Source organism: Paucisalibacillus globulus DSM 18846, from assembly GCF_000482485.1.
Taxonomy (GTDB): domain Bacteria; phylum Bacillota; class Bacilli; order Bacillales; family Amphibacillaceae; genus Ornithinibacillus; species Ornithinibacillus globulus.
This window is the reverse complement of sequence record NZ_AXVK01000001.1, coordinates 115,344-173,014: the sequence shown is the minus strand read 5'-3', so window position 1 is coordinate 173,014 and position 57,671 is coordinate 115,344. Positions and strand designations below refer to the sequence as shown.

Sequence of the window (57,671 nt, the reverse complement as noted above, 5' to 3'; positions counted from 1 at the left end):
CAAAAGTAAATTTTGGTGACAGCTTTATTACTGATTAAGAAATGATCGAAGTTTTCCTAATATATCTCGTGAATGCATCGATTCGGATGTATCTGTCACATCGTACACTTTTACAGCATCCATATTCTCCATTTGATGTTTCTCACGATAATTCTTCTCATCATGTTGATTCATATATTAATCCGAAATGCTACCAATAAGTACTTTATTATGGTTACTATCATTTATTTGATAAAGTTATTTCGTTTTATAACTAATACATCTTTTTCTTTCATTGCGTAATATCGACTGTTCGTTTCAACCGTCAACTCACCACTTAGTACCATCATAATTCGAAGCTTTTGATTCACCTTTGAGGCTACGCATTTTATTTCCTGTACACTAATCGAAAAATCATTAATTTGAGACATTCTAATTCCTCTTTCACTTTAACTAAAACTATATAGGTATTATATATTACTTCTTGCAGAAATATATACAGGCATAATACTATACCTCAATATAAGAACTACCAGACTTAGAGAACGATAATTACAAATTCCTTTTTTTAATTGCTGCACCCTTTTATTTTTGGTATTCATTTTTTAGTTCTAAATGAATGATGTTTGCATAACCATGTAAATGGAACAAATTATTAACTAAAAATGGTGGGTGAATACATGGATAATAAGTCATCAAGGAACCAAAAGCCCGTTGGAAATAATGCAAAACAAGAACAATTAGATCAATATCGTATACAGAACGCTGGAAAACCAATGACTACACAAGAAGGTAAAAAAAGATCACAGGATCAAGATCAATTAAAAGCAGGTATACGTGGACCTTCCTTACGTCAAGATTATGAGTTTTTTGAAAAAATGTCGCATTTTGCTCACGAAGAGATACCAGAAAGAGTAGTTCATGCAAGAGGTTACAGTGCTTATGGTGAATTCGAATGTTATCAATCAATGAAACATGTAACGAAAGCTGGATTTTTACAGGAAGCTGGAAAAAAGACACCAATAACCGTCCGTTTTTCTACTGTTCAAGGAGCTAAAGGTTCTTATGATACAGCAAGGGATTTACGTTGCAAGGGAGTCAAACTTTATACCGAGGAAGGAAACGTCGATCTAACCACCATTGCAATGCCTGTATTAATTAACCAAGATGCGATGAAATTCCCCGATGCGATGCATGCATATCAAGCTAAACAAGCAGATGATATACCAACGGCAAGTGGGGCCCACGATCGTTTTTGGGATTATGTTGCCAATAATGAGGAAGCACTTCATATGGTATTGTGGATTATGTCCGATCGCGGTATTTTAAGAAGTTATCGAATGATGGAATCATGGTCCATAAATTCATATCTATTTGTTAACGACCAAGATGTGGCAACCTTTGTAAGGTATGTTTGGAAACCTGTCCTAGGGGTCCATTCCTTACTACAAGACGAGGCACTTAAAATTGGCGGACTTGACCCCGATTTTCACAGAAGGGATCTTAGGGAAGCGATTGACAAGGGAGCATTTCCAGAATATGAGCTAGGCGTCCAGTTGATTCCTATGGAGGATGAATTTAAGTATGACTTCGATGTTCTAGATCCCGCAAAGTTTTGGCCGGAAGAGATCATTCCTGTTCAAATGATTGGTAAGTTAACATTAAACAGAAATATTGATAACTACTTTACTGAGTCTGAACAAGTAGCGTTTAATCCTGCAAATGTCGTTCCGGGAATTGACTTTTCTAATGATCCTGTCTTGCAAGGAAGGTTAATGGCATATAGGGAAACACAACAACATCGACTTGGTAGTGCTAATTACACTGAATTGCCAATTAATAAGCCACTATGTCCATTTCATAATAATCAGCGACGTGGGGTTATGAGACAACGAATTGATGTTGATCAAGTAAACTATCATAAAAACTCCCTATTAAATAACACACCATATACCGTACCTCCCGAAGAAGGTGGATACAAAGATTATCCTGGGAAAGTAGAAGGATACAAAATTAGAGCAAGAAGTGACTCATTTAAGGATTATTTTTCTCAGCCTAGGATATTCTGGAATAGTTTAACCCCTATCGAAAAACAGCATACTATCGAAGCCCTAAGCTATCAAGTTGGCAGCGTTATTGATGAGTCGGTTCGTCAACAAGTAGTTAATATCCTTGTAAATGTTGATAAAGAAATGGCAAGTATCGTCGCTGATAACATTGGAGTCCGTCGACCAAGTGGTTCCAATGTTCCTGTTTCTACAAGATATTCTTCCCTTAGTCAGGCCAGTACCCCTAAATATGCCTTTACGCAAAAAGTAGGCGTGCTCATTGGTGAGGGCTTCCATGGTAGTGAGGTAACACATGTACTTAATCACTTACAACAGTGCGGAGTTTTCGTTGAAATTATAAGTGAAAGGCTAGGTACGGTTAACGGTTCTGATGGTACTACACTTAAAGTAGATAAAACCTTTCTTACATCTAGTCCTTATCTTGTTGATTCCCTTTATGTTGTTGGTGGAAGTTCTAGGAATCAGGAAAAATTCAATTCTGACGTAACAGAATATGTACATGTAGCTTATAAGCACTATAAACCAATAGGTGTTGCCACAACTGGTCAGTCTTTCATTCAGCCATCAGGGCAAAATAATTTAGCTGGAGTTGTTTTTGCTGCAAACAATTCAAATTTCAGTGAGGATTTTGTCTCTGCTATTGCAGAACAACGTTTTTGGAATAGGAGATAATAGTTGGGACATCGAAGTTAAAAACAAAGGCTTTCATTTAAAAAAATGTAATTTAATAGGAATTTTAGCATACAATCACATTTTGTTTGTATGCTATTTTTATTTTCGTAAAAAACACGGTAAACGATAAGAGGAAACCAGAAAACATACTTCAGTGGATAAAGGATAAAGTAAAAAATAGCTAATTAAAGAATACACTAAGCAGATTAATATACTGGATACACGATAAATATTACAATAGCAAAGTTAACATTTCGAAATAGGAGATATGCTAATCATGTTAAAAGCTTATAGTTGGCTAACTTTTTGTGTGATAGTCTGGGGTAGTAACTTCGTATTTGGAAAAATCCTTGTTCAGGACTTCTCTCCAACTATGTTAACATCACTGAGACTATTCTTTATTGTGTTATTTCTAATTGGACTATCATCTCACAAAAAACATGTTAAACGTTTAGATAAAACAGTTTTATTTGCCATTGTTTCTTTAGGTGCTATTGGCGTATTTATAAATCAATGGACATTTTTTGTTGGATTACAGACAGCTGATCCAACAACATCAGCACTAGTTCTAGCAACCACTCCGATTGTAACTGGATTTTTGGCTGCTATCTTTTTAAAAGAAAGACTTACTATTCGTATGTTTCTAGGTTCTATAGTTGCGATATTAGGTATTTACTTTGTTGTTACGAAAGGGAGTTTTTCTTCTATAACTATTGATAGAGGACTTATATGGATAGGCATAACTATGTTTACTTTCGCTATTATGATCATTATAACAAGAGCACTTTCACAGAAAATTGATCCACTTACGATTACTTTATATTCCAATATTGTAGGATTTATAATATCTATCCCATTTGTTTTTATTTTCGATCATCCTTTGCAAATGAGTGCTAAGTTAAGTGATTGGGCATTTCTCATAGGAACAGCTGTAGTTGTTCACGGTTTAGCTACCCTTATCTGGAATAATAACATTCGACACGTTGATGCTTCCAAGGCGTCTATATTGTCAAACTTAGAACCATTTGTAGCCATGATAATGGGACTTTTTTTACTTTTTAAGCCAATAACAGGAATAGAGATAATCGGTTCCTTATTTATTGTTGGAGGAGTATTAATTTCTACTGTTCAGACTACCTTTTCCAAATAGAATAAGATTAAAAAATAATCGAAAACTAGTGGTTAACACATAATTAGGCAAATACTAAATTCCTTACAGCTAGAATTTTTCATTTTCTTACTATTGAAGATAGAAAGAAGCCCTATCCTAAAGGATTCGGGCTATTTTCGAACATTAATGTAAGTTTTCATCAACGTATTTGCCGTAATCTGGAATAGCAATTGTATCAAATTCCGTTACTAATTTTTCTAGGCTATTCGTTAACAATTCACCAGTCATGGGTGTACCATGACCAGTAATGGCAACTGCAGGTTTTAGTTCTGCTAATTTAATGACAGAGTTTTTTGCTGCAGCCCAATCCGTTGTCAGATATCTTGGTGGTCCACTTATTTCATGCTCCTGGGTTAACACCTTATATAGATACTCTTGTTTAACTGTAATAAATGCGTCTCCAGCTATTAATGCTCGATCGCTTTTCCTAAATAATGAAACATGACCCGGTGCATGACCTGGCGTATGAATCCAGCGAAAATCAGGCATATGAGGTACAGAGCCATCAGAAGGTAGAGTTTTTATATGATTCCCTAAGTTTATTGGCTCATTAGGGAACATAGGTGACATTTTTGACACCATCCCCCCTTCAACAGTAGGGTCTGGTTCCGGATAAGCCATCTGACCAGTTAGAAATGGCATTTCCAATTCATGTGCATAAACTGGTATTTCCCAATGATCCACTAATTCAATTATCGCCCCAACATGGTCAAAATGCCCGTGTGTCAAAATAATAGCTTTTGGACGACTAATTTCACCAAATCTTTCCTCAATTACAGATATAATTTCATCGGAAGAATTGGGCATCCCTGCATCAACTAATACAAAATCATTTTCTCCTGGCTTGCCAACTAAACAAATATTTACAATTTGTATTGTATGACTATATAGATCCGGTAATACCTCTATCCCCACTCCACTTCCAATCGAGGTTGTGGGTATATATTTATAATCACTACCATAATTCATTTCCTTATCCACTGGCATTGCCTCCCTATTTCCTGATTCAATAGGTATTATCCCTCATATATAATTTATTATCATAGATTCGTGAATCCATACTCAGTGGATGTAGCTTAATTCCAGTATCAAGGTGAATGGGATTTGGAGTAACTAGTAATGAAATGTTCTTAATGTAATAGAATCACTTGACTGGCAAAGTTAGGAATTAAATGAAACTTCCAAACTGGACCTCAAAAATTATCACTTGCATTTCACAATTGATATATATATAATAATTTAAAACTCAATATTACTAGCAATGAAAAAGGCGTAGTACAATAACCCTCTGATTTCTAGAGAGCTTGTGGTCGGTGTAAACAAGTATCAAGGTATATTGGAATTGGACTTTGGAGCTAATTATTAATGAAGTGATCTTAACGATTTAAGATAATTAGGGTGGCAACGCGGTTCATTCGTCCCTTGTATTAGGGAATGAATGAGCTTTTTTGTTGTCTAAAAAATATAGGAGTGAATATTATGCAAACAATTTTTTCAGGAATCCAACCAAGTGGCTCTTTAACTATCGGGAATTATGTCGGAGCTATCCGTCAGTTTGTTGAGTTACAAAACACACACAACTGTTTTTTCTGTATTGTTGATGAACATGCAATCACAGTTCCACAGGACCGCTTAGAGCTTCGTAAAAACATTCGATCTTTGGCAGCACTATACTTAGCTGCAGGTATTGATCCGAATAAAGCAACCCTTTTCATCCAATCAGAAGTCCCTGCACACACACAGTTAGGTTGGATGATGCAATCCATCAATTATATGGGTGAACTAGAACGCATGACTCAATTTAAAGATAAATCAGAAGGAAAGGAAGCTGTTTCTGCAGCACTGTTCACGTATCCTTCTTTAATGGCTGCTGATATACTATTATATCAAGCCAACCTAGTTCCAGTTGGTGATGACCAAAAGCAACACTTAGAACTAACACGCGATCTAGCTGGCCGTTTTAATAATCGTTTTCTTGAAGTTTTCACTATTCCAGAAATCAGTATTCCAAAAGTGGGCGCACGAATAATGTCCCTACAAAATCCGGAAAAGAAAATGAGCAAATCGGATGAGAATGTGAAAGCATCAATTTTTATGCTTGATGATCCAAAACAGATCATAAAGAAAATAAAGAGTGCCGTTACAGATTCTGAAGGTGTTGTAAAATATGATAAAAAAGAAAAACCTGGTGTATCTAACCTTTTAGATATCCATTCGGTTTTCTCTGGTGAAACTATTGAAGAATTAGAGAAAAACTACGAAGGTAAAGGCTATGGGGACTTCAAACAGGGGGTTGCAGATGCGGTGGTCTCTGTATTAAAACCAATTCAAGACCGCTATTATGAAATCTTAGAATCAAGTGAATTAGACAAGATACTCGATGAAGGTGCTGAAAAGGCATCACTTGTAGCAAACAAAACCATCCAAAAAGCAAAAAAAGCAATGGGACTTGGTAGAGTTAGAAAGTAATTGCTACTATTAAAAAATCAGTGAGTAGTTAACTCACTGATTTTTTGATTTCTGTTTAGATGCACCTTCTGCATAATTGTTTTCAAGCTCCCACATTTTTTCAAGAAATGGTTGTCCTTTAATTAGCTTTTCACAAAGTTCCTCATGTGCTAGGCTCCATCCATATTTAACTCCATCATATAAAGCCTGCCAAACCTCATCTTCATCCATATACCGAATATCCGGGTACTTTTTAGGATCCCATTCCGTTAACCAATAACGTAATTCGCCAATATTATTGGATGTACGAAGCTGATCTAATCCCATCATTAATAATTGCTTTACTTGTCTTTCTCTCCTTGTTAAACCAAATACAAGGTTAGGGGACATCGAAAGCATATGGTATTCTTTTACATAATTAGATTCATCGAAGCCAAAGTTTTGAGCTTTTGTTTTTTCAATCATTTCATAAACTAATTGTTCTTGTCTTGGGATCAACCGACTTTTTCGAATAGGAATACGATATCCAATTGTGTCAATTGCTAAAATGTCATTTCCATCTGTAACGATACATGCATATTCGACAACAGAACGTTCTTGACCTTTTCGAGTATATGCACGTTTATAAATAGCATCTAAGAGACCTTGAGGCAAATCATGCATATCATTTTCAATATAATGATAAAGTGATTCTGTTATGTAAATTAATGGTACTTGGTCAAGTAGTTCTATACCGTCGTCTTTACGCCATTCATGGAAATAACAAACATTATAACCGTTTTCCTCTCCTTCAAACCAGTTCACCCAAACATCATGTAAATATAACATACAACACCCCTCACTCCCAGAATGAAACAAATTCGAGGTTGTTCAAAAATTACCAATGCTACCATAATTTTTGAACAGACACTTTAAAATACATTATGACCATCATTTGAAATTTTATTCGAGAGAGCGAAAATTATCTAATCAACGTTTATTAGGGAATGCGTAGACAACAAATGTCATTATCAATAACCCAATTGGTAGAAAATAACACTCTAATCGTCCACTTATAAACAAAAAGTATTCTGCCCATGACACGCCTGCTGGTAAAAAATTCATATAGGAAATCAGTGTCACTCCACCGGTAACAGCTAGTCCAAATCCAATTAAAAATAAGAAAATATAGCCCATTTATCTACCACCTATGCTTGTCCAAAAACTTTTATATTTCATTTATATGCTAAATTGTTTAGATAAATGATAGAAATGATAGAGTGGAAAGAGTCTGATTATACTTAACGGGGCGTTTGTTGCTTAGACTAAAACTGTGCAATAACCTTAATCATGAATTTGGGGCTTGCTTCTAAATTATGTATAGAATACTCCTATATGTTATTTCAGCCTTGTGTCGCCTTTCAAATGATGTATAGAACACTTCTATACGTCATTTCATCCTTGTGTTCCCTTTCAAATGATGTATAGAGAATCCCTATACGTCATTTCAACCTTGTGTTCCCTTTCAAATGATGTATAGAGAACTCCTATACGTCATTTCAACCTTGTGTTCCCTTTCAAATGATGTATAGAGAGCCCCTATACGTCATTTCAACCAAGTATCTAATTTCAAATGACGTATAGAGCACTTCTATACGTCATTTCATCCTTCTATTCCCTTTCAAATGATGTATAGAACACACTTCTATTCGCTATTGCTACCTCTTATAGTTTTTAAGTGGTGTCCAGAACAATATTTTTTGAAGTTTACCACGTAGTTAATACAAATTCTGTAATTATCAACAATCTTATAGAAAACAGCAAACAACAAAAAAGAGACTGAACTAAGGTCAGCCTCTTTCAATAAATTATTGATATTTTTTAAATATAAGTGCTACATTATGACCACCAAATCCCAGCGAGTTACTTACTACTACATTTACTTCTTGCTTTCTAGGTTTATTTGGTACGTAATCTAAATCACAATCTGGATCTGGAGTTTCATAATTGATAGTTGGTGGTACCACACTATCTTCAATCGATTTAACCGCGATAACAGCTTCCACCCCACCAGCTGCTCCAAGTAAATGACCTGTCATAGATTTAGTTGATGAAACAGCTAGTTTTTTTGCATGTTCTCCAAAAATTGTTTTAATTGCTTCTGTTTCAAATTTATCATTTAAATCTGTACTAGTACCATGAGCATTAATATAATCTACATCTTCAGGGTTTAATCCAGCATCTCGTAATGCATGTTGCATTGCTCTCGCTGCACCTTCACCATGTTCTGCAGGTGCTGTGATATGATATGCATCACCTGTTGCACCATAACCAACGATTTCAGCATAGATATGTGCACCACGCTCTAAAGCCGTTTCCAACGTTTCTAAAATTAAAATTCCAGAACCTTCACCCATAACAAAACCATCACGGTTTTTATCAAAAGGACGACTCGCTGTTTTTGGATCTTCGCTAAAGGATAGAGCCTTCATTGCTGAGAATCCTGCGAAAGACATATTTGTAATTGGCGCCTCTGCCCCACCAGCAATAATATAATCAACATCCCCGCGCTGCACTGCTTTATATGCATCTCCTATAGAGTTTGCCCCTGATGCACAAGCAGTTACGGAGCACGAATTGATTCCCTTCGCTCCTGTTTGAATGGATACTTGGCCGGCTGCCATATCTGGAATCATCATTGGAACAAAGAAAGGACTTACTCGTTTAGGGCCCTTATCGATAAGCTTTCGGAACTGCTCTTCATAGGTTTGCATTCCTCCGATTCCAGAACCAATCCAGACACCAACACGATGTGCAATTTCATCTGTTACTTCTAATTTTGCATCTTGTAAAGCCATTTTTGAAGCTGCAACCGCAAATTGAGTAAATGGATCCATCTTACGTGCATCTTTCTTTTCCATATATAACGTTGGATCAAAATCTTTTACCTCTGCTGCAACTTTTGCTGGAAACTCATCCTTATTTACTTTCGTTACAAAATCAATTCCAGACTTTCCAGCCAGAAGACTATCCCACATGGTTTGTACATCATTACCAATTGGGGTTACTGCTCCAAGTCCTGTTACAACTACTCTTCTTTCCGACATGATTGGGTATTCCTCCTAATAAAATATTCTTCATATTTTGGGATTGAACATTACGATAAAAATGAGGTTTTGTTTAACGTCCCCAACGTAATGCCACTGCTCCCCATGTTAGACCAGCACCAAAGCCTACTAAAACCACTACATCATTTTCCTTAATTTTACCATCTTTTACACTTTCTGATAAAGCCATAGGTATGGAAGCTGAGGAATTATTGCCATATTTATTGATAACCTTAGCCATTCTATCCTCTGAAACACCTAGCTTTTCCATTGCAGCTTCCATAATACGAATATTTGCTTGGTGAGGCACTAAATAATCCACATCCTCTTTTTGCAAACCAGCTTTTTCAATGACATTTAAAGATGATTCAGGCATTTGTCTAACCGCAAATTTAAATACTTCACGACCATTCATCGCCAAGAAGCCATCATCTTTTTGGTAAAGATGTTTACCGCCACCACCATTAGCACCAAGTTCAAACGATAAAATACCTTTTCCTTCTGAAACCTCTCCCATGACAGCAGCTCCTGCGCCATCACCAAATAAAACACATGTATTACGATCAGTCCAGTCCGTAATTTTAGAAAGTTTTTCAGCACCAACAACTAAAATATGCTTATACACTTTTGTTTCAATAAACTGTTTTGCAGTAATCATCCCGTACATAAAACCCGCACACGCAGCACTCACATCCATTGCAGCAGCATTCCATGCACCTAACTTTTCTTGTAACATACAAGAAACAGATGGAAACGGTGTATCTGGAGTAACGGTAGCTACTAAGATTAAATCTAGATCTTCTGGGTCCACACCCGCTTCTTCCATGGCACTCAATGCTGCGTGATAGGCCATATCAGAAGTATCCATATCATCTTCTGCGATTCTTCTTTCTTCGATTCCTGTACGAGTTCGAATCCATTCATCACTAGTATCAACTATTTTTTCTAAATCACTATTTGTTACAATTTTAGAGGGCACATAATGACCTACGCCTAAAACTCCAACACCCATATATACATCCCCTTAATTTAAAGTTGTTATCAATTATTATGACTTGGTACTAATTTTAATGCAAAAAAGAAAGACTTGCAAGATACAACTTTCTCAGAATAAGAGAAAAAGTCACTTTTCCCTAGTATTGATTAGGAAGCAAGCCTGTTTCTTTATATTTTTCAATGGAGTTATTTAGTTCATCTTGAAAGTATTCCGGGACCTCTGTACTATACTCACCTAAGGTAATATAGTCATCCTTAAAATCAAATGATAATATTTCCCCCTTGAGTGTTCCTTTATTAAATTTCTCTGCAGCTAACGAATAAAGTTCATTTACATGTTGAACTGTACTTGTTAATACTGTGTCAGGTTCAATATTTAGTTGATCAGAAACAAAGCCAATTGCATATAAACCATCTTTACCTGCACTTTTTATTATTTCTTCGCTGAAGGCATCTCCCGCTGGATAAAAAACATCTACACCCTTGAGTTTCATCTTATTATAGGCTTCTAAAGCCACTTCGCTTATAGTCCAGTCATAAATAAATTCCATATTCACATTCGTATCTGGGTTTTGATATTTAACTCCTTCGTAAAATCCTTCTATTTCCGGTTGCCATTGATAAGCAGCTATAATACCAACTTGATTAGTCTCGGACATTTGACTTGCAATCATACCTGCAAAAAAGCCCATTGCATGAGAATTAAAGGTCAAACTCGTTAAGTTTTCACTATAATAATTCCCATTAAAGTAAACAAAATGGACATCGGAATAGGTTTTAGCAAGATTATAAAATTTTTCTCCATATTTACTACTATGGCCAAAAATTAAATTTACCCCTTCATTCACTAGCTCGCTAACTGCTTTGGAAATTTCCTCTTCCGTAGTAACATTTTCCTTCACTTCAATTTCGATGCCTAATTCTTCCTCTATTCCTAACATCCCGTCATAACCTTTTTTATTCCATGGTTTATCGTCAATTTCGCCTTCCATAATCATACCTGCTTTAAATAATTCTCCCTGCTCTTGTTGTGCGCATCCGCTAACAAACATTATTCCAATAATTACTATTGCGATAAACACGTATTTTCTTCTCAAGTCCGTGCACTCCATTCAAATACTTTGAGTTAATAAAAATCCTTAAAGCGACGATAATGAGCGATTATTTTTTTCATATTTTGCTCTATAGGTATATTGTCACGAATATAGATAGAATTTTCAAGTTTTACAGACTCATTCAGGAAAATTTTTTTCGAAATAACACTTATATTAGAAGAATTAGGTAATGTCTTTAGTACCGGGTAGGTTGCTTTGACAAAGTCCTCAATATAAACAGATTCTGATTGAAATTGTTCCGAATCAAAACGAGTTATTTTTTTTCCAATTATGAGACCCTCTTCGGTCATGTCCATCCATTCTCCAAAAAGTAGTGGTGCCTTGATTATCATTGCATTTTCTAACTTTTTATTCAAACCATTTATATCAATTTGAATAATTTTATCTACACTAAATGAAAGTGCAGGATCGTGATTGCCAATAATAATTGCAATATCCGCTTTATGATTACTAGGAGAGTCCGTTAATTGGAAGGAGCTATTTCTTCCGACAAACATATATAGATTTTCCTTCTTTTCTGAATTAATCTTATCTACCCCTTTAACTACCATACCCTCTTGAAGTAAAAAATTAACAAAATGAAAACCAATCCAATGAAAACAATTTTGAATAAGAAATGTCATATATTTTCCTCCTCTTTAAGTAAACTATGAAGAAATACTTTTAATTTATGTGTTCATTTGGTAAACTTAATAAAGGAATTTATGATAGTTTTTATACGTGCAGAAAGTTTTTATGCTTTCTTAACAACTGAAAAAGATAGGAGTGTTACATAGTGCGTTATCTAGTTACAATCTTTTGGGCAGTTTTAATTACGTTTGTACTTTCTTACGTGTTATCAAGTATGGCTGGACAATCTCTAGACCTTGTAGCCACTTTTGTAATGGCAGCAATTTTCTCCTTGTTTATTTTTATACTTGGAGACGGTCTCTTACGTGAGAAGAAGGAACAATAACTTATTAATGAGGAAACCCTTGCCTTTCGTAATTGGCAAGGGTTTCCTTTATATTTAGGAAATTAAAAACTTTTCCGATTGCATAAGAATAACTCACTGTGGTGGTTAACTATTGCATAGGGAAATGCCTACGTATGTTTATATAGGTGTGAAAGATAAGATAGTTAATTTTCTCTATCTACCTACAAAAACGTTGCCTTAATACCACGGTAATACACTTAAAGCAGTTAGAGCAGCTAAAGGCAACACTAGACGTCTAAATCTACGGCGTGGGGATCCATAAAATCCATAGCCTGGAAATCCAAATCCAGGGTAACCAAAACCATACCAACCAAATTGACGTTGATCATTCATGTATGGCATCATTTGTGAATTGGTGTCATTATCAATTGGGACTGCAAAATAAACATATTCTTCATCTAATCCTGTAATAATGCCATCAAAGTTAGATCCATCCTCAAGCTCTGCTAACACATAAGAATGCATGTGGGTTTTACACAAATCATACATATGTTTATGTTTCATTCTGTCGACCTCCTCACCAATTAGACTATTCAAATGCCTATATGGAGGTGACTAATTTTACCAACTAGAATTATGCAAAAAACAAAGCCGACTATTGTTAGTCGGCTCACGTTAATCAATCTGGAATTCCCAATGCAATCTTCGCGTAACGGGACATTTTATCTTTGCCCCATGGTGGATCCCATACAATATTTGTCACTGTTTCTTTTACTTCTGGCATATCAGATAATGCTCTTTGGATATCGGCCTCAATATGTGCTGATAGTGGGCAACCCATTGCTGTTAGTGTCATTGTTACAACACATACACCCTCTTCATCTAGATCCACATCATATATTAACCCAAGGTTAACAATATCAATACCTAGCTCAGGGTCGATTACATTTTCAAGGGCACCCATGAGATTTTCTTTTAATGCTTCATCCATGGTATTACCTCCTTCTTTCATCATATCTTCATTTAAACATATTTCCGCGTATATTTAAATGATTTAAGTCACAGGTACTCTTTAAACCATTTGACCGTTTCTAAAATTGCAAATCTACTTACTTTATGTCCTCTGCCTATTTCCCTGATAAATTTCAGTTTATCTGGATTGGAGTATAGTTTCTTCGCATACTCGTAAAAACTGTAGGAATGCTCAAAAGGAACTGTTGGATCATTGTCACCATGCCAAAATAATAATGGTCTGTCATTCAATTTATCTGCCTGTAATGATAAATCATATAGCGTAAGCGTGTCGTATAGTTTACTAATTTCTTCATCTGTTAAAGGAAGTTTTCCCATTTTAGCATAAACGTCAACAAGTTCCCTTGCAAAAGTAGTTATTTTTGGGGAGCCCATCAAAATAGCAGCTGTTTTAATCCAATGAAATTGTGACAGTGCTGAAGCTGTTGTAATCCCCCCCATACTACTTCCTGCTACTCCAACTCTTCCATCTAAAATTAACCCTCTATTTTCAAGGTCTTCATAGATATCATTCAATTCCTTCACATTTTGCAAAACAATTTGGAACAAGTAATAGGTTACTTCTGAAACTTCGTCTGTTTCCCTTTCTCCGTGGTACATGCTATCTGGTAACACTACGCGAAAACCTTTTTCTGCAAGTAAAAATGCTAGTGTTAAATTATGTTCTTTGGCACTAGTAATTCCATGAAAATAAATTACTGTTGGAAGAGGCCTATTTTCATTCGCTTTATCTACAACAATAAGACTCGGTACCCCACCAATGTTCTCTTTATAAATTCCTATCATCCTGTATAACCCTCTCATCTGTAATAACTTATACTAATTATATGATAGTCCTTTTGAAAAAATAGTTAAACTAATTTAACTATTTTTTCGGTTATAATTCTTTACATATCTTACAAACACTAATACACTTATGACTATGAGGTGAATTTAATATGCCAAAACAACATTTAATCGCTTTAGATTTGGATGGTACTTTGCTTTCCGATTCTAAACAAATTAGCTCCAGAAATAAGCAAATTTTACAAAAAGCAATGAACGAGGGACATATTGTCGTTATTGCAACAGGAAGACCACATCGTGCGAGTATTCAGTACTACCATGAGCTTGGTTTAAAAACACCAATGGTTAACTTTAATGGTGCTTTAATTCATCATCCAGAAGATAAAAAATGGGATATGCTTCATAACCCTATGTCAAAGCGTACTGCCTTAAGTATCGTTCAAACTTGCTATGATTTGGATGTATATAATGTATTGGCGGAAGTTAAGGACAATGTCTATCTTGATAAGTATAGCCAAGAAATTATTGATATCTTTTATCAAACTACTGATGATACACCATTTGTTATTGGAAGCTTAAAAAGCAAACTAATCGATGACCCAACATCCTTATTAATCCATCCAAAAGAAGAACATATCCACACTCTCCGCGATCATCTAGATGAGTTCCATGCTGAAGTAATCGAACATCGTAAATGGGGTGCACCATGGAATATCATTGAAATTGTAAAAAAAGGAATTAATAAAGCGGTTGGTTTACGAAAAATTGCACATTATTACCAAATTCCAGAAGATCGGATTATTGCATTTGGTGATGAAGATAATGACTTGGAAATGATTGATTATGCAGGTGTTGGTGTTGCTATGGGTAATGCAATTGACCCACTCAAAAACATTGCTAAACATGTCACAGTTACAAATGAAGAACATGGCATTGGAGTCTTTTTAGAAGAATATTTAAAACTCAATGCGAAGGTTAGGTAATTAAATTTATACCGTATTTTACCTTCAATAATATAGGAAGTACTTTTCCATACTACAAGTGAACGGATAAAAACGTTCACTTTTTTCTTGCAAAATTAGGAAGGTAACAGCTTTCCCAAATGCATAAGAAAAACATACAGATATCATTGATTGTGCGTTTTTCTAAGGAGGAATCGTCTTGGCCAAAGGGAGTAAATCGAGAAGGTTTAGCCAACAGAGCGCAGACGCTGTAAAAAAACATGCAGAAAAATTCCCGTATCGTTCTACCTTCACAGAAGCAGAACGAAAACGAGAAGAAGCAGATAATCATACAGTAGGAGGATTCTAAATGCAGAACAATCTATTTCAACAAGCAAAAGATGCTGTAACCCAATTTACGAGCAATCTTGCTGGTGGTGGTACGAATGAGCAGGACAAACAAGCTGCTCAAAATGCTATCCAAGCTGCAATGAATGATGCAACCGGCGAGGAAAAGCAACAATTGCAGCAATTACAGCAACAGCTTGAACAAAACAAACTTAGCTAACCTCTGTATTCCTTAGAAATGAAATCACAAGTCTTGTTATGGTAATAGCTAATTCATTCTTCGGATGGAACGGGATTACTGATGAAGCAAGCAACTCATAAGGTGTTCCTAATTGGAGCACCTTTTTACTTTTTATATAAGATAGGGGCATGTACAACAGCTTTTGCGTGTTTCTCTTTTTTCTTCCATCCTTTTCTGATAAGATAGATGTAAAAGAAGATGTTTCATGGGAGGTAGAGAAAATGGCAGTTAGAGCTGAAGGTACACCAAATCCAAATGCAATAAAATTTACAACAGACAAGCTTATTTTCCAGGGCACAAACAGTATTTCTGTTATGCCAGGAAACACAAGTGAGCATGAAATAATGAATGACTTAATGAAGCTAGAAGGCGTTGATAATGTCTTTGGTTATCAAAACTTTATTACAGTTAATAAAAGCTTTGATGCCCAGTGGGACGAGGTTACCCCACGAGTAAAAGAAGTTTTTGAAAAACACGGATATTAAAAAGTGAGGATGAGGGTTGCTGTGCCCACATCCTCACTTTTTATTATGATTGTCCTTCAAAATCTAATGGAATATAATTAGGATTAAGATTTACAATACTGCCATCCTCTTCTTTCGTATACATTTTAACAATAACAACATCTTCTGCTTCTTCCATTTCTTTCATAATATCCACTTTTATTTCAAAGCCATCCCATTCCCCATCAACCTGAACCGCTTCTTCTGGTTTTAATATTTTCTCACCTTGTTCTACAAGATAAAAAAATTCATTTCCTGAAGCATTTGCATCACCGACTATATGTGCTTGGTCGTCCTCTATTTGTATATCAATATTTTGAAACTTGGCATAAACATCCGAATCAGTATGCAATAAAAAGGATTCCTTCTCTGGTTCTGCACTTCCACAAGCAGATAGTATTACTAGTAATCCAAGGATTATGATCATTTTCTTCATAATAACAGTCCCCCTACTCTTTCCTAAAGAAACCAAATATACCCGTGGTTTGTATAATATTTGTGAACGCTTCTGGATCTACTTCTTTAATTATTCTTTCTAAATCATATAATTCATAGCGCGTAATTACTAAGTACAACATATGCTTATCTTCATTTGTATAAGCTCCAACCGCTGGCAAAATGGTTATACCGCGAACCATTGTATTATGTATAGCCTGCTGCAATTCTTTCGCCTTACGCGTCACAATCATGGCAGTTAATTTGTTGAATCTAGTATGAATTGCATCGATTACACGTGTCGTTACATATAATGCTACCATGGTATATAATGCATTTTCTGGTTCATATAAAATTCCTGCTAATGCAATAATAACAGCGTTTAACGAAATAAAATATACCCCAAGTGGCTTATCCTTTAATCGAGATAAATACATAGCTACAATATCCATTCCACCTGTTGAAGCACCAACCTTAAGCGTCATTCCAACACCTACACCTGCGACAAGTCCTCCGAATACTGCATTTAAAATAATGTCTTCAGACAGCTGAATTACCGGAAGAAATTGTAGGAATAAGGAAGAGAATATAACGGAAATTATACTGTAAATAGTAAAGCCTTTTCCAACCTTATACCAACCTAAAATAAATACAGGAATATTTAATAGAAAAAGTAGTATCCCAGTGGATACACCAATCCCCACAAAATCTTTAAAGACACTTGAGATTAATTGTGCTGTACCAGTAAATCCACTGGCGTATACATTGGCACTTATTAGGAATAAATTAAGAGATATTGCATTCAGTAATGATCCAATTATAACTACGAAAATTCGCCTAGCCTCTATTAAAAACATAACAGTCTCCTTTTCAATCACAAATATTTTGACTATATCCCATTATAACTATAAACTATACATATTATAATTATTTCTGAGAATTGAGGGTGAACCCAAGATGAGTATTAAAATTATGGCAGATTCAGCTAGTGACCTTACAAAAGATTACTTTTCTAAGTATGACATGGAAATGGTATCTTTAACAGTTCATCTAGATGACACGGATTACGAAGATGGTATCAATATTACACCGAAAAACGTTTTTGATGCAATGAGAAATGGTAAAACCCCCAAAACATCTCAAGTCTCACCACACACGTTTAAAAATATTTTTACCGAGTATGCAAGATCTAAACAAACGCTAATTTACTTAGCATTTTCATCGGAATTATCTGGTACATATCAAACGGCAAAAATGATGGAAGCAGAAGTTAAAGAAGAATTTCCAGAAGCTGACATTCATGTCATTGATACGAAATGCGCTTCCATTGGATATGGTCTAGTTGTACTGAATGCAGCTAAAATGGCAATCGATGGAAAAAGTAAAGATGAAATTATAGAGGATGCTAAAAATCGTGCACTACATATGGAGCATATCTTTACTGTCGATGATTTAGAATACCTAAAGCGCGGTGGACGTGTTAGTAAAACAGCAGCATTTGTTGGATCTTTACTTAATATTAAACCAATCCTTCATGTGGAACAGGGTAAACTTATTCCACTAGAAAAAATGCGTGGGTCTAAGAAAGTTTTAGGTCGGATGCTTGAAATTTTGGAGGAACGCGGAGGTAATTTTGAAAATCAAGTAATTGGAATTAGCCACGGTGATGATTTAGAACGTGCTGAAAAACTTGCAGAAATGATTAAAGAAAAATACGGTACAAAGGAATTTGTCATCGAATACGTCGGATCAGCAATCGGAGCACACGCCGGCCCAGGAACACTTTCACTATTTTTCTTAAACAAATCATTTAAATAAGATAAAACTCGGGGAATATTGTTCCCGGGTTTTTTTGTTTTTTGGGGTGCCTGTCACTTCCCGAATTATGTAATATTTTGTCGAATAGTTATCCGAGACAGCGCTTTAATTTTGAAACATATATTTTATTCTGTTCGTCTTATGGTTAGATAAGTATTTATCATAAAATGGGGTGAACAAATTGTATAAAAAGATAGGGTTAATTAGTATACTTTTGATTGCTGGGGTTTGGGCAGTTATATTCTTTGGTTTCTCAAATAAAATAACAGCAGAAATCCCCTCCGCTTCGAGCTTTGTTCTTTCAAATAAAGATTGGACTGTCCATTTCTCTGAACCAATGGACCCAGACAGCTTTACGCAAGAAACTGTGATAGTAAAAAACAAAAGCGGAAAGCGAATTACTACAGAGATGGAATGGAATAAATCATTTACTGTATTAACTTTACGAGCACCCGACGAAGGTTACAGCATCAACGAGGAATACGAAATTATCATTGCGAAAGAAGTTCTAGCGGCAAGTGGTGAGAAACTTTCTAAAACCCTTAAACATAACTTTGCCGCAATGGTTAATTTCCCTACAATTAAAGATCAAAAGCAACTTGTAACACTTTTAAAAGAACGGATGAAAGAAGAACGAACAAATTCTAACTTATTTAATATAGAAACAAAAGAAGATTCCGCAATGGATACAACTGAGTCTTCTAATGAAAGCTCCGCTGGCGGGGATGGAACTTCATCTACTAATGTTCAAGTTCAAGGAATTGACGAGGCAGATATTATTAAAACAGATGGAAAATCTATTTTCTTTATTCGAGACGGAGACATCATAATCACATCAACAGAAAAAGCAAATAGTTCCGTACTCAGTCAAATTAAATTAGACAACTTTTTCCCACAAGAACTTTACGTACAAGATAATTTATTAATTGCAATTGGGCAAAAGAACGAACCACTACGTGAAGTTAAAGAATCAGATTCAAAAAACAAAATTGGAATTCCAGAACCAATTTATTATAGTCAAACTACTGTCTTATTTTACGATATCAAGAATCCAAATGAACCAAAACAAGTTCGCGAAGTAAGTCAGGAAGGTTACTATAATACCTCTAGAATCCTAGATGGTTATCTTTATTTAATTGCTAACGAACACCCACCATATCATATCCTAAGTTCCGAAGAGGATGTTGAAGTTAGACCTTTTATTAAAGATACAGCTGTGAGTGAAGATAGTATACCAGTTGATTTTGAAGATATGTATTTCTTCCCGGACAGCAAGGAAGAACAATTTCTAATATTAACGACCGTTGATCTAAACGATATGAAAAAAGAAGCAAATATAGAAACCTATCTCGGTGCTTCTAACCAAATTTATATGTCCCATAATAATCTTTATGTAGCAGTTAATAAGTTTAGGGAAATAGAAGAGTCAGAATTCAAAGACGTAGAAACAAGTGAACCGGCAATGGATATTATGATTTGGCACCCACAGGATGTGGATACAGAGATTACACAGTTTAGAGTAGAAAATGGAACGTTAACATACAATGCATCCACTCTAGTAAACGGAACACTTATTAACCAGTTTGCGATGGATGAGCGAAACAACACATTCCGAGTCGCAACCACTAAAGGAGATACTTGGGATGATGAAACACTATCCACAAACAATTTGTATACGTTTGATACCAATTTAAAACCCCTTGGCTCAGTTGAAGGACTTGCTGAAGGGGAGAGAATTTACAGTGTGCGTTTTATGGACCATGTAGCTTACATGGTAACCTTTAAAGAAGTCGATCCATTGTTTGTCATCGACTTAGAGGACCCGAAAAATCCAACTGTATTAGGGGAATTAAAAATTCCTGGTTTTAGTAATTATCTCCACCCACTTGATGAAAATCATGTAATCGGATTCGGCCAAAATACAACGCTCATAGATGAAGAAGGCAGTAATGAACCAAGAGTACAGACCGATGGCATAAAAATATCTGTTTTTGATGTTAATGACCCAACCAATCCTAAAGAAAAGTTTTCCGAAGTGATTGGGCAGGGTTGGTCCTATTCGGAATTACTTCATAATCACAAAGTATTATTTAAGCATCCAACAGAAAATATATTTGGCTTTCCAGCAGTTATAAACGAATCAAAAACGGTACGGAAAGATGATATCACTTATGAAGAAGATAAGGTTGTTTTTGAAGGAGCCTTACTTTATGAAATCACTCCTAATGGAATCAAATTATTGGATACCATCACACATCAAGGAGAATTTAAAGAATATCCAGAATGGACTTCTGAGATTAAAAGATTAATTTCTGTAGACAATGTCATTTACACTTTTTCTTGGGATACAATGAAGGTTTATGATTTGAATCAGAAACAAATAGTGAAGACGATTGAACTTCCAGAATTAGCTTTTGATTATTAATTGCTAGCGGGGAATGCTTGTTTGCATTCTCCTTTTTTATTGAATGCATTCTTTTTTGTCATGATTCCTTCCTACCACTCATATACTTTTGTACAAGCAATTCGATACGAGGAGGAAAAGACATGCTAATAAACGAATTAATTTCAAACTACGAAACCGATCGAAAGGAAGCTCCTAAAACATTAAATGACATATTAGACTTCTACCAAAATAAATATATTTCTGGTGATATCGATATTAAAGTTTATCGTGATATTTATAACTTCCTCCATCAACAAGGAGCAACTTCTGCTCATGAATATATCTACTAAAGTCCTGACACAGGGCTTTTTATTTTGGAAAAGATAATAAACTTCCTAAAGAAATGTTCTAAGAATCAAGATTCTTCTCATGGATTCTGTACAAATTGGAAAAATGGATAAAGAATTCACTTTAGGAGGTTTTCTGACTTGGCAACAAATAAACCAATGACCCCACCACCCCAGGAACAAAAACAACAACCAGGCATAGAGTCCATCATGCAACCAGAGCCAGAATACATTCGCAAAAACTATCAAGGCAGTAATAAATTAAAAGGAAAAACAGCGTTAATAACAGGTGGCGATAGTGGTATTCAACGTGCTGTTAGTGTCCATTTTGCAAAGGAAGGCGCCAATGTTGTAATTGTGTACTTAAAAGAAGATAGTGATGCAGAAGAAACGAAGCGATTAGTTGAGGATACAGGGAAAAAATGCTTTTTAATTCCCGGTGATATTGGGGATGCTAAATTTTGTAAAAAGGTAGTCACCCAAATACTCGATCAGTTCAATCAAATTGATATTCTAGTAAATAACGCAGCAGAACAGCATCCCCAAGGCGACTTTTTGAATACCTCTAAACTGCAGCTTGAAAATACATTTAAAACCAATATATTTGGCATGTTCTATCTAACTCAAGCAGTGCTACCTCACTTAAAAAAAGGAAGTACTATTATTAATACCACTTCCATTACTGCCTACGAAGGAAATAAAGATTTGATTGATTACAGTGCAACTAAAGGTGCGGTAACAAGCTTCACCCGTTCTTTATCTGCTTCTTTAGTTGGGAAGGGTATTCGTGTGAATGCTGTCGCACCAGGACCCATCTGGACACCATTAATCCCTTCCACATTTAATGCAAAACAAGTCGATACATTTGGCTCAAATACACCGATGAAACGTATGGGACAACCAAAAGAACTTGGACCAGCCTATGTCTATTTGGCGAGCGATGACTCCAGCTATGTAACCGGACAAGTTATTCATGTCAATGGTGGGACAATCGTAAATGGATAAATATAAACCAATAAAGTAAAAAGCAACCTTTGGGGCTTATCACCACAAAGCTAACTATTCACTTTTTTTACTAAAAGTCCTAAAAATAGGGCTTTTTAATTTTAAACAAAAATACACCCAACTTATATGCAGATGAAATTTATTAAAATCCAATTCCAACAAATAAATGCTTAACATTTCAAATTGCAATCAAATCTCACTGAGAATAATAATTACTGTTATAGTAAAGATGTTAATAATTTCTTTAATACCTCTTTGTCTTCTAGATAAGCATGTTCAACTTTTCCTATCTCCCCTAACGATAACCAGCGATATTCCTCAATCAATCCATCTGGATCACCGATTCCACTACTTTCCCCATACTTTTCTACTAGAAAGTAATATGTATTTACATGATAACCCTTAACCATTGTATCTTTAACAAAAAGCTGCTTCATAATACGAACAGTATATCCCGTCTCTTCTTTCAACTCCCGCATACAACATTCCTCAGGACTTTCCCCTTTTTCTATACCACCGGAGGGAATAGCCCAAGCATTAGAATTATTCGCTTTTACCATTAAAACCTCATTATTTCCATTTATACAAATTCCCGCTGCACCATGCCATTCTTTCATTTTAATTCCCCCAGATTATTCGATTGTATCTAATAGTACGACATCAATATCACTAGGATTACGCCAATCATAATAAACTTCTAAGTGCCAACGGTCAGTTAACCGTCTATATTTATTTGTGAGCATCCAATTATGTAACTTGTTATACGCACCCATAATCTCGATATTGGGTCCATTATGATGCCAAGTAGCGTATCTTTGTGACGGAATTGTCAACGTTACCATGCCATCGGGGATATCCTCATATTGTTCCACCTCAACACAAATCCAATAACCATCTTTCTCTTCCTTTTCGGTTTCTACTACAAAGGCACCAATTTGAACAGATGGAATAGCATGACGAATTTCACTTACACGTCTCTCTAATTCAATAACCGCTTTCGGAATCTCCACCATATATTGTTCCCCTTGGCATAACACACGAAATCCAACTAACTTTAATTCCTTCCCCTTAATAATTTTCTGATGTTCAATAACTTTCATATTCACCATCCCCTTATATAATCAAAAATTTTAATATCCACTTCATCCAAGGGACCTATTTTCTCCTGCAAGTCCCATAGTAATATCGCTGATGTTTCCTTATTTTCCAGAAAAGGTTGGAGCTCAGAAACAACAGAATAATAAACAGGATTATTAATAATTGAGCCATCTTGGAGGTTTTGGGATTTTAATATTCCTTTTAACTCCATTTTGTTTACCCTCTGCCCAGTTTCTTCGTAAAGCTCACGTTTGGCACATTCCATGGGTGTTTCATTTCCCTCGCGACTTCCAGCTGGTATCTCCCACTGCTCACGCCACACATTGTAACAGAGCAAATACTTCCCTTTGCATTGAATAACTGCAAAAGACCCTGCTAAATGGTCAAAATCAATCTCCTCTTCCGATAACAACGGAATAAAGTCCAAAAATCTCCGTCCATTATTCTTCATCCTAATCAACTTTCATCACTCCAAAGTTTTATTAACTAGTTCCATTCTATATAACTTTATATGCGGTATGACGTCATTTCTTTTATTTTCGAACTTCTACCAGCACTAACAAACTCATAAACATCGCAAAATGCTAGTACTTTCCCGGAGCTAATTTTAACCTGACCATTTATTGAAGCTGTTTTCCCATGGGAGATCATATGGACAATATGTAACTCTAAAGGATTTTCATTCCAAAAATCTGAAGTATTTTCTAGTACGTTTTCTTTGTATACGACTTGTTTTTGTCCAGGAATATTCCAAATGATACTTTCAGAGAGCCACCTCTCTACAAAAGGACAAATCCTGAGTGACAAAAGCAATAGTTAAATCTTTTAAAATCTCTTTCTGGAGCATTATCACAATCTTCCTGACAAATAACTTTAAGACTGGTTATCATCCATATTTCTCCTTCTATATTAATTACTTTCTTCTTTATATTGATCAAAATACTGTAACCACTTAAAAAGTTCTTCCTCGAAATCTGGTCCCGTTGAAAACACAACAGAACGAAGCTTCCCTTCCTTTAAATAAAGATGCTCTACCCATATTTTATCTGTATTTTCTTCCTCAACAATCGTATTAAAATATTTCTCTTGAATTAGCCGACTATCCTCTATATTGATGAAAAACACGTAGAGTCCTTTGTTTAATGCCTGCTGCAATGTATCCCCACTAATCTCCTCTATATAATTAGGTTCTGCAATGACAAGCTTATACTCTTCTAATTCTATATCAACGGTAGTAGGATTTTTATACTCTATCTGCAGACTATCCAACTTAGTTAGCATTTTCTCTTGATTCCCTAAGTATTGAATCCCTGTGGAAAGTAGTTTTTCTTCTATTTCTTTCTCAGGCACACAGCCAATTAGTAGAATAAGTGCTAGAAATACTATCATACGCTTTAGTTTCACTATTGAATCATCCCCTACATTATTAGCTTGTGACCTCTTCCTAAAAAACATGACTATCAAGGAGTAATGATAGTCATGTTCGTTCATTAGTTAGTGCCATCTGGATAGGTTTCACGTAAAAAATTCATCGATTGTTTAATCATCGCCTTCATCACTTCAACGTCAATATCAGCAACTTTATTAATATAAACACAAGATTTTCCTGTCGTATGTTTCCCAAAATCCATTAGCAAAGCCTCTCTTTTAGGATCACCCGTCGCAAAATACAGACTAATTTTTGCCTTACGAGGGGAGAATCCCACAAGTGGCGCGTCGCCTTCATGACCAGAGGCATATTTATAATGATAGGACCCAAACCCAATGATACTTGGTCCCCACATTTTAGCTGGGTAGCCAGTTGTTTCAATGAAAATATCTAGTAATTTATAGGCATCTTCTTTTTTCTTTGGACTTTCAATTGCTTCAATAAATTCTATGACACTACTATCATTTTCTTTTGTTTTTAGTTCATACATGAATATCCGCTCCTTCTCTTACTTTTCGCTAACCTTATTTAGTACAATCTTAATCGATATCCTCGGTTAGTAACCCTACCGGTGATTCATCCCAATATTCATTTATAGGTTCATAGCCTTCCGATAACCACTGTTCCATAACCTGCGAATTCACAATTGTATTTGAAGGGAGTCTAAGTGCTAGTTCGTCCGTCTCAAGCAAATATTTTCTCGCTTCATCGATATCCTCAATGCTATCATCTACCGCTGTTGTTTCAATATACGGATAATAGTTATCTTTTTTTCCATCAATAACCATATACTCACGTTTTAAGACATTAGCACTACTATTCTTTGACTTTAATTCAAAACTTTCCTTCAGAAAAACCCTATAAACGTTATCTTTTATTATTGGATATTTCTCTTCCACTGATAATTCTTCTAACGGATTAGTGTATGGTACATATCCAGTCTTTTCAATAATAGACTGCCCTTGTTCCGAAAGAATCCACTCTATGAAAGGTTCAATATTAGGATTCTCACTTCCTGCTGTAACAACATAAAACTCTGAAGTAATTGGATAATCACCACTTCTAATAGTCTCCACCGTTGGAAGTACTCCATCGATAGCTAAATGACGGATAGCGTTATTTTGTACCATCTTATTAGAATAAAAACGAAATGTATATCCAATAGCGTTTTTATAATTTTTATAATCCGCCGTTTCTTCAATAATACCTCCCATCAGGCTGACAATATCAACCGATGGGGCTTCCATAATTGGTGTATCCCCCATTAACTTTTCAAGTGTCGTCTGACTTCCACTATCAGCTGGCCTTTGGAAAGCTCGAATAGAATCATTAGCACCACCAACATCTTTCCAATTAGTAATTTCACCAGAGTAAATATTCTTAATTTGTTTTAAGGTCAAATCACTGACCTCATTTTTGGAATTGACAAAAAACACAAATGCCTCTTTTCCGATTGGAGTGAGATTAAATTCTAAGCCTTTGTTCTTTGCATGATTTATTTGTTCATCGGAAGGGGCCAAGGCAAAAATCATATCCACTTTCCCATTAATCAAATTGTCATAAGCATCAGGTGTTCGATTGGACATAACTTCACTATCATAAACATCATAATCTTTTTCGGGATATGTAGCTTGAGCAAGTGCAGCATAGATTGGGTACAACGCTGTAGCTCCATCAATTATTGGGATTTCTCCCTCCATTTTGAAACGAATTGGTTCGTCTAACTCTACTGCTTTTGACTCTTTAGCAAAAGGTTGGTACTCATATAAATCCACTTCTCCACTACTTACAGTTGGAATTCCTCTATCATAGGCACTAATCGTCTCATAAACAACCACAGCAAGTATGACAACAATAATAAAACCAAATACTGTCCGTCGAAGCATTTTCCCTTTTAATAATGGAAAGAAGCCATTAAAGACATAAAATAGAAATCCAAGTGCTATCACGATAATTAGTGGGATATAAAACGCTTGTACACCAAGCAATAATGTAAAAATACTAGCTATATAGGTAAATAAAACAACCAAACTACATAGTAATAGAAATAATATAATTCTGACTCTAATACTTTGATTCATATACATTACTCCTTTTGTGTATATACTGCACCATAACCTGTAGTTAAATTTCCATTATATTGTAACTAATATTCTAAATTGTTACAACAAAAAAAGTAGCACTAGATTCACCCTAGTACTACTTTAGTTTTCTTATTTTACTTCACGCTTTTTTTGTTTTCTGCTTAAATAAACTACTGCACTTATAAATAGTACAAGTACAACAACAATTGGAGTAATAAACATCCAATTCAATCCAGAGTTTTCTTCAATAATATAAACATCAGCAGATTCTCTAGCAAGAGCAACCTTGTATTCTCCATTCTCTGTTTCACGAACTAGATCATCACCAAGGAGTCCTCTTAATTGCAACTCAGGTTCTAAATCCGTAATATTAACCCTTCTTGACTCACTATCATTATTAATCGCAATATACATCGTATCATCTTGATAGGAACGCTTAAACAAACTCATTCCCTGATCTGAACCAACTAATTCAAAATCACCATATTGCAGAACTGGAAACTTTGTCCGTAATGCGAGTACCTTTGAGAATACTTCTTCCAGTTCCTGATCACCACTATTAAAGTTAACTAACTGTTGAACCTGCTCATATCCTTTACCATACATTGGGATATCTGAGCCTTGGAAAATAGAAGGAACACCAGGCGTTGTTAGAAGATAAACTAGTGCAATATTCCACGTGTTCACATCATCTCGGCGATTTTCTACAGCTACTTGAGTGAAGCGGTCCATTGATTTATTATCCACATAGATAAGCCCACTATGTCTACCAAGCTCTTCCCATTTCTTATAAATATTCTCAACTGGAGTGTCTGCTTTTGAAAGCACATCAGCAATAGATTGTGAAAGAACTGGATTTTCTACTATATCAATAGAAGGTATATCCAGTAAATCCTTTGGTACTTCCCCAGAAAGAATATCAGCTATTAGATATAAATCTGGTTTCTCTGCCTTCAATTCACTAGTTAACGATTGAACAAAGTTAACGGCAGACTGGTCTGCAGCATGTAAAACAAACCCATCTACATTTCCTTCAGTTAACCAATACTTTGCCATGTCAATTAACATTTCCTGTACTTCCGGATTTTCTTGGTTTAACACCAAAACATTCTCCAGCCAAGGTTCATTAATCCCACTACTTTTAGAATCTTGTATAATCCAATCTTGTTTGTCCGGTTCAGACACAATAGGATGGCTATCAGACACATAGTTGGTTACAAGTTCTAGAATAACTTTCATATCTCTTTCATGTGCTTCCTGAACTAATGCTTGTAATGCCTTCATGTCACCAAACTGTTCTTCAACAGAATAAAAATCTTCAATCCAGTAACCATGGTAACCATCGGTCGCATTTTCCATTATTGGTGAAAGTGAAATCGTGGTAAATCCTAACTCCTTAAGGTCATCAAGTTTCAAAGTGATTCCCTTCAAATCACCACCATGATAGGCATACGGGTCATCTAGCCGTACTTGCTCACTAAATGCTTGCTCCCCATTATTAAAGCGATCAACTAAAATGTTATAAATAATTTCTTCTTGTATAGGATTTTCCTTTGCAAAGCTAACTGCTGGATATGTACTTATAAATAACAGTATCGCCAAAAGTAAACTTGTAATTCTTTTCATTATTATGTCCTCCAGCTTTTTTATCTTCACTACCTATTATTACCTTTAGGAATTAATAATCAACCTTAACTAGTAAATTGTAGAAAAAATGCCACAAAAAAGATGCTTAGAGTCATAATCGCCTCTAAGCACCCTCTCCTATCTTACATCAATCCGCCTTCTAAACGGAAAAATCCTAAAACAATTGTTATTATAAATGAGACTAATAATACGATCCAACCAACTTTAGCTGAATCACCATCTTTAATTTTACCTAGAGTCATTTCCATTCCAGCAATTACTCCAACACCGGCTATACCTTTAACAATCGCCTCCGCAGTCATGGTACTACTTCCGCCTAGGTAATTCATGATTAGGTCCCCACCAGAGTATAAAATCAGTAGATAATCCAAACGAAGTATCATTTGAACAATTTTAGCGGCTTTTTCATTTCCTTGCTTATGTAATACTATCGCAGCGATAAACAGTATGAATGCAAGTACCCATGCCGTAACATGTAAATGTGTATTCATTCTTTTCCTCCTAAATTAAATAAGTCTATAATATTTCTATCCTATCATACCATGAATGTAAACTTATACATATGATAAATTTTTGACAATAATAGACTATTTTATTCCGTTTAGTGTCTTTTCATAGTGATATTCATTTGCTTTTGAACATAGTAGTTTCTATTTCACTTTTTAGAAAGTTATGTTACATTTGCTATATAGGGGGCGAATTTTATGACAAATTTGAGTGAAAAAATTATAAATCAAACTGAAAATTTTGGTGCAAAAAACTATCATCCACTGCCAGTTGTTGTAGCAAAAGCTGAAGGGGTTTGGGTAGAAGATCCTGAAGGTAATCGTTATATGGACATGTTAAGTGCATATTCCGCTGTAAACCAAGGACATCGTCATCCAAAAATTATTGATGCTCTAGTTGAACAAGCGGGGCGTGTGACACTTACCTCCCGTGCATTTCACAATGACCAATTAGGTCCATGGTATGAAAAAATATGTAAACTAACAAATAAAGATATGGCTCTTCCGATGAACACTGGTGCAGAAGCTGTTGAAACTGCAGTAAAAACAGCTCGTCGTTGGGCATATGAAGTAAAAGGTGTTCCCGAAAACAAGGCTGAAATTATCGCATGTGAAGGTAACTTCCATGGCCGTACTATGCTTGCGGTTTCTTTATCTTCTGAAGCAGAGTACAAGCGTGGATTCGGCCCAATGCTTCCAGGAATTAAGCTAATCCCTTACGGTGACATCGAAGCACTAAAAGCTGCAATAACTGAAAATACTGCTGGATTCCTTTTTGAGCCAATCCAAGGAGAAGCTGGAATTGTTATTCCTCCAGAAGGTTTCTTAAAAGAGGCATACGAATTATGTAAAGAAAATAATGTACTATACATTGCCGACGAAATCCAAGCTGGTCTTGCTCGAACTGGTAAAATGTTTGCCAATGACTGGGAAAGTGTCGAGCCCGATATGTTAATCCTAGGAAAAGCGCTTGGTGGTGGTGTAATGCCAATCTCCTGTGTCGTAGCTAATAAAGACATTCTAGGCGTATTTAACCCAGGTTCACATGGTTCTACTTTTGGTGGTAATCCATTAGCTTGTGCTGTTTCCATCGCTTCCCTAGAGGTACTAGAGGATGAAAAGCTAGCTGGACGTTCTCTTGAATTAGGTAACTATATGATGGAAGAACTTAGAAGTATTGATAATCCAAAGATTAAAGAAGTTCGTGGTAAAGGTTTATTTATTGGTGTAGAGCTAACTGAGTCTGCCCGCCCTTACTGTGAAGCGTTGAAAGAAAAAGGATTACTTTGTAAAGAAACACATGAAAACGTAATCCGCTTTGCCCCACCTTTAATCATCAGTAAAGAAGACTTGGATTGGGCGTTGGGTCATATAAAGGAAGTTTTAAAAGGTTAATGGGATGCCGCATTTGATTGCGGCATCTTTTTTGGTAGATAGGAAAGTATAAAAACTTTCCGCACGTATAGAAAAACTACCTCATTCGTTAAAGGACGAACGAATGTGAGTTTTTCTAAAATGTAATCGATTATTGTGTATGCAGCTGGACATAACGGTAGATAATTTAAATTTTCGGTTCGGTTGATACCTGCACCTCACCAAATAACATCCCCCCTCCCCTTTCAACAATTTCACTACCAAACATAAACTAAAAAAGAGGGGGATTCTTATGCCAGCAAAAGTGGGAGCAGTAAAAGTTAATAACGTATCATCTTCCAGTATCTTTAATATTGGAGATGTGTATACCATGAATCCACAAAGTAATGCAAAGACTTATGCTGGTGGTGGATCTTTTAATACTGGAGATGGAAATCGAGTAAATTTAAATCAATCTAATACCTATATTTACGATAAAGATTTTATTGATCAACCGGTAACCTAACGAGGTGATAAACAATGAACATTACAGTTCATCAATCCATTCATATTAATCTATTAAAAGTTGGATCGATTACAAACTCCTCTGTTTTACAAATTGGGAGTACTGGAGCCTTACAAGCTTATTCCGAGTTGCATAATAGCGGACAATTTACAGAGCCAGCTGAAGAAGCAGCTATACAGTTAGAGGCTTCCCCACTTGTTCCCCTTGCGCCATAATAAGGGGGCACACTATTCTTATAAGGTGCATAGGATACTTATAGGTATTTGCCTATACTGTCGTGTCTTATATCATACTGTTGTTTAAGGGGGGCCCTACTTGTGAACGAATGGAATAACTATATGTATCAGTTTTATCAAATTCAGCAACAACACGATCAAAGAATTAGAGAATTGGAAGAAAAAATATCTGATTTAAAACAGCAAATCCAAGATAATAAAAGTTCGTCCATTGATAAAATTGAATATCACTTTGACCAGCTCAAAATTGAACGCTTAGATGGAACTCTTCATATTGGATTGTCCCCAAATGAGCTTTCAAACATAGATAATTTGGGAATCCCAATCCCCGAGCAAGCTAAAACAATAAATCCTGTTAATCAGAAGCTTATCCCACCCCTCCATCAATTCATCAATGAACGCGGACCACAAATGATTCAAGAGCTTTCTGAAAAGCATAAGAAGCCTATCGATAAACAATTAGAAAGAAATATGATTCATGATATGTTAGGACAAATACCAGACCGGGTAAAATTCTATGAAAAAGAAGCCTTCGAAAAACATCAAATTACCGAGGAGCAACAATTAGAAAGCTATATATCAGACCATGTAAAAAAAGAAATCTATCATTCTTTACAGCGCTTCATGGAAAATAAGGAAGATCAAAAAGGGGAATCTTCATGAATATAGAAGTTCATAATTGGGGGTTATGTGTCGGAAATGTTGCTATCGAAGCTGTGGCATCCTCTTCAGTTTTTTTAGTTGGAGACAACGAAACAATAAAGCTATCTTCTTTTTTTGATACTCCACCTGAATCATACATTGTTGGGGCAATAGTACCTTTAGCCCCACCAACGTAAGAGGAGTGATTAGAATGGAACATCGATATGTTCATATTCGTATGAGTGCAATTAATTCTATCGTGGATAGCTCAATTTTCAATATTGGCGATACAGTTCATTTTAATCCTATATTTAAGGGTATTGCTGTACAGCGGGAGACCAACGTTTGGAACGATGCATATGATACAGATTTTGAGGATTATTCAATTTTCACCAGGCAAGCGAATTGGATTGACACCGAAATACCCGTTCATATGTATAATTTCCATCATAACGGTACAATCCAAGTAGGAACTGTATCCATTACCGGTGTCAGTCAATCTTCTACCGTCCAATTTGGCGGATTGAAAAATATCAATGCGGAATCACGACTTAAACATATTCGTATTTTGCAAGATAATGAAATTGAGAATACGTAATAAACACAGATTCTCAAATGTCATCATATTTTATAATAAACTCTTTATTAGTAGGTGTATTTCATGCCATCAATCGTCGGACCAATAAAAATCAATAGTATTGGCGGAGGAGTAGTTAATTTTGGAGATTCATTCTACTTATCGCCAAAAAGCACATCCAAAACAAGTGCTGGATCCGGCTCATTCAATACCGGGGACTTTATAAATACTAATACAGGTGCCAGCTTAACAAATCCAATTGATCCAGATGTCAACGACCAAAACGTAACAGCAAATGCATAAAAAAAAATCCGTCTCATTCTAGTTAAATTCCCTAACTGAGACGGATTTTTCCTGCTACTTTTCAGGAACTTTTACCAGTAATTGTTTATGGAAGAAATAGAGATATGTTTCCTCAACAGGTGATTTCCAAATCGTTTCAAGCGCATGTCGATATAAAGTTAATTGTACTTTATATCGGTTGATAAGCTTTTCAATAACGGTGTCGGTCACTTCTTCTTGTTCAATAAAGTCTGTTTTATAATCTAGGATAATCCAACCTTTTTCAGAAGGAATGACTGCGTCGAATACCCCCTGGACAAGAACTTCTTCGTTCGTATCACTTTTCCAGTTAGCATATACATCACTCGCTGGTAAAGTAATACTAAAGGGGACCTCCCGATACAGCTTTTCTGCGTCAATCATCCTCATTGCGATTTCAGTATCGTAAAACTTTTCAATCGCCTTTATGTCAATTGAATCTGCTTCCTGCCGTCGTATTATTTCACGATCAACTAATATTTCAACAAATTCAATAATTTCTTCTCTATGCATCTTCCTATCGAATGGAATATGTTGCATAACCGTATGCATTGCTGTACCCTTTTCTGCTGCTGAAAGGGACTTTTCTTTTTGCATAAATACAGGCTTTTTGACAATTGGGGTTTTGAAAGGTTGCACAAGCTGTGTTGCACTATATTCATCCTTTATCTCACGTTGTCTTTTTATTTCAGTTACACTTTGTTTGGCACGAGAATGTGCTGCCTCATGATACGGGTATTGATAAGAGAGTCGTTTATCAACAAAGGTATCTAATGATTTGTCTTCTAATTCAACCGGTTGCCAAGCTTGAATCTTTTCCCTCAGCTGTAGGTCTTCCTCAATGGATTCTTCATCGAGATTAGTTAACTCACTACCATGGAGAATAGTAATATCCCATAGTGATGGGTCCACTCTTATTCCTTCTAGAACTACATCCTTTACTTCCTCTGTCCGTAATACTTCGGAATGTTGATGACGAATTAAGGCAGGACCTATCCAGTCTAAATAAGATTTTGATTGAATTCTATAATGTGCTGGCAATATCCATTCAGAATGTTCGATGATGGACTCCCATTTTTCTTGTTTTTTAACAAAGGAGGCAACATTACCAACCATCACTAATTTTTCTCTTGCACGGGTTAATGCCACATATAGTACACGCATTTCCTCTGCTAATAATTCTCTTCGTTTTTCTTCTTTTATAGCATGGAAAAATAAAGTTGGATAGGTAATTCTTTTCACTGGATCGATGTATTTCGATGCAAATCCTAAGTCCTTATGCAATAAATATCGTTGATTTAAATCCATCATATTAAATTGTTTGTCTACGGCCCCCACAATTACAACCGGAAACTCAAGCCCTTTACTCTTATGAATGGTCATAATACGAACAACATCTTCTTGTTCACTTAAAGCCCTCGCAGCACCTAAGTCATCCCCTTTTTCCTCCATTCTTTCAATGAAACGAAGAAAGCGGAATAACCCACGAAACGAGGTAGTTTCATATCCTCTTGCACGATTATATAATGCCCTTAAATTTGCCTGGCGCTGCCGTCCACCTGGCATACCACCAACAAAATCGAAATATCCTGTTTCCCGATAAATTTGCCAAATAAGATCGGAAAGGGCCCCTTGTCTTGCTGCTAATCGGAAGCGTTCTAGCAATTGTTTGAATCGGTCTAATTTAGTCGTTAAGGTATCGTCATGCTCTTTTCGGTACTTCTCTAATGCCTCATAATACGTATTGCGCTTGTCAGCCAAACGGACCTTTGCAAGTTCATTTTCATTCAAGCCTACAATTGGTGATTTTAATACCGATGCTAGTGGAATATCCTGTCTTGGGTTATCAATTACCTTCAACAGATTTAGCATAATTTTTACTTCAATTGCATCAAAATAACCACTTGAAAGTTCTGCATATACTGGGATCCCCTGTTTTTTCAATTCCTCTACAATTGTCGGTGCCCAGGTCATGGAACGAAGCAATATCACCATATCACGATATTGTACATCTCTAAAAGTTTCCCTAGCTTTATCTACTACTTGAAGAGGCCCAGACTTCTCATCCCCTATCCATGTTTTTATTTTCATGGCATAGGCTCTAGCTTCAAGTTGAGCATTTTCAAGATCCTGATAATCTTCCTCTCCAGAATTCTCTTCTTCTTCTGTATAATCTTTTTCATCTGGCTTCCCTCGATCAATAATGATAAGCTCAGGATTTGGCTCTCGTAATGGTAAGGTTTCATACATTTTATTACCATAAATTAGTTCAGCATCCTGATCATAATCGATTTCACCTAGATGTTCATCGAGAATTTGTCTAAAGATATAATTTGCTCCAACAAGTACCAGTTCACGACTTCTAAAATTACTAGCTAAATCAATTCGTGTAGCAGGATTATCACTCTCCGCAAACCGCTTATACTTTTCGATAAATAGTGACGGTTCAGCATGTCTAAATCGATAGATGCTTTGTTTCACATCTCCAACCATAAACATATTTCCTGGGCCAACTTGATCACTAATTAATGTGATTAACGTTTCCTGTACAAGATTTGTATCCTGATATTCATCAACGAGTAGCTCACTAAATTGCTTTTGTAAGTTACGTGCAACCATTGATGGCTTTGGTTCATCCGGTCTTGAATCTTCTGCTAATAAAATTTGTAGACATAAATGCTCTAAATCGGAAAAATCCACTACTGATTTTTCTCGTTTTGCAACTGTAAAACGATCAATGAATTCTTTCACAAGTTCTGTTAACGTTTTTACAACTGGAGTAATTTCTCGCATATCTTCCACATGGGAAGCTAATTTCCTTTCAAACCAGTTACTTTGCATCTTATTCCATTTCTTTTTATAGCCATCACGTAGTGCCTTTGCTTTTTCCCTTTTATCCTTATTGACTTTTGGTCTTTTCGTAGAGAGTGTGGCAAACGTACTATGACTCATAAATGCTTGTATCTCATCCCAGCTTTCTAAATGTTGTAATGCATCTTGCATCATTGCTAAATCTTGTTCAATGGCTTCCACATAATGAAAAGGTCCATCACTTTCCATAGCAATTTTATGAGCATGATGCATCTCTTGTTCAATGCCACTAAACTTATCCCAGACTTCCCTTTTGATAATTCCCAACCAAGCCAAGTCATCTTCTACCCAGTTCTCTGGTATTCGATATACTTCTGCCAGTTCATCTAACCAGAATTTTGGCCATGGATTTTGAACCGCAAAGTTATAAAGGGCTAGTACTAATTTTTCTACATCTACATCATTACGGTCACCTGAAAAACGTTCCACTACTTCAAAAAACTTTTCCTGTTCTTCGCCTTCTTTACCATACCAGTCTTCAAATAAGTCTCCTAATACATCCTGCTGCATCAAATCCACTTCCATATCATTAGCAATTCGGAAGCCAGGATCAATATCAATTAAATAGGCATATTGCTTCACGATATCTAAACAAAATGAATGCAGTGTTGAAATGGATGCACGTTGTAATAGGGATAATTGTTTTTTCAAATGCACAGACGTAGGATCTTGTTCTAATGCTTTTTCAAGAGCTAAACCTACACGATTACGCATTTCCTGCGCCGCAGCATTTGTAAATGTAACAACAAGAAGGGAATCAATATCAACAGGATTATCCTTCTTTAATAGTTTTTGTATAATACGTTCTACAAGTACCGCAGTCTTACCGGAACCAGCCGCAGCTGCCACTAGTACATCATTACCTTCTGTATAAATAGCCGCTTCCTGTTCTTTTGTCCATTTAACCAAGGATATCCCCCTCTCCTTTTGTGAGTTTTTCTAACACTTCATCTTCTTTCATTTCTGGCAGCCTTCTAAATTTATTTGTTTCGAGTGTCGTATCGAATTGACAAACAGATAAGAATGGACAAAATGTACAAGCAGTTTTTTGCTTACGCTGATATGGGTTTAAATGCACCGCTCCACTTGTTATATCAATACCTGCATGGAACATGAGATGATGGATATGTTCCTGTAATGTTGAAAAGGTTTGCCCGCTAGCGATTTTCGATCTAGATGCAAGACTACCGTCCTTTTTTAGCTCTGCCGGCACAATTTGACTGTGTCCTGAATCTAGTGACGTATCCATCATCTGAACTACACGTTCATTATTAATAAGTAGACCTTTCATTTTATAACTTTTAAATAGTTCCTCTTCCAGTTTATCATCCGAAAGTAAAGAATCTCTCGAAATCATTGGATTATGAACATGGAAATAAAGAACTCCAGCAGGTGTTGCTTTTTTCCCTAACCACTCTTCTGACTGTGACAATACAACATCTAAGTAGGTTAACATCTGTAAGGCAATACCATAATAAACATCTACCATGTCTAAACCACGGGCACTTGACTTATAATCAATAATTCTTAAATATAAATCCTCTTGGTCTAGTGCTTTATCTACACGGTCAATACGACCACGAAGTTTAATTTCATAGCCATTTGGTAGCTGCAGCGTTACTGGATTAAGCTTATCCCCCCTCGTACCAAAGCCAAGCTCCAATCCGACTGGTGAAAAGTTGCTTAATCTTGCTTGTTCACTTAGCACATAAGCAGCACGGGCAATAACATGTTCTAACTTCTTCTGAATGTATTTATACCTATTCGTGCTGTGTAAAATTTGATGTTGTAAAATTGGTGCTAAACTGGATACTGCTCGTTCTGCATAGTTATCGGTATCCTTTTTCGTTAAATGTGCAAAGTCTTTCCCTTCTTCTTGAATCCATTCGGTGATTATTTTTAATGCTTCATGGAACAGATTTCCGATGTCTGGTGCATCCAATTTATAGGTTTTTCGTTCATCTAACCCAAGGCTATACTTTGCAAAATGCTGATAGGAACAACTATAGAAGGTTTCTAAACGCGAAACACTTGTTGACAGTTGTTTCGGATATAGCTGTTCTATTGTTTCTTCCTCCATGTCTGTTGGAGTATTCTCATAGAAGAGACTTTGCAAAATAGTATATGTGGTGTCATATTTCGGTTGATTGGTCATGTACCAGTTCAGAACATGCCACCATACAGATTTAACCGGATAACCTTTTCTACTTCGCGCTAACTGCGCTGTTAGTGCAGACCTAGTCTTTACAGGTGATGTAATATAACGGTCCGCCTCAAATAATTCATCTGGATCCTGCAATAAAATATGTTCCTTACACGCAGGAAACATATTCTCTATCCGCTTAATTAACTGGGATGGCATTTTGGATTTACCCTCTTCATCACTAAGTGGATAACTAATCCATAAATAATCAGCTGCTGATGAAAAAGCTAAATACATATAGAACCAGTCATCTAAAAGCTGACGTTTACTTGTATCTGCAAGCTTCATTCCGTGTGTAGCTAAAAGCTCACGTTCCGTTTCATTAATCATTCCATCAGCAGGAGGCTTTAATGGCCACACACCTTCATTAACACCTACTAAGAATGAACATTTGATCCCACTTATACGCGAACGGTCAATCGTTCCAACAATGACATGGTCTATACTTGGTGGTACATGGGAAAATTTTAATGTTTCTAACCCCGCATCCAATGTAACCCGGTAAGTTGCAAGGTTCATTTCCTCTTCCCCAGCCATCTCAACCATTTCATCAAATAGATGGATAACCCCATTCCATACTTGCTCTTGTTCACGCCCTTTTGAAAGCTGCCCTTTTTCATCAAATAGATTACGCATCTCTTCTAGTTTCTCCGGCGCATTAATCTTCTCTAATAAAACAAAGGTATGAAAACAGAGCTCACGAATAGTTGAGGCAGCTCGAATTTGTTCATCGAATTCACCAAGTGCTTGGACAATTTGCTTACGATATTGATTAATTCTTGTTTGCATTTCCTTCTCAGCATCTGTTTGAGCTGCACGTTCAAACCCACGAAAGCGCTGGAATATCCAATCTTTCTCAGACATCCACTGTTTTCTCGAACGAATCCCATACTCTAAGCAATAGTTCTCTAGCTCATCAATAGCATCATTAGTTAATGGATATTCTTCATCTGAAGGGAGTATGAAACCTGTCTTCAACATACGAAAAACTGCATCATATCGCCAATTCCCATCTACTACTTCTAAAGCTGAGCGAATAAACTCAATTAGAGAGTGATTCAGCATGGACCTTTTTTCATCAATAAAAACTGGAATATTATAATCCTCAAAAATGGTGCCAATAATATCTTGATAGGTTTCTGTTTGACGAATTAAAACCGCAATATCTCGGTACCTATAATTTTCTTCTCGAACTAAACGTAATATTTCTTGGGCCACCCCTTCTATTTCAGCGCGCGGGTGAACTGCTTCTGCAATTTGTATCGGTGCGTTACCATTAAAAGTTGGTGCAGGTCGAATATCGAAATACCGTTCTAGATGGGCAAAATACGGTTTATCATGAAATACACCATCAATCGGTTCTAACACGATATTTTCCTCTATGTTAATGGCATTCACCTCAGCTAGTTGTCTGAGAACTTGATATGTCTCCTTTGTTTGGTGAAATAAATCCATATCTGAAAAATTAGGATTATCAGCATCATCTACTGTCAACGTAACAGTAATACGATCACACCTTTTCAGTAAGGACTCTACCACTACTAATTCTTTAGGAGTGAACCGGTGAAAACCGTCAAAATAGATTTCCGCACCTTGTAATGATTTTGCCTCACTAATCTTCTCTGCAAGTAGACTAAGTTGATCCTCACTATCAATATAATTGCCGGCAAGTGCATGTCCTAGTTTTTCATAAATATAGTGCAAATCATCCAATTTACTAATTAGGGCCTGTTCCCCTGGATCCTTATGTGCATATTGATTAATGTGATACTTCTGCATTAAAAGTGTTTCAGGTGTTATTTCATATCGTTTAAATTCTGTAATAATTTTTTCCAATTGACTTAAGAAGCCTTGTTTTTCTACAGCCTTCTGGAATACATTCCATTCTCCCTCTTTTTGTTCTATAATTTTCCGGAGCATCATCTGTATACCTACAGAACTAATGAACTGTCTCGTTGCACCACCGGTTTCTTGTAATATGAGCCAGGCGAGCCTTGAAAAGCTTGTCACCTGAGTACGAATACTTCCTTGAAAATCTTCATCCCGAAATAACGAATACTCTTGTTCAAAGGTCATCTGATCTGGAACGATATAAAATATTGGTGGACCTTGAGGATTCATTATTGATTTTTCTTTTATTTCTTCAAATGCAATAGTACTTTTTTCAGTACCCGCTCTCCCTAATACAAAACGGAGTCCCACAAATAAAACCTCCTACTTTTAATTCAAAAATGAAAGAAAAGATGCTTTAGATTCTAATCAACAGCATCATTTACATTGACTAACGTAAAAAACTTCTGACCAAATAACAAGACAGAAGTTTTGATTTTTTATTTTCCTTCCTCTAAATCGAATTGTTTGTTCTTTGATTTCTGATGAAGTTTATTTTCTATAAATTTCCCTATAACCCAGAAAAGAACGATACATACTCCGACTACTATAGTTTTTGTAGGATTTTGTGCGAATGACACAATACTAGATCCTACGTATGAAATGGAAAATATCATGACCGACTTTCCAAGTAAGACAGCTAAAATAAATTGGTACATGTTAATTTTAGACAAACCGGCGACAACATTAATAACAGCAGATGGCGAAAACGGAAAACACATCAGTAAAAACAATGGTCCAAATCCATGTCTCTCCAACCAACCTGTTACTTTTTTAACTTGCTTGTTCTTTCGCACTGCAACAAAGATTCGTTTGTCACCTAGGTTCCTTACAATCAAGAAAACCAAAATTGCACCTAAGCTTGAACCAGCCCATGATAATAAAAATCCTTCTAGTAGACCATACGCTGCAGCATTAGCCATAACGAAAACAACTAATGGCAGAAAAGGGAGAAATGCTTCGATAAATGGTAATAATACCCCTGGTAACGGTCCCAACTTTTCGTAATCCTGCAATAACTCCATTATGTATTGATCTAATTCATCATTTTGAACTGCTGTTTTCCAATCTGTTATGATACTATGTACAATCATTAACGTAAATCTCCCCATCCAAGGTCTTATGTATACTTTCATTTTAATGTAATTTTCCCATTATGAAAAGCTTTAACCAAAGTTTAGACAACCAATTCACTAGTTACTAGTATAGTATAGCCTCTACCCTTTCCACTTTTTCCATTATTTATTTTATTTTATAGTGTATTTTTGATTCACTTTGGCGTATAATAAGAACAAACGTTCTTAAAATGGAGGAGTAACTTATGCGCTATCTAACAGATGAAGAATTAGAACTCGCTTCTCGCTTTCTTTTTCTTTCGATGGCAATTGTCGTAGTTCAGCAAGATATTCAGAACATCCAAAAAGGATCCTTTAAAATAAAAGAACCATATATACAGCTCTTAGAAAAAATGAATACAAATGCACTGGCAGAACGTAGACAATTACGAGTAAAAATGGAAAACAAAAAGCTCCGAGTGATGCTAATCAATAAAAATGACTCTTTTTCCTCCTATCTCTTTTACTGCAAAGGAAAGGAAGAAAAGCGAAATTACTTTAATCCTGCCATTCGAAAAAAGGTAGAAGAAATTGTTCAGGAAATCATGTGGAAGGCCCTTTCTCAGAATCAGGATCCGGCTTATGCTTCTGCGAATGCTTAATTCGATTGTCTAGTTGGTATCTGTATTGAGCTGTGCGATGGATTTGATTCATGAGTGAACCATAAGATGCATCAAGAATAATCTTCTCGCCATTTTTGAAGACAATTTCAGATGAGCTAGCTGATATGCGGTTTACATGGTCAATATGGGAATGTGCAATCCAGGAGCATCTAGCATTGGTAGGTGAAGTAGTTGGAAAGAAATACATGCCACTAGATGGGTCAACAGAAATAGGAGCTTTATGTGTAATTCCAGCGATATTACGAGTCCCCTCCTGTCGCCCTTTTAGACTACTTCCAAAGAATCTACATGCATAATCAATAAGTTTACTAGGAGAATATTCTACTACATACGTAGCCTCTCGCTCAAGAATACAAGTATGAATCTTCCCTGCCTTATCTTCCTTTGGAACAACAGCTAATGTTAATGGAGTTATTTCATGGAGTGGGGTATATAGTTCTTCATTCAGCATATAAAATTTCATCCTTTCATTGTAAATAAGAAAGGGTGAGGCTATATGTATTAATTTAGCAGATATATCACCAAAATAATACATATAATCGCCATTTTTCAACAAAATTGAATTTTACTCCTTTTTCATTATTCACTTCCTTGATTTTCGGAAATATTTCCTCCTAATAATGGTTTTTCCTGGTTTTCTAGTGCAGGATGTCCTTCTGTTGGAAGTTCAAAATTCGGATTTAGTATTGTAAATGTATTTAATTCTGGTTTTTCCGTTCTTTTTTCCATTGGAAACTCCTCCTTTTTAGTAGTATGGAGTTTTCCCATTTTTTTCATACAATAAAAAGCAGCTCACAAATTTGTGAGCTGCTAACAAATTAATATAACAAATTCACAAAATCTTCTTTTGTGATTCTTCCTAGATAATGTGCTACGTCAACATCCTCTAGGGCTTGTTTGATAGATTGCTTTTCGTGCCTGATTCCGACTAGTTTTTCTTCTAAATCCTTTATTTCTCCTAGGCCGAAGAAATCTCCATAAATTTTACAGTTTTCAATAATACCTTTTTTCACATCAAAGCGAACATCTAAAAGTCCAGTTGGGAATTTATGTGATGCTTGAACGTTAAATGCAGGAGATTTACCATAATTCCATTCCCACTTTTGATAACGTTCCTCAGAAATTTTGTGGATATTTTTCCAATCCTCTTCAGTTAATTCATAACGAGGAACATCCTTCACATCATCTACTTTAAAGACATGCTTTAGAATGCGTTCCTTAAAATCTTCCATCGAAATTTTCTCATCAAGGAATTCAGAAATATTCGCAACACGGCTACGGATAGATTTAATTCCTTTTGATTCAATTTTTTCTTTTTTAACCTTTAGGGATTTTACCACTTCTTCAATCTCTGAATCAAGCATTAATGTACCATGACTAAACATGCGGCCTTTTGTAGAAAACATTGCATTACCAGATATTTTACGTCCTTCTACAGCAACATCATTTCTTCCTTGAAGCTCAGCAGGAACTCCTAAGTCATTTAATACTTCAATAACTGGCTTTAAGAATTTTGCAAAATTGTGGAAGCTTTCTCCATCGTCTTTTGTAATGAAGCTAAAGTTAAGATTTTGTTCATCATGGTATACCGCTCCGCCACCAGACAAACGACGTACAACTTTAATATTCTTTTCTTCAACATAATCTGTATTAATTTCTTCAATCGTGTTTTGGTTTCTACCGATAATTATAGAAGGCTTATTGATGTAGAACAGTAAATATGTATCCTTCTCACCAAAATTTTGTAAGATATATTCTTCAATTGCTAAGTTAATCATTGGATCTGTTATGCCTTGATTGTCAATGAACTTCATCGTATGCTCCTCCTTGAGAATAAAAAATTAGCTCTATCTAATAGTTTATCTAAAAAAAATTACCTAGGCAAAGAATATCGTTTTTCTTATGCAAGTGGAAAGAAAGAATTTTAATTTTATTTTTTTTGCCAAGTTAGCCCTTCTTCCGCAAGATAAATTTCACCCTTAAATATGGTACTTGCCTGGACCACTAAATCTTTCGTATCACCATACTGCGGCAAGTGACTGAGTAACAAATCCTTCACATTTGCCTGAGTGGCAATAGTTGCCCCATCGATGCTAGTCATATGTCCGGCTTGTGACCCATCCTGTTCCGCATAAAAATTACAATCCGTTATGAGTAAATCTGCCTCTTTACTAAATTCAATCCATTCCTCTTGGTAGCTTGTATCTGCGGTATAAACAAGAACACTATCACCATCTGTAATTCGCATTCCATAGCAAGGGACAGGATGCTTTGTTTTTAAAAATGTTATAGAAAATGGGCCAATCTCTAACGTAGCACTTGGATCATAGGGTACCCCTTCAGTAAACTCATGAGTTAGCTTTTCAAATCCTTCCTTATCCTCGGTGTGAGCATAAACAGGTAATATATCCTTATTACCAACGACGTACGATTGAACTAACCAAGCGTATTGTAAAACACCAATATCTGCAACATGATCATGGTGATAATGTGAAAGTATTAAAGCGTCAAGATCTAACACATTTTTATACTTTTGTAGTCTTGATAATGCTCCACTCCCAGCATCAATCATTAATGTAAAATCATCCTTTTCTAATAAGTAGCAGGAAGTTGCACTTTCTGGAGCAGGAAATCCACCCCAATATCCAATAACAGTTAACTTCATTTTTTATCACCTCTAAACAAATTTGTTGTAACACAGTATTGACCTATAACATACTGTTATAATACAATGTAATTAACAAACTAAAGGAGGAACTATTCCATGATGATAAATGTGCTTGAGTTTTTCCGAAATCTATCTAAGAAAAAGTGTCAAAGCTGTGGTCAAGACATTAACGAACAGGCAGACTGCTATATTAATATTTGTGAAGAATGTGATCACCCCGCAAGATAAAACATATATTAATTATATTCCTCCCAATTGTATGCTTAATAATAATAGGAAACAACTTTGGCGCAGCTATTCTATATAGCTGTATTTTTTTGTGTTTCGAATTAACTGTAAAGTCATATTCTATTCAAACAAACATGCACTCGATGCTAATTCATTAAGTGAAAAACCGATAAAAAAATATTCAAAATCATATCCAATATTTAAAATTTGTATTATAATATTTAGACTACCGAAATAATTTTTGGGAAAGGGGAATATTACATGACAACTACTACTAAAACAACAAGATTAATCCGGTCTGAAGTACCAGAAGAACAAACATGGGACTTAACAGATTTATTTCCAACATTTGAGGATTGGGAGAAAGAACTGAAACTAGTTCAAGAGGATATTACAGAAGTTACCCAGTATAAAGGCAAGCTAGGGAACGATGCAAAGACATTACTAAGCTGTCTTACAACATTAGAGAACTACCGTGAGCGTTTGGTTCGAGTGTTTACATATGCCAGTTTAAAAGCTAGTGCCGATGGAAGTGACCCTGAAAACCAACGCGATTCCGCAAGAATTTCTTCAGCAGGAGCTAGTATTAGTGCACAGCTATCCTTTATTCAATCCGAGCTATTAGCACTGCCTGAAGAGAAAATTGAAAAATTCCTAAATGAAGAGAGAGCATTACAGCCTTATAAAAAAGTCCTAGATGATATTTTAGAAGAAAAACCACATACATTAGCACCGGAAATCGAGGAAACATTAGCAGCACTTAGTGAAGTTCATGGTGCACCTTATATGATTTATTCTCGTAGTAAAGCATCTGATATGGTTTTTGACTCCGTTAAAGATGAAGAAGGTAATGAATTACCAATGTCAGCAGCATTATACGAAGACCGCTTTGAGTTAGAAGCTGATACGAAGCTCCGTCGTAATGCATACGATTCATTTACAAAGACATTAAACCAATATAAAAATACATTTGCTGCAAACTATGCGACAGAAGTTACCAAGCAGGTAACAATGGCTCGTCTACGTAACTACGAATCTGTCACAGATATGCTATTAGCTCCACAACAGGTAACGAAAGAAATGTATCAAAATCAACTAATCGTTATCCAAGAAGAACTAGCACCACATATGCGTCGTTACGCTAAACTTAAGAAAGAAAAGCTTGGTCTAGATGAAATGCGTTACTGTGATTTAAAGGCACCACTAGATCCAGAGTTTAATCCAAAAACTACGTATGAAGAAGCAAAAAATGTTATTCTAGATGCTTTAAAAGTAATGGGTCCAGAATACACGGAAATTATGGAAAAAGGATTAAATGAACGTTGGGTTGACCTTGCTGATAACGTAGGTAAGGCAACAGGTGCATTCTGCTCCAGTCCATACGGTGTACATCCTTATATTCTAATTACTTGGACAGATACAATGCGTGGAGCCTTTGTTTTAGCACATGAACTAGGTCATGCAGGTCATTTCTATCTTGCAGGAAAAAATCAAACATTACTAAACACAAGACCATCAACCTATTTTGTTGAAGCTCCTTCCACAATAAATGAGTTACTTTTAGCAAATCATTTAATGAGTCAAACGGATGATAAGCGCATGAAGCGTTGGATTATTACCCAACTATTAGGTACGTATTACCATAACTTTGTTACGCATTTACTTGAAGGTCAATACCAACGCCGTGTCTATGAATTAGCAGAAGCTGGTACTCCTTTAACAGCCTCTGTATTAACACAGCAAAAACAAGAATCACTGGAAAGCTTCTGGGGTGACTCGGTTACATTTGATGAAGGCGCTGGACTAACATGGATGCGACAACCTCACTATTATATGGGCTTATATCCTTATACGTATTCTGCTGGGTTAACAGTATCAACTGCTGTTGCAAAACGTATTCAAGAAGAAGGAAAACCAGTTGTTGATAGCTGGTTAGATGTTCTTAGAGCAGGTGGAACTTTAAAACCACTTGATTTAATCAAAAAAGCTGGAGTAGATATGTCTAAGCCTGATGCAATTCGAGAAGCAGTTGCTTTTGTTGGTTCGCTAGTGGATGAGTTAGAGAAGAGCTACGAGTAATATCTCATAAAGTGTAAAATCGCCTTAGAATTCTTTATTGATTCTAGGCGATTTTTTATGTTTTGGATAGCAATTCTATAAAATTGTCTTTTAGGTTAGTTTAATAGGCAAAGTTACAGGAAAAGCAGAGAATTTGTCTTTTAGACGGGTTCTATTAGACATTGTTTGCCGAATTACGGGCAGTCTGTCCTTTAGATGGGTTCTATCGGACAGAGTTTGCCGAATTACGGGTAAATCTGTCCTTTAGACTGGTTCTATCGAGAAAGCAAATAAAAATACAATGAATCTGTTTTTAAAATGACTATAGTACTCCTCAAAGTTTGTTGCATATATAACTAAACGACACTTGCAATTTAGCAAATGCCGTTGATATTATGTTATTCACCTTTTAAAAATTCCATCACTTGATATACTGCCTTCTCTGCTTGGTCTATGCAATCAGGAATTCCAACACCTTCAAAGGAACTTCCAGCAAAGTACACTCCTGGTAGCTGTTCATTTGCCTCAACCCGCACCTGCTCTATCCGTTCCAAATGTCCTACCGTATACTGTGGCATAACATTCTTCCAGCGTGAAATCACACTGAAATCTGGTTTTGCAGTAATATTCATTGTTTTATTTAAATCCTTTAAAACAATTTCAATTAATTCATCATCCGGTAAATCAACAATCTCATGATCACTTGGTCTACCAACATAACAACGAATTAATGCTTTTCCTTCTGGTGTAGAAGATGGCCACTTTTTATGTGTCCATGTACATGCAGTAATACGGAAATCACTGTTACGGGATACAACAAACCCAGTACCGTCAATATCCTGTTTAATTGCGGATTGATCAAATGCAAGCGCCACATTAGCAACAGAACTGGAGGGAACATCATTAAATATGTTCAGGAAATCATAGTTTTTAAACATCTTCGGTAAAGTCTGATGTGAAGTCGTTGCAATAACAGCTGCTGCTTTTATTACATCGCCATTTCCTAATACTATGTGATATCCAGTTTCTTTTTTCTCCACATGATCCACTGGAGTCTCTAACAGTATGGATTGCTGATCAAGTTTTTCTACTAACTTATCAACTATTACTTCTAACCCATCTTCAAATGAGAAAAACACTCCTGGAGTTTTTCCAGTTGTTTTAGCGGGTTTTGGCATTACTTCATTTAATCCTTTAATCAAACTACCATATTTTTGTTCTAATTGATAAAAATTAGGGAATGTCGCCATTAAACTCATTTCATCAATATCCCCAGAATAGATACCAGATAATAATGGTTCAATTTCATTATCAACTAGCTCATCTCCGAAACGGCGTCGCAAGAAAGAACCTAATGATTGATCAACCATTTCTTCCCCTTTTCCCATTTCTAAATCAAGTAATGCACGTTCTTTTCCTGATGAGGAAACAAGTTCAGATTGCAAGAAAGGATCGATTTCCATTGGAATTCCCATAAATGCACCTTTAGGCATCTTATGAAGCTTCCCTTGAACTAAAATATAGGACTGGCCGGTCCCATTACGAACCATTTGATCCTTCAATCCTAGTTCTTCAACAAGTTTTACTCCTGGTTTTTTTCTAGCAATAATTGAATCAGGACCACGTTCAATGATAAATCCATCACGTTTATAAGTATTTATCTTACCACCCAAGCGTTTGCCAGCTTCTACCAGTTTAATTTGGTATGGTAAATTATTTTCTTTAATATTTTTATGTAAATAATAGGCAGCGGATAACCCAGTTATCCCGCCACCTATTATTACGATTGTTTGTTTTTCCATTACGCATCACGCTTAACTTTATTTTGTACCACTAAAGCTAACGTTTCGATAAATAACGGATGTGTGTTTGGCATAGAAGGTCTATAGTAGTTAACCCCTAATTCATCACAAACCACTTTACATTCATAGTCATTGTCATATAAAACTTCTAAATGATCAGCAATAAAACCTACTGGTGCATAAACAAATGCACGATAGCCTTTCTCTTCATATACTGCGCGAGTTAAATCTTGTACATCTGGTCCTAACCAAGGATCTGGAGTATTTCCTTCACTCTGCCAGCCTAACTCGTAATTCTTAATTCCAGCTTTTTCTGCGATTAATCTTGCAGTTTCTGCTAATTGTTCTGGATATGGGTCACCATTTTGTAAAATCTTTTCTGGTAAACTATGTGCTGACACAATAAGAACTGCTTTTTCACGTTCTTCGGCAGACATTTTATCATATTCTGCATTAATATGATCTGCCCAATATTGAATAAATCCTGGTGCATCATACCAACTTTCTACTGCTTTAATTTCTATACCATGTTTAGCTGCTTCTTCTGCTGCACGAGTATTATATGATTTCACACTAAAAGTTGAGTAATGTGGTGCTAGTACTAGAGAAACCGCTTCTTTAATACCATCTTTCCCCATTTCTGCAACAGTATCTTCAATAAATGGTGCAATATGTTTTAAACCAATATATGCTTTATACTCAAATTCGTCTTGCATTTCGTTTAACTTCGCTTCGATTGCCTTCGCTTGTTCCTCTGTGATACGTGCTAATGGAGAAGTTCCACCAATAGCCTTATAACGATCTTTCAAATCTTGTAATTGCTCATCGGAAGGCTTTCTTCCATGTCTAATATGTGTGTAATACGGTTCAATATCTTCTTCTTTATATGGAGTACCATACGCCATAATAAGTAGTCCTAATTTCTTTCTTTCCATTTTCCTACACCTCTTCATGTAAGTTTTGAATCAATTTAACGTTTCGAATAAGTATGAATTAATTCAGTAAGTCTCTTTAATGTTTCTGGTTTTACATCTGGCGTAACACCATGCCCTAAGTTAAACACATGTCTGCCATCAGCTTTAGATTGATCCAATATTTCTTTTGTTCTAGTTTCAATGTTCTCCCAATCAGAGAGTAAAATAGCAGGATCTAAATTACCTTGAAGCACTTTGGTAACCCCTAGTTCTCTTGCCTCTTTAATGGAAGTTCTCCAGTCGAGTCCAATAACATCCACCGGTAAATCATTCCACTCTAGTAAAAGGTGACTTGCACCAACACCAAACATAATAAGTGGAACATTTTCATTTTTCAACTCACTAAAAATACGATTCATCACTGGTTTAATAAACATGCGATAGTCACGAGTATTTAAAGCTCCAACCCAAGAATCAAATATTTGAACCGCTTTTACTCCAGCTTTAATTTGTGATTTAACATAAGTAATTGTCATGTCTGCGAGCTTTTCCATTAAAGCAAACCAGGCCTCAGAATTAGCATACATAAATGCTTTTGTTTTTCCGTAGGTTTTAGATGGTCCACCTTCAATTAAATAACTTGCTAGTGTAAATGGGGCACCACTAAATCCAATTAATGGAACCGATAACTGTTCTTCTGTTAACAACTTGATGGTTTCTAAAACATAAGGAACATCTTCCTCAGGGTTTATTGTACCCAACTTTTCAACATCCTGAATACTTTTTATAGGATTATCAATAACTGGTCCAATACCTGATTTAATTTCAACATCAACACCAATTGCTGGAAGTGGTGACATGATATCTTTATATAGAATCGCAGCATCTACATTATACTGTTCTACAGGAAGTCTAGTTACATAAGCACAAATCTCTGGACGGTGGGTAATTTCAAATAATGAATACTTTTTTTTGAGTTCTCTGTACTCAGGCTGTGATCTTCCTGCTTGTCTCATAAACCATGCAGGTGTGTATTCAGTTGTTTCACCCTTATAAGCACGAATGATTGTATCATTAAAATTCATTTTTTTTCACCCTTTTGGATTTCTTAACTTGTATCCATACCTTTTATGTGTTTTTTTGGAAAAGACCATCATTTTTAACTATCCTATTCTACTATACTGATTTCGACATCTAATGTATAGAAAGAAACCGTTTTGTCATTAAATTGTCTAATTTAAAATTAGTAAGACTTGCATCACATTAGGCTAATTCTAAAATATTTGTTGCTTTTTATCACAGTTGATGGAAAATGCGATGTAACTACTGTAAACATTTCCTCACTCTTAGGAATGGAGTAGGTGTAGTGCTAAAATCCAGCTCCGGAAATACACGGAGACTCCTGTGGGAGGATAGGCATAGGTGAGACCCCGCAACGACGAAGGAGTGAGGAGGCTCACCATCCGCCCACGGCAAGGTAGACACTGCGATGGTTTTTTCGAGCAGATGTCGCCCCTGTGCTCGAAAGTAAAAGCGAAGTGTATTTCCGGAGCGGGTACGATGCGCTACCAAAAATTATTAGTTACCGCGCAGTTTATACAAATTCTGTAATTAACAACCATCTACTAAAAACAGCCTGGTATTACCCAGGAAATATTTTGTCGAATTAAGTTGCTCGCTAGGGATACAATCAAACACAATTAGTAGAATAGTTATATTTCCAATTACTTTACGATACAATAGGTACTATAATCATCTAAACCATCCTACGAACTCTATTATACGATTATTCATCCTAAATTTAAAGTAATAACTATTATTTATTAATAATAATTATCACTAGAGATTTAAGAAAGGAGTATCCTTATGAAAGCATATATGACAAATGGAACCATTGATTTTCTTATGAAGTTATCTAATAAATATCCAGCTATCAAATTCCACTTTATGACCGGCCCTTCCAATGAGGTTGCCTATTATGAAGGTACCAAACAAAAAGTGTTCCAAGCAGGAAGAAGCTATGAAGTCCTTATTCAATCTGGAGACATTCAAGAAAAAGGTTATGTGGTAATGAACAATATCCCTGTAACAGACGAGGGTAAACCAGTATTTGAGTATAACTTTAAGAAAAGAAAAGGTGATGTGGATAATCAAAGAGGATTCCAAGCATTTCGTCTATTAAAACCAGTTAAAGGAAATACATATGTAGTTTTAACCCAATGGGATTCTTCAAGTAGCTATGAACAATGGACAAACTCGGAGGGATTTAAGAAAGCTCACTCTGGAACAAAACCACCAGCATATTTTGCAGAAAGACCATTTGTGAATACCTATAATATGATTGAGAAGGAGTAAGGTTACCTCTAAAATTTGGAACAGACCCCTGACAATGTAATTTTAGCATGAAATAAATTACATTATCAGGGGTCTGTCCTTTTAAGAGCAATACTTACGTAATTGAACTAACCCTTTATTTCAGCACATACTCCTCAAAGAACGCAGCATACACATCTTCGTCTTGCTGCCCCTCTAAACGAGCAACTTCCTTACCATCTTCATAATGAACAAGGGTTGGTGTTGACTGGATTGCAAATTGTTGAACTTCAGGTGCAAATTCTAACAAGTTTAATTTTTTCATATCTACATCCATATCCTCTGCTAAAGGTACTAAATATGGTGTAGTCGCTAAACAAAATGAACATTCTGGACTGTAATAATAAACCGTAAGCCCTTTCTCACTATTAACTTTCTCAACTAACTCATCCGGTAAAATTTGGTTGCCATAGTTAGGGTTATTTAACTGGTCAATAGTTGATTGTTTTAGCTTATCTGTTCCATATGGGTTGTTTTCCATGGCTTTGTCATTCTTAAAACTAATAACGAAGAATAATGCACCGAATAAAACTACAACGGCAGCGATGATTGCTATCATTTTCTTTTGCATAATTATTTCCCCCTAGCTTGTTTTAAAAGTATTAGATGTGTTACAAAAATTAGTATAAATGCTGTTCCGGCCATAAATGGAATTGTTATAAAACCAAAGTAATTCACATATTGAAAATTACATGGTACTAATCCGCAAGCACCGCCTACTTCATTTAATGCAGGTAACTTTTGTATAAAATAATGATATGTAGACACACACATGCCTATACCACTTAGTAATAATCCAGGTAAAGCAGTGGCTAAATTCTTATTAAATAAAGCTGTACCATAAATAATGACTAATGGGTACATGAGAATCCGTTGGTACCAACATAATTCACACGGTTCATACTTCAATACTTCCGAGAAAAACAAACTTCCTGCTGTAGCAATAACAGCTACACCCCATATACCAAGCAGAAAATTCTCCATCTTTTTTGAATTATCCATTCAGGTATTCTCCTCAATTTGTAATTTCCCTAGTATTATACTAGGAATTGAATTAAAAAACAAAAAAGAGGGCTTCACCCTCAAGAGTTCAACAAACTATTCTTATGAACATATACCGCTGCCTGCGTCCGGTCATGCACATCTAATTTAGCTAGAATATTACTTACATGCGTCTTAACCGTTTTAATACCTATATATAACTTCTCACTGATTTCCTGGTTTGTCATCCCATTACCAATACATAATAAAACTTCCATTTCCCGTTCCGTCAATTCGTCGTGAAGTTTTCTTTTCTCTCCACGGAAACTAGTCATCATTTTACTAGCAACTTTAGGTTCAATGACATTTTCATCTTTTACTGCTTTTTTGATAGCCGTTACTATTTCATCGGCTGAAGAAGTTTTCAAAAGATAGCTAAACGCACCAGCCTCTAGTGCTGGAAATACTTGCTGGTCATCATAATAGCTTGTAAGAATAATAATCTTGCATGTTGGATAATCCTGCATTACTAGTTTCGTTGCTTCAATACCAGTACCGTTATCCATCATTAGATCCATTAATACAACATCCGGTTTCTCGTTAAGTATAAGTTTTGCCCCATCATTTCCACTACTCGCCTGACCGATGACATCAATTTCCGGATCAGTCTGTAGGTATGCAATGATGCCTTTTCTTACAATTTCATGATCATCAACCACAATTACACGAATCATTACTATTCCTCCCCTTAAAACAAATCTCTATTAACATGGTATTCGAATATCAATATAAGTGCCTTCTTCCATATTAGACCTAATGGTAAAGGTACCTCCTAACTCCTCACTACGTTCCTTCATCGTTTTCAAGCCGTATGAAGTCTTTTTCTCATTATCATTAGAAAGGTCAAATCCCTTGCCATTATCAGCGATATGAATAAAAAGCTCCCTTCCCCGTTTAACAAACTCTATTTTTACTTCTGTAGCATTAGCGTGACGCAAAATATTCGATAAGGACTCTTGTATAATTCGAAATACATGCTCTTCCGTTGCTTCGGATAATTTTAACGATTCCTCAATTTCTAACTGGAAATTAATTTGTGACTTTTGCTTTAACTCTTCTACTAGCTTCGTAATCCCTTTTGGCAATGGATCACCAGATAAATGAACAGGTCTCAGATGAAGTAGAAGAGCTCGCATTTCAGATTGTGCCTGATGTGATGCACTTGCTACTTCTACCATTTGTTCTTTCGCTAATTTAGGATTATTATCTATCTGCCTAACAGCCGCTTCAGACATCATCGAAAGTGCAAAAAGCTGCTGACTGACAGCATCATGTAAATCCCTTGCAATCCGCTGTCTCTCTTCAATTACCGCTGATTTATGTGCTGACTTTGCTAATTCCGCTTTCTCATCTGCAAGCCGTTGAAGGGATTTCACTTGGCTCTGTAGTTTTTCGCCAAGTTCATTCAATTCATTACCAATTCGCGAAAGCTCGTCCCCCTCATTAAAATATATTTTAGATTGATAGTTACCATTAGCAAATTGAGTAATTAATACAGATAAATAATCCATCCGCTGTTTCAAATCTCCACTTGATCGAAATCCTACATAAACAGAAATGAAGAATGCAATTACCCCGTATAGACCAATAAATAAAAAGATACTATTTGAGGTTAGCCATTTGGGACTTACTAAGACATAGATTGATAATAAAATAGCTAAAATAGTAATTAATGTTAGAAAAAGTCCGTTAAAGTGCGAGATAATATAACTATACCGAATACTGGAAAACCGCTTTTTCATCGTACTCTCCCCTTATTAAACATAGTCAACCCGGATGGAACCTGCTTTTAATTTCAAATTAAAGTTTATCTTTTTAGTTGCGTTATCATAATTAGGTGTCACATACTGTAGGGAACGATTAATACCATCAACAGACTGCCCTACTATATCGATATCCCCTGCCTTAACAGAAGCATTGACTTGGAATTCAAGATTTTCAGGAATAAGTATATGGACATCTCCCGCCAAAGAACTGATGGTGAAGGGAATTTCTTTTTCTGGAATATATGCTTTTGTAAAGTCATAGTAAAAATCTCCTGCCAGTGTCTTGATTGTTGTCGGCTCCACCTTCCAATTCGGCTTATTAAACTCATGACTTCCTACAGTAAAGAATGAAGAATTATCTTCTTTTTCGAATGTTGTACCATCTTTATGAATAATTACATTTGGTCTCGAAGATTTTCCAATAAATAAAAATCCTACATAAACAATTAGTAATGGCCATAATTTGAACACATCATTAAATGCAAACACAATCACATCAAACCGATCTAATAAAAGCAAGGATCCGAAGATAAAGAAGAAGGATCCCCAGATCCAACTCCCTCCTCGATGTCTCATACGATCTATCATCCATTTTATGCCAAATAGGATAAAGATTGATGGATAAATATAACTCCAAGCATTTTTACTATTAAATTCAAGTAAGCCAATATTCTCTAATACTAATACGACACCAAATATGATTAATACAGCTGCGACTAAGAATCGGAAAAATCCACGTTTCATTGGTCTCTCTCCCTTATGATAATTTGAATTCCAGTATTTTTTTATTTCTTAAGTTGTAGATTGCAATAAGGGTTACTATAGCTCCGCTTACAACAATAGTCCATTGAATACTAACACCAACAGCAATAAGTGAAGAAGTTACAACATAGGAAATTGGTGTTAGCCCAGTTGATACTGTCATAAACATGCTCATCATTCTACCAAGCATACGTTTATCAGTTGTTTGCTGTAGCATAGTAATTAATGGGATATTGATAATTTGTGTCAACACTGCCATAAGGGCTACTAATCCTGCCATCATCCAAATATTAGTAGACATTCCCATCGTACTAAATGCAATTCCTAGACCAATTAGGCCACTAATTACCACTTTTCCAGGTTTTTTTAATTTCCAGCTAGCAAGTAATATTGCTCCTAGTAAAGCTCCAACGCCCATAGATGTTTGAATTGTTGCAAGACTTACAGCACTACCTTCAAAGATATCCTTTACGATAACCGGCATACCTATTGCAATTGGCCCCGAAAAGAATAAGTTTAAGAACAAAGCCATAATTACGACTGAGATAATAAGTTCATTTTTACGAGCATACAGAAAACCTTCTTTTAAATCTGCTAATGGTGTATGATTTTCTTCGTTACTTTCCTCGCTTTCCTTCACACGAATAAATAATACTGCAATAGAAGCTAAAAGCAGAAGAACACATGCCACTGAGAACACCCCAGTAAAACCTAAAAGAGCTATCAGCGTTCCACCAAGCGCTGGCCCAAGAATAGGACTAATTTGGGCAGTCATTTGAATAAAAGAATTCCCTCTTTGTAATTGATCCTCTTCAAGTAAAGTTGGAATTAAAGATTGCATGGCTGGATAGCTAAATGCATCAGAAATACCAAACAATCCTGATAAAACTAGCAAATGCCATATAGCAACTGTATCCGTAGAGATTAACACAATTAAAATACCAATTAATATTGCTCGAGTAAAATCTGACCAAAATAGAATCGTCCGTTTATTTACCCGATCTGCAATTATCCCTCCGACAACTAATAAAATTAATCTTGGGATTGCTGCCACAAAAAACAACATTCCAAAGTAAAATCGATTATCCGTTATTGTAAGCATTAGCCACTCGGCACCAATTAAATAAACAAAGTAACCAGGTGATGAAAATAAAGCACTTATTAATAAAAGAACAAAACTACGGTTATGAAAAATTGGAACCTTTATTTTATCCTGCTCGGCAATAGCATCCATGTGAAATGCTCCCTTCTTCTTCTCTTGTTACTTCTATCTTAGTCATTATTGAAAGAAGGGAAAACCAACTAGGGAATGCTTTTATCTCCGACTTAAGACCGATTCCGCAACTTATTAATCCATTCATAGAAATAAATTAGTAGGAGTAAACATAAAAATCCAAAGACGAATCCTGCAACAATATCGGTTATATAATGAACATTAATAACATATCTACTTATTCCAATCAAAAAAACAAGTAAGGCAAAGATGATTTGGATGAATAACACTACGGTCGTAGATTTTATTTTTTTGGCTAGAAAATAAGCTAACAACCCATAACATACAATCGGAACCATTGCATGTCCCGAAGGAAAACTTTCGCCTACTGCATTAGCTTCCACAAGAATAGAAGGTCGTTCTCTACTTACTAAAATCTTTATTAATTTATTCACTTGATGGGTTATAAAAATTCCTAAACCAAATGTTAATCCAGGTAACCAATCACGAAATAGGATGATGAGTATAATGGTTATTACTGCAGTAAATGGATACATAAAAGATTCCGAACCTAAGTTAGTCACCGTACGAAAGAACGTATAAATATATGTATCGGGAAAGGTATCGACGAGGGCCCTTGTCCACTTATCCACGTAAGGAATATCCCCACGAGTAATTTTAAAAATCCAGATACTGATTACACCTAACATAATAATTAAAAATGACGTAAAAACGATATGACTCCTTTTCAAGTCTTGTCCCTCCGAAATTCATTTTCATATTGTCTTAATCATAGCTTAAATAATAGTAATTTTAAATTAATTTTTCAGAAAGGATGATATAATAGTAAAAAATTCAGGATGGGGGAATACGTATGTTGCATAAAATCCATAAGTCCATTGAGGATTTATATCCGGAAACAGTAGAAATTCGTCGTTATTTACATCAACATCCAGAATTATCTTTTAAAGAATATAAAACCGCTCAATACATAGCTAATTTTTATGAGGGATTAGATATTCCATATAAAAAAGGTGTTGGAGGAAATGGTGTTGTTGCTACATTAAAAGGAGCTAAACCTGGTAAAACCATTGCTTTACGTGCAGACTTTGATGCCCTTCCTATCCAGGATGCTAAAGATGTCCCATATAAATCTAAAATAGATGGAGTCATGCACGCCTGTGGACATGATGGGCATACAGCAACACTTCTAACACTAGCTAAAGTAATGAAATCCTATCAAGATCAACTACCTGGAAGCATTGTATTTATCCACCAGCATGCAGAAGAGTATGCTCCTGGTGGCGCAAAACCAATGATTGAGGCTGGTGCATTAAAGGATGTTGATGCTGTATTCGGAAATCATCTATGGGCAACTACTCCTGTTGGTACTATTCAAACGTCAAAGAATGTCATGATGGCAGGTGCTGA

The 57,671-nt window shown here is 35.8% G+C and carries 63 protein-coding genes and 1 other annotated feature (1 of these 64 only partly in view); of the genes, 24 read left to right on the top strand and 39 right to left on the bottom strand.

All coding sequences use genetic code 11. The features are described from left to right. Positions 1-27: 27 nt before the first annotated feature. Both K332_RS23850 and K332_RS0100910 read right to left on the bottom strand, forming a co-directional pair. A complete protein-coding gene (locus K332_RS23850; RefSeq protein ID WP_156914122.1) occupies positions 28-174 on the bottom strand; it encodes a hypothetical protein in 147 nt (48 codons plus the stop codon). Positions 175-224: 50 nt separating this feature from the next. Continuing rightward, positions 225-410, bottom strand: coding sequence for a hypothetical protein (locus tag K332_RS0100910; RefSeq protein ID WP_026905732.1), 186 nt, complete (start codon positions 408-410; stop codon positions 225-227). A gap of 249 nt (positions 411-659) precedes the next feature. On the opposite strand from K332_RS0100910, the gene K332_RS0100905 reads away from it, so the two are divergent. Then, on the top strand, positions 660-2,720 hold the full coding sequence (locus tag K332_RS0100905) for a catalase (RefSeq protein ID WP_026905731.1): 2,061 nt from the start codon (positions 660-662) through the stop codon (positions 2,718-2,720). 277 nt (positions 2,721-2,997) lie between these two features. Beyond that, complete coding sequence (locus tag K332_RS0100900; protein ID WP_026905730.1) at positions 2,998-3,870, top strand: DMT family transporter; 873 nt, start codon at positions 2,998-3,000, stop codon at positions 3,868-3,870. Positions 3,871-4,014: 144 nt separating this feature from the next. On the opposite strand, the gene K332_RS0100895 is transcribed toward K332_RS0100900, so the two are convergent. Further along, complete coding sequence (locus K332_RS0100895) at positions 4,015-4,872, bottom strand: MBL fold metallo-hydrolase (RefSeq protein ID WP_026905729.1); 858 nt, start codon at positions 4,870-4,872, stop codon at positions 4,015-4,017. Between the two features lie 271 nt (positions 4,873-5,143). Continuing rightward, positions 5,144-5,317: a binding site (T-box leader), on the top strand. Between the two features lie 53 nt (positions 5,318-5,370). Here K332_RS0100895 and trpS point away from each other — a divergent pair. After that, positions 5,371-6,360 (top strand): tryptophan--tRNA ligase, encoded by a 990-nt coding sequence (trpS, locus tag K332_RS0100890; protein ID WP_026905728.1) that lies wholly within the window; start codon positions 5,371-5,373, stop codon positions 6,358-6,360. Between the two features lie 33 nt (positions 6,361-6,393). Here trpS and K332_RS0100885 read toward each other — a convergent pair whose 3' ends face one another. From K332_RS0100885 to K332_RS0100860, 6 genes are all read right to left on the bottom strand, one after another. After that, entirely contained in the window at positions 6,394-7,167 is a 774-nt protein-coding gene (locus K332_RS0100885) for a YjbA family protein (RefSeq protein ID WP_026905727.1), read from the bottom strand. Positions 7,168-7,308: 141 nt separating this feature from the next. After that, positions 7,309-7,515, bottom strand: a complete 207-nt coding sequence (locus K332_RS0100880; RefSeq protein WP_026905726.1) for a YuzI family membrane protein — start codon at positions 7,513-7,515, stop codon at positions 7,309-7,311. Positions 7,516-8,186: 671 nt separating this feature from the next. Beyond that, positions 8,187-9,425, bottom strand: a complete 1,239-nt coding sequence (gene fabF, locus K332_RS0100875; protein WP_026905725.1) for a beta-ketoacyl-ACP synthase II — start codon at positions 9,423-9,425, stop codon at positions 8,187-8,189. 73 nt (positions 9,426-9,498) lie between these two features. Continuing rightward, positions 9,499-10,437, bottom strand: coding sequence for a beta-ketoacyl-ACP synthase III (locus tag K332_RS0100870; protein ID WP_026905724.1), 939 nt, complete (start codon positions 10,435-10,437; stop codon positions 9,499-9,501). A 121-nt stretch (positions 10,438-10,558) separates the two neighbouring features. Beyond that, complete coding sequence (locus K332_RS0100865; protein ID WP_026905723.1) at positions 10,559-11,518, bottom strand: BMP family ABC transporter substrate-binding protein; 960 nt, start codon at positions 11,516-11,518, stop codon at positions 10,559-10,561. 29 nt (positions 11,519-11,547) lie between these two features. After that, entirely contained in the window at positions 11,548-12,159 is a 612-nt protein-coding gene (locus tag K332_RS0100860; RefSeq protein WP_026905722.1) for a hypothetical protein, read from the bottom strand. A 152-nt stretch (positions 12,160-12,311) separates the two neighbouring features. Here K332_RS0100860 and K332_RS0100855 point away from each other — a divergent pair, with 152 nt between their 5' ends. Then, positions 12,312-12,491 carry a YjzD family protein gene (locus K332_RS0100855; protein WP_026905721.1) on the top strand — a complete coding sequence of 60 codons (180 nt, stop codon included), beginning with the start codon at positions 12,312-12,314 and terminating at the stop codon, positions 12,489-12,491. Positions 12,492-12,689: 198 nt separating this feature from the next. On the opposite strand, the gene K332_RS0100850 is transcribed toward K332_RS0100855, so the two are convergent. The 3 genes from K332_RS0100850 to K332_RS0100840 form a co-directional block, all read right to left on the bottom strand. Beyond that, positions 12,690-13,016, bottom strand: a complete 327-nt coding sequence (locus tag K332_RS0100850) for a hypothetical protein (protein WP_026905720.1) — start codon at positions 13,014-13,016, stop codon at positions 12,690-12,692. Between the two features lie 115 nt (positions 13,017-13,131). Further along, positions 13,132-13,443, bottom strand: a complete 312-nt coding sequence (locus K332_RS0100845; protein WP_026905719.1) for a metal-sulfur cluster assembly factor — start codon at positions 13,441-13,443, stop codon at positions 13,132-13,134. Positions 13,444-13,511: 68 nt separating this feature from the next. Then, positions 13,512-14,270 (bottom strand): prolyl oligopeptidase family serine peptidase, encoded by a 759-nt coding sequence (locus K332_RS0100840; RefSeq protein ID WP_026905718.1) that lies wholly within the window; start codon positions 14,268-14,270, stop codon positions 13,512-13,514. A 152-nt stretch (positions 14,271-14,422) separates the two neighbouring features. On the opposite strand from K332_RS0100840, the gene K332_RS0100835 reads away from it, so the two are divergent. The 4 genes from K332_RS0100835 to K332_RS0100820 all read left to right on the top strand — a co-directional run bounded on the left by K332_RS0100835 (position 14,423) and on the right by K332_RS0100820 (position 16,285). Then, positions 14,423-15,253 (top strand): HAD family hydrolase, encoded by an 831-nt coding sequence (locus tag K332_RS0100835; protein WP_026905717.1) that lies wholly within the window; start codon positions 14,423-14,425, stop codon positions 15,251-15,253. A gap of 178 nt (positions 15,254-15,431) precedes the next feature. Continuing rightward, on the top strand, positions 15,432-15,581 hold the full coding sequence (locus tag K332_RS24130) for a hypothetical protein (protein ID WP_169727341.1): 150 nt from the start codon (positions 15,432-15,434) through the stop codon (positions 15,579-15,581). Beyond that, positions 15,582-15,779, top strand: coding sequence for a DUF3813 family protein (locus K332_RS0100825; protein WP_026905716.1), 198 nt, complete (start codon positions 15,582-15,584; stop codon positions 15,777-15,779). It begins immediately after the preceding gene. Between the two features lie 242 nt (positions 15,780-16,021). After that, entirely contained in the window at positions 16,022-16,285 is a 264-nt protein-coding gene (locus K332_RS0100820; RefSeq protein WP_026905715.1) for a NifU N-terminal domain-containing protein, read from the top strand. Positions 16,286-16,328: 43 nt separating this feature from the next. Here K332_RS0100820 and K332_RS0100815 read toward each other — a convergent pair whose 3' ends face one another. Together K332_RS0100815 and K332_RS0100810 are read right to left on the bottom strand one after the other, a co-directional pair. Next, positions 16,329-16,739, bottom strand: coding sequence for a hypothetical protein (locus K332_RS0100815; protein ID WP_026905714.1), 411 nt, complete (start codon positions 16,737-16,739; stop codon positions 16,329-16,331). Positions 16,740-16,752: 13 nt separating this feature from the next. Continuing rightward, positions 16,753-17,595, bottom strand: a complete 843-nt coding sequence (locus tag K332_RS0100810; protein WP_026905713.1) for a YitT family protein — start codon at positions 17,593-17,595, stop codon at positions 16,753-16,755. Positions 17,596-17,695: 100 nt separating this feature from the next. On the opposite strand from K332_RS0100810, the gene K332_RS0100805 reads away from it, so the two are divergent. From K332_RS0100805 to K332_RS0100790, 4 genes are all read left to right on the top strand, one after another. Then, positions 17,696-18,556, top strand: a complete 861-nt coding sequence (locus tag K332_RS0100805; protein ID WP_026905712.1) for a DegV family protein — start codon at positions 17,696-17,698, stop codon at positions 18,554-18,556. Between the two features lie 181 nt (positions 18,557-18,737). Next, complete coding sequence (locus tag K332_RS23170; protein ID WP_051359303.1) at positions 18,738-20,981, top strand: beta-propeller domain-containing protein; 2,244 nt, start codon at positions 18,738-18,740, stop codon at positions 20,979-20,981. Between the two features lie 122 nt (positions 20,982-21,103). Beyond that, entirely contained in the window at positions 21,104-21,292 is a 189-nt protein-coding gene (gene yppF / locus K332_RS0100795; protein WP_026905711.1) for a YppF family protein, read from the top strand. 156 nt (positions 21,293-21,448) lie between these two features. After that, on the top strand, positions 21,449-22,294 hold the full coding sequence (locus tag K332_RS0100790) for an SDR family oxidoreductase (protein WP_084287675.1): 846 nt from the start codon (positions 21,449-21,451) through the stop codon (positions 22,292-22,294). A 218-nt stretch (positions 22,295-22,512) separates the two neighbouring features. On the opposite strand, the gene K332_RS0100785 is transcribed toward K332_RS0100790, so the two are convergent. From K332_RS0100785 to K332_RS0100745, 8 genes are all read right to left on the bottom strand, one after another. Further along, complete coding sequence (locus tag K332_RS0100785; protein WP_026905709.1) at positions 22,513-22,911, bottom strand: NUDIX hydrolase; 399 nt, start codon at positions 22,909-22,911, stop codon at positions 22,513-22,515. Between the two features lie 15 nt (positions 22,912-22,926). Further along, on the bottom strand, positions 22,927-23,394 hold the full coding sequence (locus K332_RS0100780; RefSeq protein WP_245604612.1) for a GyrI-like domain-containing protein: 468 nt from the start codon (positions 23,392-23,394) through the stop codon (positions 22,927-22,929). A 2-nt stretch (positions 23,395-23,396) separates the two neighbouring features. Then, positions 23,397-23,843 (bottom strand): NUDIX domain-containing protein, encoded by a 447-nt coding sequence (locus tag K332_RS0100775; protein WP_036687918.1) that lies wholly within the window; start codon positions 23,841-23,843, stop codon positions 23,397-23,399. 458 nt (positions 23,844-24,301) lie between these two features. Further along, a complete protein-coding gene (locus K332_RS0100765; RefSeq protein ID WP_156914121.1) occupies positions 24,302-24,796 on the bottom strand; it encodes a hypothetical protein in 495 nt (164 codons plus the stop codon). An 86-nt stretch (positions 24,797-24,882) separates the two neighbouring features. Further along, complete coding sequence (locus K332_RS0100760; protein ID WP_026905704.1) at positions 24,883-25,311, bottom strand: DUF1801 domain-containing protein; 429 nt, start codon at positions 25,309-25,311, stop codon at positions 24,883-24,885. 49 nt (positions 25,312-25,360) lie between these two features. After that, positions 25,361-26,902 carry a substrate-binding domain-containing protein gene (locus K332_RS21740; RefSeq protein ID WP_084287600.1) on the bottom strand — a complete coding sequence of 514 codons (1,542 nt, stop codon included), beginning with the start codon at positions 26,900-26,902 and terminating at the stop codon, positions 25,361-25,363. Between the two features lie 132 nt (positions 26,903-27,034). Next, positions 27,035-28,531, bottom strand: coding sequence for an alpha-amylase family glycosyl hydrolase (locus K332_RS0100750; protein WP_026905703.1), 1,497 nt, complete (start codon positions 28,529-28,531; stop codon positions 27,035-27,037). Positions 28,532-28,674: 143 nt separating this feature from the next. Continuing rightward, positions 28,675-29,043, bottom strand: coding sequence for a YisL family protein (locus K332_RS0100745; protein ID WP_026905702.1), 369 nt, complete (start codon positions 29,041-29,043; stop codon positions 28,675-28,677). Positions 29,044-29,256: 213 nt separating this feature from the next. Here K332_RS0100745 and K332_RS0100740 point away from each other — a divergent pair, with 213 nt between their 5' ends. The 7 genes from K332_RS0100740 to K332_RS0100710 all read left to right on the top strand — a co-directional run bounded on the left by K332_RS0100740 (position 29,257) and on the right by K332_RS0100710 (position 32,695). Further along, complete coding sequence (locus tag K332_RS0100740; RefSeq protein WP_026905701.1) at positions 29,257-30,453, top strand: ornithine--oxo-acid transaminase; 1,197 nt, start codon at positions 29,257-29,259, stop codon at positions 30,451-30,453. Positions 30,454-30,724: 271 nt separating this feature from the next. Then, positions 30,725-30,937 carry a spore germination protein gene (locus tag K332_RS0100735; protein WP_026905700.1) on the top strand — a complete coding sequence of 71 codons (213 nt, stop codon included), beginning with the start codon at positions 30,725-30,727 and terminating at the stop codon, positions 30,935-30,937. A gap of 14 nt (positions 30,938-30,951) precedes the next feature. Beyond that, on the top strand, positions 30,952-31,152 hold the full coding sequence (locus K332_RS0100730) for a spore germination protein GerPB (protein WP_026905699.1): 201 nt from the start codon (positions 30,952-30,954) through the stop codon (positions 31,150-31,152). A 102-nt stretch (positions 31,153-31,254) separates the two neighbouring features. After that, positions 31,255-31,836: a spore germination protein GerPC gene (gene gerPC / locus K332_RS0100725; RefSeq protein WP_026905698.1), complete on the top strand. Its 582-nt coding sequence runs from the start codon at positions 31,255-31,257 to the stop codon at positions 31,834-31,836. After that, entirely contained in the window at positions 31,833-32,012 is a 180-nt protein-coding gene (locus K332_RS0100720) for a hypothetical protein (RefSeq protein WP_026905697.1), read from the top strand. The genes gerPC and K332_RS0100720 overlap by 4 nt, the downstream gene beginning before the upstream one ends. 14 nt (positions 32,013-32,026) lie before the next feature. Next, on the top strand, positions 32,027-32,413 hold the full coding sequence (locus K332_RS0100715; protein WP_026905696.1) for a spore germination protein GerPE: 387 nt from the start codon (positions 32,027-32,029) through the stop codon (positions 32,411-32,413). Positions 32,414-32,476: 63 nt separating this feature from the next. After that, a complete protein-coding gene (locus K332_RS0100710; protein WP_026905695.1) occupies positions 32,477-32,695 on the top strand; it encodes a spore germination protein in 219 nt (72 codons plus the stop codon). Between the two features lie 54 nt (positions 32,696-32,749). On the opposite strand, the gene addA is transcribed toward K332_RS0100710, so the two are convergent. From addA to K332_RS0100695, 3 genes are all read right to left on the bottom strand, one after another. Further along, the gene (addA, locus tag K332_RS0100705; protein ID WP_026905694.1) at positions 32,750-36,493 is read right to left on the bottom strand and encodes a helicase-exonuclease AddAB subunit AddA; all 3,744 of its coding nucleotides are present in this window, start codon (positions 36,491-36,493) and stop codon (positions 32,750-32,752) included. Further along, a complete protein-coding gene (addB, locus tag K332_RS0100700) occupies positions 36,486-39,989 on the bottom strand; it encodes a helicase-exonuclease AddAB subunit AddB (protein ID WP_026905693.1) in 3,504 nt (1,167 codons plus the stop codon). Before addB ends, addA begins: the two co-directional genes overlap by 8 nt. Before the next feature lie 128 nt (positions 39,990-40,117). Next, the gene (locus tag K332_RS0100695) at positions 40,118-40,771 is read right to left on the bottom strand and encodes a TVP38/TMEM64 family protein (RefSeq protein ID WP_026905692.1); all 654 of its coding nucleotides are present in this window, start codon (positions 40,769-40,771) and stop codon (positions 40,118-40,120) included. Between the two features lie 227 nt (positions 40,772-40,998). Here K332_RS0100695 and K332_RS0100690 point away from each other — a divergent pair, with 227 nt between their 5' ends. Further along, complete coding sequence (locus tag K332_RS0100690; protein ID WP_026905691.1) at positions 40,999-41,394, top strand: YhjD family protein; 396 nt, start codon at positions 40,999-41,001, stop codon at positions 41,392-41,394. On the opposite strand, the gene K332_RS21735 is transcribed toward K332_RS0100690, so the two are convergent. From K332_RS21735 to K332_RS0100670, 4 genes are all read right to left on the bottom strand, one after another. Further along, on the bottom strand, positions 41,336-41,866 hold the full coding sequence (locus tag K332_RS21735) for a competence protein ComK (RefSeq protein ID WP_036687914.1): 531 nt from the start codon (positions 41,864-41,866) through the stop codon (positions 41,336-41,338). The genes K332_RS0100690 and K332_RS21735 overlap by 59 nt on opposite strands. Positions 41,867-41,994: 128 nt before the next feature. After that, a complete protein-coding gene (locus K332_RS23845; RefSeq protein ID WP_156914120.1) occupies positions 41,995-42,144 on the bottom strand; it encodes a hypothetical protein in 150 nt (49 codons plus the stop codon). 89 nt (positions 42,145-42,233) lie between these two features. After that, on the bottom strand, positions 42,234-43,229 hold the full coding sequence (lplA, locus tag K332_RS0100675) for a lipoate--protein ligase (protein WP_026905690.1): 996 nt from the start codon (positions 43,227-43,229) through the stop codon (positions 42,234-42,236). Between the two features lie 116 nt (positions 43,230-43,345). Continuing rightward, on the bottom strand, positions 43,346-44,080 hold the full coding sequence (locus tag K332_RS0100670; protein WP_026905689.1) for an MBL fold metallo-hydrolase: 735 nt from the start codon (positions 44,078-44,080) through the stop codon (positions 43,346-43,348). Between the two features lie 99 nt (positions 44,081-44,179). Here K332_RS0100670 and yhfH point away from each other — a divergent pair, with 99 nt between their 5' ends. Continuing rightward, a complete protein-coding gene (yhfH, locus tag K332_RS23495; protein ID WP_169727340.1) occupies positions 44,180-44,311 on the top strand; it encodes a protein YhfH in 132 nt (43 codons plus the stop codon). 261 nt (positions 44,312-44,572) lie between these two features. Beyond that, complete coding sequence (gene pepF, locus K332_RS0100660; RefSeq protein ID WP_026905688.1) at positions 44,573-46,390, top strand: oligoendopeptidase F; 1,818 nt, start codon at positions 44,573-44,575, stop codon at positions 46,388-46,390. Between the two features lie 377 nt (positions 46,391-46,767). On the opposite strand, the gene hemY is transcribed toward pepF, so the two are convergent. The 3 genes from hemY to hemE are packed head-to-tail and all read right to left on the bottom strand — an operon-like array spanning position 46,768 to position 50,170. Further along, positions 46,768-48,171 (bottom strand): protoporphyrinogen oxidase, encoded by a 1,404-nt coding sequence (gene hemY, locus K332_RS0100655; protein ID WP_026905687.1) that lies wholly within the window; start codon positions 48,169-48,171, stop codon positions 46,768-46,770. Beyond that, positions 48,171-49,106, bottom strand: a complete 936-nt coding sequence (gene hemH, locus K332_RS0100650) for a ferrochelatase (protein WP_026905686.1) — start codon at positions 49,104-49,106, stop codon at positions 48,171-48,173. The genes hemY and hemH overlap by 1 nt, the downstream gene beginning before the upstream one ends. Before the next feature lie 35 nt (positions 49,107-49,141). Next, complete coding sequence (gene hemE, locus K332_RS0100645; protein ID WP_026905685.1) at positions 49,142-50,170, bottom strand: uroporphyrinogen decarboxylase; 1,029 nt, start codon at positions 50,168-50,170, stop codon at positions 49,142-49,144. 781 nt (positions 50,171-50,951) lie between these two features. Between hemE and K332_RS0100640 the strand changes: the two genes are divergently transcribed. Beyond that, on the top strand, positions 50,952-51,440 hold the full coding sequence (locus tag K332_RS0100640; protein WP_026905684.1) for an antibiotic biosynthesis monooxygenase family protein: 489 nt from the start codon (positions 50,952-50,954) through the stop codon (positions 51,438-51,440). A 115-nt stretch (positions 51,441-51,555) separates the two neighbouring features. Here the strand turns inward: K332_RS0100640 and K332_RS0100635 are convergent, their stop codons facing one another. The 7 genes from K332_RS0100635 to K332_RS0100605 all read right to left on the bottom strand — a co-directional run bounded on the left by K332_RS0100635 (position 51,556) and on the right by K332_RS0100605 (position 56,992). Beyond that, positions 51,556-52,029 (bottom strand): thioredoxin family protein, encoded by a 474-nt coding sequence (locus K332_RS0100635; protein WP_026905683.1) that lies wholly within the window; start codon positions 52,027-52,029, stop codon positions 51,556-51,558. A gap of 2 nt (positions 52,030-52,031) precedes the next feature. Then, positions 52,032-52,460: a disulfide oxidoreductase gene (locus tag K332_RS0100630; RefSeq protein ID WP_026905682.1), complete on the bottom strand. Its 429-nt coding sequence runs from the start codon at positions 52,458-52,460 to the stop codon at positions 52,032-52,034. An 80-nt stretch (positions 52,461-52,540) separates the two neighbouring features. Continuing rightward, positions 52,541-53,173: a response regulator transcription factor gene (locus K332_RS0100625; protein ID WP_026905681.1), complete on the bottom strand. Its 633-nt coding sequence runs from the start codon at positions 53,171-53,173 to the stop codon at positions 52,541-52,543. 30 nt (positions 53,174-53,203) lie between these two features. Further along, complete coding sequence (locus tag K332_RS0100620) at positions 53,204-54,241, bottom strand: sensor histidine kinase (protein WP_026905680.1); 1,038 nt, start codon at positions 54,239-54,241, stop codon at positions 53,204-53,206. 15 nt (positions 54,242-54,256) lie between these two features. Next, positions 54,257-55,009, bottom strand: a complete 753-nt coding sequence (liaF, locus tag K332_RS0100615) for a cell wall-active antibiotics response protein LiaF (protein WP_026905679.1) — start codon at positions 55,007-55,009, stop codon at positions 54,257-54,259. A 13-nt stretch (positions 55,010-55,022) separates the two neighbouring features. Continuing rightward, positions 55,023-56,261, bottom strand: a complete 1,239-nt coding sequence (locus tag K332_RS0100610; protein WP_026905678.1) for an MFS transporter — start codon at positions 56,259-56,261, stop codon at positions 55,023-55,025. 92 nt (positions 56,262-56,353) lie between these two features. Further along, entirely contained in the window at positions 56,354-56,992 is a 639-nt protein-coding gene (locus K332_RS0100605) for a phosphatase PAP2 family protein (protein ID WP_026905677.1), read from the bottom strand. Between the two features lie 122 nt (positions 56,993-57,114). On the opposite strand from K332_RS0100605, the gene K332_RS0100600 reads away from it, so the two are divergent. Beyond that, positions 57,115-57,671: the 5' end (the start) of a M20 metallopeptidase family protein gene (locus tag K332_RS0100600; RefSeq protein WP_026905676.1), read on the top strand. Its footprint extends 610 nt past the window's final position; only the first 557 of its 1,167 coding nucleotides appear in the window; the start codon lies at positions 57,115-57,117; its stop codon lies off the right edge, out of view.

Excerpts from the sequence above, each read along its gene's own strand:
- K332_RS23850 (WP_156914122.1), bottom strand. The coding sequence starts at position 174 with ATGAATCAACATGATGAGAAGAATTATCGTGAGAAACATCAAATGGAG.
- K332_RS0100910 (WP_026905732.1), bottom strand. The coding sequence starts at position 410 with ATGTCTCAAATTAATGATTTTTCGATTAGTGTACAGGAAATAAAATGC.
- K332_RS0100905 (WP_026905731.1), top strand. The coding sequence starts at position 660 with ATGGATAATAAGTCATCAAGGAACCAAAAGCCCGTTGGAAATAATGCA.
- K332_RS0100900 (WP_026905730.1), top strand. The coding sequence starts at position 2,998 with ATGTTAAAAGCTTATAGTTGGCTAACTTTTTGTGTGATAGTCTGGGGT.
- trpS (WP_026905728.1), top strand. The coding sequence starts at position 5,371 with ATGCAAACAATTTTTTCAGGAATCCAACCAAGTGGCTCTTTAACTATC.
- K332_RS0100885 (WP_026905727.1), bottom strand. The coding sequence starts at position 7,167 with ATGTTATATTTACATGATGTTTGGGTGAACTGGTTTGAAGGAGAGGAA.
- K332_RS0100880 (WP_026905726.1), bottom strand. The coding sequence starts at position 7,515 with ATGGGCTATATTTTCTTATTTTTAATTGGATTTGGACTAGCTGTTACC.
- fabF (WP_026905725.1), bottom strand. The coding sequence starts at position 9,425 with ATGTCGGAAAGAAGAGTAGTTGTAACAGGACTTGGAGCAGTAACCCCA.
- K332_RS0100870 (WP_026905724.1), bottom strand. The coding sequence starts at position 10,437 with ATGGGTGTTGGAGTTTTAGGCGTAGGTCATTATGTGCCCTCTAAAATT.
- K332_RS0100860 (WP_026905722.1), bottom strand. The coding sequence starts at position 12,159 with ATGACATTTCTTATTCAAAATTGTTTTCATTGGATTGGTTTTCATTTT.
- K332_RS0100850 (WP_026905720.1), bottom strand. The coding sequence starts at position 13,016 with ATGAAACATAAACATATGTATGATTTGTGTAAAACCCACATGCATTCT.
- K332_RS0100845 (WP_026905719.1), bottom strand. The coding sequence starts at position 13,443 with ATGGATGAAGCATTAAAAGAAAATCTCATGGGTGCCCTTGAAAATGTA.
- K332_RS0100840 (WP_026905718.1), bottom strand. The coding sequence starts at position 14,270 with ATGATAGGAATTTATAAAGAGAACATTGGTGGGGTACCGAGTCTTATT.
- K332_RS0100835 (WP_026905717.1), top strand. The coding sequence starts at position 14,423 with ATGCCAAAACAACATTTAATCGCTTTAGATTTGGATGGTACTTTGCTT.
- K332_RS0100825 (WP_026905716.1), top strand. The coding sequence starts at position 15,582 with ATGCAGAACAATCTATTTCAACAAGCAAAAGATGCTGTAACCCAATTT.
- K332_RS0100820 (WP_026905715.1), top strand. The coding sequence starts at position 16,022 with ATGGCAGTTAGAGCTGAAGGTACACCAAATCCAAATGCAATAAAATTT.
- K332_RS0100815 (WP_026905714.1), bottom strand. The coding sequence starts at position 16,739 with ATGAAGAAAATGATCATAATCCTTGGATTACTAGTAATACTATCTGCT.
- K332_RS0100810 (WP_026905713.1), bottom strand. The coding sequence starts at position 17,595 with ATGTTTTTAATAGAGGCTAGGCGAATTTTCGTAGTTATAATTGGATCA.
- K332_RS0100805 (WP_026905712.1), top strand. The coding sequence starts at position 17,696 with ATGAGTATTAAAATTATGGCAGATTCAGCTAGTGACCTTACAAAAGAT.
- yppF (WP_026905711.1), top strand. The coding sequence starts at position 21,104 with ATGCTAATAAACGAATTAATTTCAAACTACGAAACCGATCGAAAGGAA.
- K332_RS0100790 (WP_084287675.1), top strand. The coding sequence starts at position 21,449 with ATGACCCCACCACCCCAGGAACAAAAACAACAACCAGGCATAGAGTCC.
- K332_RS0100785 (WP_026905709.1), bottom strand. The coding sequence starts at position 22,911 with ATGAAAGAATGGCATGGTGCAGCGGGAATTTGTATAAATGGAAATAAT.
- K332_RS0100780 (WP_245604612.1), bottom strand. The coding sequence starts at position 23,394 with ATGAAAGTTATTGAACATCAGAAAATTATTAAGGGGAAGGAATTAAAG.
- K332_RS0100775 (WP_036687918.1), bottom strand. The coding sequence starts at position 23,843 with ATGAAGAATAATGGACGGAGATTTTTGGACTTTATTCCGTTGTTATCG.
- K332_RS0100760 (WP_026905704.1), bottom strand. The coding sequence starts at position 25,311 with ATGTATGAACTAAAAACAAAAGAAAATGATAGTAGTGTCATAGAATTT.
- K332_RS21740 (WP_084287600.1), bottom strand. The coding sequence starts at position 26,902 with ATGAATCAAAGTATTAGAGTCAGAATTATATTATTTCTATTACTATGT.
- K332_RS0100750 (WP_026905703.1), bottom strand. The coding sequence starts at position 28,531 with ATGAAAAGAATTACAAGTTTACTTTTGGCGATACTGTTATTTATAAGT.
- K332_RS0100745 (WP_026905702.1), bottom strand. The coding sequence starts at position 29,043 with ATGAATACACATTTACATGTTACGGCATGGGTACTTGCATTCATACTG.
- K332_RS0100740 (WP_026905701.1), top strand. The coding sequence starts at position 29,257 with ATGACAAATTTGAGTGAAAAAATTATAAATCAAACTGAAAATTTTGGT.
- K332_RS0100735 (WP_026905700.1), top strand. The coding sequence starts at position 30,725 with ATGCCAGCAAAAGTGGGAGCAGTAAAAGTTAATAACGTATCATCTTCC.
- K332_RS0100730 (WP_026905699.1), top strand. The coding sequence starts at position 30,952 with ATGAACATTACAGTTCATCAATCCATTCATATTAATCTATTAAAAGTT.
- K332_RS0100720 (WP_026905697.1), top strand. The coding sequence starts at position 31,833 with ATGAATATAGAAGTTCATAATTGGGGGTTATGTGTCGGAAATGTTGCT.
- K332_RS0100715 (WP_026905696.1), top strand. The coding sequence starts at position 32,027 with ATGGAACATCGATATGTTCATATTCGTATGAGTGCAATTAATTCTATC.
- K332_RS0100710 (WP_026905695.1), top strand. The coding sequence starts at position 32,477 with ATGCCATCAATCGTCGGACCAATAAAAATCAATAGTATTGGCGGAGGA.
- K332_RS0100695 (WP_026905692.1), bottom strand. The coding sequence starts at position 40,771 with ATGATTGTACATAGTATCATAACAGATTGGAAAACAGCAGTTCAAAAT.
- K332_RS0100690 (WP_026905691.1), top strand. The coding sequence starts at position 40,999 with ATGCGCTATCTAACAGATGAAGAATTAGAACTCGCTTCTCGCTTTCTT.
- K332_RS21735 (WP_036687914.1), bottom strand. The coding sequence starts at position 41,866 with ATGCTGAATGAAGAACTATATACCCCACTCCATGAAATAACTCCATTA.
- K332_RS23845 (WP_156914120.1), bottom strand. The coding sequence starts at position 42,144 with ATGGAAAAAAGAACGGAAAAACCAGAATTAAATACATTTACAATACTA.
- lplA (WP_026905690.1), bottom strand. The coding sequence starts at position 43,229 with ATGAAGTTCATTGACAATCAAGGCATAACAGATCCAATGATTAACTTA.
- K332_RS0100670 (WP_026905689.1), bottom strand. The coding sequence starts at position 44,080 with ATGAAGTTAACTGTTATTGGATATTGGGGTGGATTTCCTGCTCCAGAA.
- yhfH (WP_169727340.1), top strand. The coding sequence starts at position 44,180 with ATGATGATAAATGTGCTTGAGTTTTTCCGAAATCTATCTAAGAAAAAG.
- pepF (WP_026905688.1), top strand. The coding sequence starts at position 44,573 with ATGACAACTACTACTAAAACAACAAGATTAATCCGGTCTGAAGTACCA.
- hemY (WP_026905687.1), bottom strand. The coding sequence starts at position 48,171 with ATGGAAAAACAAACAATCGTAATAATAGGTGGCGGGATAACTGGGTTA.
- hemH (WP_026905686.1), bottom strand. The coding sequence starts at position 49,106 with ATGGAAAGAAAGAAATTAGGACTACTTATTATGGCGTATGGTACTCCA.
- hemE (WP_026905685.1), bottom strand. The coding sequence starts at position 50,170 with ATGAATTTTAATGATACAATCATTCGTGCTTATAAGGGTGAAACAACT.
- K332_RS0100640 (WP_026905684.1), top strand. The coding sequence starts at position 50,952 with ATGAAAGCATATATGACAAATGGAACCATTGATTTTCTTATGAAGTTA.
- K332_RS0100635 (WP_026905683.1), bottom strand. The coding sequence starts at position 52,029 with ATGCAAAAGAAAATGATAGCAATCATCGCTGCCGTTGTAGTTTTATTC.
- K332_RS0100630 (WP_026905682.1), bottom strand. The coding sequence starts at position 52,460 with ATGGATAATTCAAAAAAGATGGAGAATTTTCTGCTTGGTATATGGGGT.
- K332_RS0100625 (WP_026905681.1), bottom strand. The coding sequence starts at position 53,173 with ATGATTCGTGTAATTGTGGTTGATGATCATGAAATTGTAAGAAAAGGC.
- K332_RS0100620 (WP_026905680.1), bottom strand. The coding sequence starts at position 54,241 with ATGAAAAAGCGGTTTTCCAGTATTCGGTATAGTTATATTATCTCGCAC.
- liaF (WP_026905679.1), bottom strand. The coding sequence starts at position 55,009 with ATGAAACGTGGATTTTTCCGATTCTTAGTCGCAGCTGTATTAATCATA.
- K332_RS0100610 (WP_026905678.1), bottom strand. The coding sequence starts at position 56,261 with ATGGATGCTATTGCCGAGCAGGATAAAATAAAGGTTCCAATTTTTCAT.